48 protein-coding genes are annotated in these 53,271 nt (G+C 65.5%); 9 read left to right on the forward strand and 39 right to left on the reverse strand.

The genetic code is table 11. The features are described 5' to 3' along the window. Positions 1 to 402: 402 nt before the first annotated feature. The 15 genes from D4Q52_RS23000 to hyfB all read right to left on the reverse strand — a co-directional run bounded on the left by D4Q52_RS23000 (position 403) and on the right by hyfB (position 17,994). Positions 403 to 1,782, reverse strand: a complete 1,380-nt coding sequence (locus tag D4Q52_RS23000; protein WP_119858911.1) for a sigma-54 interaction domain-containing protein — start codon at positions 1,780 to 1,782, stop codon at positions 403 to 405. 48 nt (positions 1,783 to 1,830) lie between these two features. After that, on the reverse strand, positions 1,831 to 2,175 hold the full coding sequence (gene fliN, locus D4Q52_RS23005) for a flagellar motor switch protein FliN (RefSeq protein WP_119858912.1): 345 nt from the start codon (positions 2,173 to 2,175) through the stop codon (positions 1,831 to 1,833). Positions 2,176 to 2,195: 20 nt separating this feature from the next. Beyond that, positions 2,196 to 2,810: a FliH/SctL family protein gene (locus tag D4Q52_RS23010; RefSeq protein WP_182915417.1), complete on the reverse strand. Its 615-nt coding sequence runs from the start codon at positions 2,808 to 2,810 to the stop codon at positions 2,196 to 2,198. Then, positions 2,810 to 3,898: a flagellar motor switch protein FliG gene (gene fliG, locus D4Q52_RS23015; protein ID WP_119858952.1), complete on the reverse strand. Its 1,089-nt coding sequence runs from the start codon at positions 3,896 to 3,898 to the stop codon at positions 2,810 to 2,812. The genes D4Q52_RS23010 and fliG overlap by 1 nt, the downstream gene beginning before the upstream one ends. A 5-nt stretch (positions 3,899 to 3,903) precedes the next feature. Beyond that, positions 3,904 to 5,508, reverse strand: coding sequence for a flagellar basal-body MS-ring/collar protein FliF (gene fliF, locus D4Q52_RS23020; RefSeq protein ID WP_119858914.1), 1,605 nt, complete (start codon positions 5,506 to 5,508; stop codon positions 3,904 to 3,906). A 175-nt stretch (positions 5,509 to 5,683) separates the two neighbouring features. Then, the gene (locus D4Q52_RS23025) at positions 5,684 to 5,959 is read right to left on the reverse strand and encodes a DUF1153 domain-containing protein (protein ID WP_002714638.1); all 276 of its coding nucleotides are present in this window, start codon (positions 5,957 to 5,959) and stop codon (positions 5,684 to 5,686) included. 344 nt (positions 5,960 to 6,303) lie between these two features. After that, the gene (locus D4Q52_RS23030) at positions 6,304 to 7,203 is read right to left on the reverse strand and encodes a universal stress protein (protein ID WP_234831300.1); all 900 of its coding nucleotides are present in this window, start codon (positions 7,201 to 7,203) and stop codon (positions 6,304 to 6,306) included. Positions 7,204 to 7,247: 44 nt separating this feature from the next. Then, on the reverse strand, positions 7,248 to 9,986 hold the full coding sequence (locus D4Q52_RS23035) for a cation-transporting P-type ATPase (protein WP_119858915.1): 2,739 nt from the start codon (positions 9,984 to 9,986) through the stop codon (positions 7,248 to 7,250). A gap of 231 nt (positions 9,987 to 10,217) precedes the next feature. Further along, positions 10,218 to 10,601 carry a hypothetical protein gene (locus tag D4Q52_RS23040; RefSeq protein ID WP_234831301.1) on the reverse strand — a complete coding sequence of 128 codons (384 nt, stop codon included), beginning with the start codon at positions 10,599 to 10,601 and terminating at the stop codon, positions 10,218 to 10,220. A 260-nt stretch (positions 10,602 to 10,861) separates the two neighbouring features. Continuing rightward, positions 10,862 to 11,395, reverse strand: a complete 534-nt coding sequence (locus D4Q52_RS23045) for an NADH-quinone oxidoreductase subunit B family protein (RefSeq protein WP_119858917.1) — start codon at positions 11,393 to 11,395, stop codon at positions 10,862 to 10,864. Between the two features lie 2 nt (positions 11,396 to 11,397). Further along, positions 11,398 to 12,906 carry a hydrogenase expression protein HypE gene (locus tag D4Q52_RS23050; RefSeq protein ID WP_119858918.1) on the reverse strand — a complete coding sequence of 503 codons (1,509 nt, stop codon included), beginning with the start codon at positions 12,904 to 12,906 and terminating at the stop codon, positions 11,398 to 11,400. 9 nt (positions 12,907 to 12,915) lie between these two features. Further along, on the reverse strand, positions 12,916 to 14,367 hold the full coding sequence (locus D4Q52_RS23055) for a hydrogenase 4 subunit F (protein WP_119858919.1): 1,452 nt from the start codon (positions 14,365 to 14,367) through the stop codon (positions 12,916 to 12,918). Then, positions 14,364 to 15,026 (reverse strand): hydrogenase-4 component E, encoded by a 663-nt coding sequence (locus D4Q52_RS23060; RefSeq protein ID WP_119858920.1) that lies wholly within the window; start codon positions 15,024 to 15,026, stop codon positions 14,364 to 14,366. Before D4Q52_RS23060 ends, D4Q52_RS23055 begins: the two co-directional genes overlap by 4 nt. Before the next feature lie 2 nt (positions 15,027 to 15,028). Then, a complete protein-coding gene (locus D4Q52_RS23065; RefSeq protein ID WP_119858921.1) occupies positions 15,029 to 15,985 on the reverse strand; it encodes a respiratory chain complex I subunit 1 family protein in 957 nt (318 codons plus the stop codon). Beyond that, on the reverse strand, positions 15,976 to 17,994 hold the full coding sequence (gene hyfB / locus D4Q52_RS23070) for a hydrogenase 4 subunit B (protein WP_119858922.1): 2,019 nt from the start codon (positions 17,992 to 17,994) through the stop codon (positions 15,976 to 15,978). Before hyfB ends, D4Q52_RS23065 begins: the two co-directional genes overlap by 10 nt. 425 nt (positions 17,995 to 18,419) lie before the next feature. On the opposite strand from hyfB, the gene cobS reads away from it, so the two are divergent. Then, on the forward strand, positions 18,420 to 19,214 hold the full coding sequence (cobS, locus tag D4Q52_RS23075) for an adenosylcobinamide-GDP ribazoletransferase (protein WP_119858923.1): 795 nt from the start codon (positions 18,420 to 18,422) through the stop codon (positions 19,212 to 19,214). Positions 19,215 to 19,326: 112 nt separating this feature from the next. On the opposite strand, the gene D4Q52_RS23080 is transcribed toward cobS, so the two are convergent. From D4Q52_RS23080 to urtA, 7 genes are all read right to left on the reverse strand, one after another. Next, entirely contained in the window at positions 19,327 to 19,671 is a 345-nt protein-coding gene (locus D4Q52_RS23080) for an FmdB family zinc ribbon protein (RefSeq protein WP_119858924.1), read from the reverse strand. Positions 19,672 to 19,943: 272 nt separating this feature from the next. Further along, positions 19,944 to 21,173 (reverse strand): formamidase, encoded by a 1,230-nt coding sequence (fmdA, locus tag D4Q52_RS23085; RefSeq protein WP_119858925.1) that lies wholly within the window; start codon positions 21,171 to 21,173, stop codon positions 19,944 to 19,946. Between the two features lie 39 nt (positions 21,174 to 21,212). Further along, a complete protein-coding gene (gene urtE, locus D4Q52_RS23090) occupies positions 21,213 to 21,902 on the reverse strand; it encodes an urea ABC transporter ATP-binding subunit UrtE (protein WP_119858926.1) in 690 nt (229 codons plus the stop codon). A gap of 194 nt (positions 21,903 to 22,096) precedes the next feature. Then, positions 22,097 to 22,852 carry an urea ABC transporter ATP-binding protein UrtD gene (urtD, locus tag D4Q52_RS23095; RefSeq protein ID WP_119858927.1) on the reverse strand — a complete coding sequence of 252 codons (756 nt, stop codon included), beginning with the start codon at positions 22,850 to 22,852 and terminating at the stop codon, positions 22,097 to 22,099. A gap of 9 nt (positions 22,853 to 22,861) precedes the next feature. Continuing rightward, positions 22,862 to 24,016, reverse strand: coding sequence for an urea ABC transporter permease subunit UrtC (gene urtC / locus D4Q52_RS23100; protein WP_119858928.1), 1,155 nt, complete (start codon positions 24,014 to 24,016; stop codon positions 22,862 to 22,864). Positions 24,017 to 24,032: 16 nt separating this feature from the next. Then, positions 24,033 to 24,959 carry an urea ABC transporter permease subunit UrtB gene (gene urtB / locus D4Q52_RS23105; protein WP_119858929.1) on the reverse strand — a complete coding sequence of 309 codons (927 nt, stop codon included), beginning with the start codon at positions 24,957 to 24,959 and terminating at the stop codon, positions 24,033 to 24,035. A gap of 179 nt (positions 24,960 to 25,138) precedes the next feature. Continuing rightward, entirely contained in the window at positions 25,139 to 26,398 is a 1,260-nt protein-coding gene (gene urtA, locus D4Q52_RS23110) for an urea ABC transporter substrate-binding protein (RefSeq protein WP_119858930.1), read from the reverse strand. Positions 26,399 to 26,555: 157 nt separating this feature from the next. On the opposite strand from urtA, the gene D4Q52_RS23115 reads away from it, so the two are divergent. Both D4Q52_RS23115 and D4Q52_RS23120 read left to right on the forward strand, forming a co-directional pair. After that, positions 26,556 to 29,924, forward strand: a complete 3,369-nt coding sequence (locus D4Q52_RS23115; protein ID WP_119858931.1) for a hybrid sensor histidine kinase/response regulator — start codon at positions 26,556 to 26,558, stop codon at positions 29,922 to 29,924. Beyond that, on the forward strand, positions 29,914 to 30,843 hold the full coding sequence (locus tag D4Q52_RS23120) for a response regulator (protein ID WP_119858932.1): 930 nt from the start codon (positions 29,914 to 29,916) through the stop codon (positions 30,841 to 30,843). The genes D4Q52_RS23115 and D4Q52_RS23120 overlap by 11 nt, the downstream gene beginning before the upstream one ends. Positions 30,844 to 31,146: 303 nt before the next feature. Here D4Q52_RS23120 and D4Q52_RS26590 read toward each other — a convergent pair whose 3' ends face one another. The 5 genes from D4Q52_RS26590 to D4Q52_RS23140 are packed head-to-tail and all read right to left on the reverse strand — an operon-like array spanning position 31,147 to position 34,213. Then, entirely contained in the window at positions 31,147 to 31,302 is a 156-nt protein-coding gene (locus tag D4Q52_RS26590; RefSeq protein ID WP_182915418.1) for a hypothetical protein, read from the reverse strand. A gap of 2 nt (positions 31,303 to 31,304) precedes the next feature. Next, entirely contained in the window at positions 31,305 to 32,021 is a 717-nt protein-coding gene (locus tag D4Q52_RS23125; RefSeq protein ID WP_234831302.1) for a hypothetical protein, read from the reverse strand. Further along, positions 32,018 to 32,422 (reverse strand): phage holin family protein, encoded by a 405-nt coding sequence (locus tag D4Q52_RS23130; RefSeq protein WP_119858933.1) that lies wholly within the window; start codon positions 32,420 to 32,422, stop codon positions 32,018 to 32,020. The genes D4Q52_RS23125 and D4Q52_RS23130 overlap by 4 nt, the downstream gene beginning before the upstream one ends. A gap of 2 nt (positions 32,423 to 32,424) precedes the next feature. Continuing rightward, the gene (locus tag D4Q52_RS23135; RefSeq protein WP_119858934.1) at positions 32,425 to 33,033 is read right to left on the reverse strand and encodes a hypothetical protein; all 609 of its coding nucleotides are present in this window, start codon (positions 33,031 to 33,033) and stop codon (positions 32,425 to 32,427) included. 19 nt (positions 33,034 to 33,052) lie between these two features. Next, complete coding sequence (locus D4Q52_RS23140) at positions 33,053 to 34,213, reverse strand: hypothetical protein (protein WP_234831303.1); 1,161 nt, start codon at positions 34,211 to 34,213, stop codon at positions 33,053 to 33,055. Between the two features lie 409 nt (positions 34,214 to 34,622). Here D4Q52_RS23140 and D4Q52_RS23145 point away from each other — a divergent pair, with 409 nt between their 5' ends. Next, on the forward strand, positions 34,623 to 36,131 hold the full coding sequence (locus tag D4Q52_RS23145; protein ID WP_119858936.1) for an AMP-binding protein: 1,509 nt from the start codon (positions 34,623 to 34,625) through the stop codon (positions 36,129 to 36,131). Between the two features lie 226 nt (positions 36,132 to 36,357). Here the strand turns inward: D4Q52_RS23145 and D4Q52_RS23150 are convergent, their stop codons facing one another. The 7 genes from D4Q52_RS23150 to D4Q52_RS23180 all read right to left on the reverse strand — a co-directional run bounded on the left by D4Q52_RS23150 (position 36,358) and on the right by D4Q52_RS23180 (position 44,140). Beyond that, the gene (locus D4Q52_RS23150; RefSeq protein WP_119858937.1) at positions 36,358 to 37,365 is read right to left on the reverse strand and encodes an SDR family oxidoreductase; all 1,008 of its coding nucleotides are present in this window, start codon (positions 37,363 to 37,365) and stop codon (positions 36,358 to 36,360) included. Positions 37,366 to 37,475: 110 nt separating this feature from the next. Then, on the reverse strand, positions 37,476 to 38,171 hold the full coding sequence (locus D4Q52_RS23155; RefSeq protein WP_119858938.1) for a glutathione S-transferase family protein: 696 nt from the start codon (positions 38,169 to 38,171) through the stop codon (positions 37,476 to 37,478). A gap of 223 nt (positions 38,172 to 38,394) precedes the next feature. Then, a complete protein-coding gene (locus tag D4Q52_RS23160; protein WP_119858939.1) occupies positions 38,395 to 39,099 on the reverse strand; it encodes a glutathione binding-like protein in 705 nt (234 codons plus the stop codon). 95 nt (positions 39,100 to 39,194) lie between these two features. Then, positions 39,195 to 39,848, reverse strand: coding sequence for a hypothetical protein (locus D4Q52_RS23165; protein ID WP_119858940.1), 654 nt, complete (start codon positions 39,846 to 39,848; stop codon positions 39,195 to 39,197). Between the two features lie 77 nt (positions 39,849 to 39,925). Further along, a complete protein-coding gene (locus D4Q52_RS23170; RefSeq protein ID WP_147407846.1) occupies positions 39,926 to 40,267 on the reverse strand; it encodes an Os1348 family NHLP clan protein in 342 nt (113 codons plus the stop codon). Between the two features lie 73 nt (positions 40,268 to 40,340). Next, a complete protein-coding gene (locus tag D4Q52_RS23175) occupies positions 40,341 to 41,876 on the reverse strand; it encodes a B12-binding domain-containing radical SAM protein (RefSeq protein WP_119858942.1) in 1,536 nt (511 codons plus the stop codon). A 290-nt stretch (positions 41,877 to 42,166) separates the two neighbouring features. Beyond that, a complete protein-coding gene (locus tag D4Q52_RS23180) occupies positions 42,167 to 44,140 on the reverse strand; it encodes an alkyl/aryl-sulfatase (protein WP_119858943.1) in 1,974 nt (657 codons plus the stop codon). A gap of 193 nt (positions 44,141 to 44,333) precedes the next feature. Here D4Q52_RS23180 and uvrB point away from each other — a divergent pair, with 193 nt between their 5' ends. Continuing rightward, entirely contained in the window at positions 44,334 to 47,327 is a 2,994-nt protein-coding gene (gene uvrB, locus D4Q52_RS23185) for an excinuclease ABC subunit UvrB (RefSeq protein WP_119858944.1), read from the forward strand. A 17-nt stretch (positions 47,328 to 47,344) separates the two neighbouring features. On the opposite strand, the gene D4Q52_RS23190 is transcribed toward uvrB, so the two are convergent. Together D4Q52_RS23190 and D4Q52_RS23195 are read right to left on the reverse strand one after the other, a co-directional pair. Beyond that, positions 47,345 to 47,671: a (2Fe-2S) ferredoxin domain-containing protein gene (locus tag D4Q52_RS23190; RefSeq protein ID WP_119858945.1), complete on the reverse strand. Its 327-nt coding sequence runs from the start codon at positions 47,669 to 47,671 to the stop codon at positions 47,345 to 47,347. Positions 47,672 to 48,059: 388 nt separating this feature from the next. Then, the gene (locus tag D4Q52_RS23195) at positions 48,060 to 49,313 is read right to left on the reverse strand and encodes an acetyl-CoA C-acetyltransferase (RefSeq protein WP_119858946.1); all 1,254 of its coding nucleotides are present in this window, start codon (positions 49,311 to 49,313) and stop codon (positions 48,060 to 48,062) included. A 189-nt stretch (positions 49,314 to 49,502) separates the two neighbouring features. Here D4Q52_RS23195 and D4Q52_RS23200 point away from each other — a divergent pair, with 189 nt between their 5' ends. From D4Q52_RS23200 to D4Q52_RS23210, 3 genes are all read left to right on the forward strand, one after another. Further along, positions 49,503 to 49,916 (forward strand): hypothetical protein, encoded by a 414-nt coding sequence (locus tag D4Q52_RS23200; RefSeq protein WP_119858947.1) that lies wholly within the window; start codon positions 49,503 to 49,505, stop codon positions 49,914 to 49,916. 382 nt (positions 49,917 to 50,298) lie between these two features. Further along, on the forward strand, positions 50,299 to 50,730 hold the full coding sequence (locus D4Q52_RS23205; protein WP_119858955.1) for a nuclear transport factor 2 family protein: 432 nt from the start codon (positions 50,299 to 50,301) through the stop codon (positions 50,728 to 50,730). Positions 50,731 to 50,902: 172 nt separating this feature from the next. Continuing rightward, a complete protein-coding gene (locus D4Q52_RS23210; RefSeq protein WP_119858948.1) occupies positions 50,903 to 51,343 on the forward strand; it encodes a hypothetical protein in 441 nt (146 codons plus the stop codon). 187 nt (positions 51,344 to 51,530) lie between these two features. On the opposite strand, the gene D4Q52_RS26595 is transcribed toward D4Q52_RS23210, so the two are convergent. The 3 genes from D4Q52_RS26595 to D4Q52_RS23220 all read right to left on the reverse strand — a co-directional run bounded on the left by D4Q52_RS26595 (position 51,531) and on the right by D4Q52_RS23220 (position 52,789). Beyond that, positions 51,531 to 51,680, reverse strand: a complete 150-nt coding sequence (locus D4Q52_RS26595; RefSeq protein ID WP_182915419.1) for a hypothetical protein — start codon at positions 51,678 to 51,680, stop codon at positions 51,531 to 51,533. 145 nt (positions 51,681 to 51,825) lie between these two features. Beyond that, entirely contained in the window at positions 51,826 to 52,308 is a 483-nt protein-coding gene (locus tag D4Q52_RS23215) for a MaoC family dehydratase (RefSeq protein WP_119858949.1), read from the reverse strand. Positions 52,309 to 52,327: 19 nt separating this feature from the next. After that, the gene (locus D4Q52_RS23220; RefSeq protein WP_119858950.1) at positions 52,328 to 52,789 is read right to left on the reverse strand and encodes a MaoC family dehydratase; all 462 of its coding nucleotides are present in this window, start codon (positions 52,787 to 52,789) and stop codon (positions 52,328 to 52,330) included. An 81-nt stretch (positions 52,790 to 52,870) separates the two neighbouring features. On the opposite strand from D4Q52_RS23220, the gene D4Q52_RS23225 reads away from it, so the two are divergent. Beyond that, the gene (locus D4Q52_RS23225; RefSeq protein ID WP_119858951.1) at positions 52,871 to 53,164 is read left to right on the forward strand and encodes a DUF4282 domain-containing protein; all 294 of its coding nucleotides are present in this window, start codon (positions 52,871 to 52,873) and stop codon (positions 53,162 to 53,164) included. Positions 53,165 to 53,271 lie beyond the last annotated feature (107 nt).

Here is a 53,271-nt window from a genome sequence, read left to right on the forward strand (position 1 = left end):
GGGCTGAACTAACAGCGTCAATTCTCGCAACGCAGCTCCGCCCCAAGCACAGCACGCCCCCTCTCCCGCTTGTGGGAGAGGGCCGGGGTGAGGGCGACGCGCAAGCAGTGCCTGGGGAGGCCCCCCCCCCCCCCCCCCCCCCCCCGGGGGGGGGGGGGGGGCGCCCCCCCCCCCCCCCCCCGCGCCCCGGAATGACAGCGGTTGGGGTTACGCGAAAGAGCAGACGCGAGTCCGCTCAGCCCCACGCACCGTCATTCCGGGGCGCGCGGCGAAGCTGCGCGAACCCGGAATCTCGATGTTGGGGCGAAGGCCGGTGCTGCAGAACGTTGCGGGATTCCGGTTCGCGCGCGAAGTGCGCGCGCCCCGGAATGACGCGATTGGGGCGGCTCGGCGGAGCGAACTTTACCCCATCGACACAAACGCTCGCGGTTCGCCGGCGCCGGCAGGAGTGATGGGCAGGCCGCCGTCGGCGTATTCGTTGAGCTTGTTGCGCAGGGTGCGGATCGAGATGCCGAGGATGTTGGCGGCGTGGGTGCGGTTGCCGAGGCAGTGTTTCAGCGTTTCGAGAATAAGATCGCGCTCGACGTCGGCGACGGTGCGGCCGACCAGCGCGCGGGTGACCTGCTCGGCCGCCAGCGTGGCGTGCGCCACCGCGGCCGGCGTCCTCGACGCATCGAGCCGGTCGCCTTCGGGCGACAGGATCGCCTCCGGGCCGATCTCGTCGCCGGACGCCATCAGCACTGCGCGATGGATGGTGTTCTCGAGCTCGCGAACGTTGCCCTGCCAACGATTGGTCGTCAGCACGCGGCGCGCTTCGACCGACAGGGGCCGCATCGGGACGCCGTTGGCGTCGGCATATTTCTTGGCGAAGTGCTGCGCCAGTTCGAGAATGTCGGCGGGGCGCTCGCGCAGCGGCGGAATCTTGAGGTTAACGACGTTGAGCCGGAACAGCAGATCCTCGCGGAAGGTGCCGGCTCGTACCGCCTCCTGCAGATTGCGGTTGGAGGTGGCGATGATGCGGATATCGACCGGCACCGGCCGGCTGCCGCCGACGCGGTCGATCACTCGCTCCTGAATGGCGCGCAGCAGCTTGGACTGCAGCCGCACGTCCATCTCGGAAATTTCGTCGAGCAGCAGCGTGCCGCCGGTGGCTTCCTCGAACTTGCCGATGCGCCGCGCCACCGCGCCGGTGAAGGCGCCCTTCTCGTGGCCGAACAATTCGGACTCCAGGAGATGCTCGGGGATCGCCGCGCAGTTGATGCTGATGAACGGCTTCTTGGCACGGTGCGAGCGGCTGTGGACGTAGCGCGCCAGCACCTCCTTGCCGGTGCCGCTCTCGCCGGTGATCATCACCGAAGCTTCGGAGCCAGCGATCTGCTGCGCCAGCTTGATGACGCGGGCCATCGCCTCGTCGCGATACACCAGTTCGCGGCTGTCGTTGGCGACCGCCGCGAGCACCGCGGCGATCAGCTCCGGATCCGGCGGCAGCGGGATGTACTCTTTGGCGCCGGCGTGGATCGCCGCCACCGCGGCGCGCGCGTCGCTGGCAATGCCGCAGGCGACGATCGGCACCGCGATGTGCTCGGCCTCGAGCCGCATCACCAGGTCGCGGATGTCGAGCGCGACGTCGACCAGCAGCAGGTCGGCGCCCTTGCCGCCGCGCAGCACTGCCATGGCCTGCTCGTGGTCCGAGGCGTGGGTGACCGAGGCACCGTTGTCGATCGCGATCTTGGTCGCGGTGGTGAGCTGGCCCTTGAGGGTACCAACGATGAGAAGCCGCATGGTTTGCTCCTGTAAAGCCGTGTCCGCCGTGCCGCCAAACGGCCGCGATTAGTTGTCCGCCTTGATGATTTCCGTCATGGTGACGCCGAGCTTGTCCTCGACCAGCACCACTTCGCCACGCGCCACCAACCGATTGTTGACGTAGATGTCGATCGCCTCGCCGACGCGGCGGTCGAGCTCGAGCACCGCGCCGGGGCCGAGCTTGAGCAATTCGCCGACGTCCATCTTGGAGCGGCCGAGCACGGCCGAGACCTGCACCGGCACGTCGAACACCGCCTCGAGATCGGCGGCGACGCGCGAGGTCTGCTCCTCTTCGTTGTAGCCGACATCCGCCAGCGGCGGCGCGTCTGCGCCGTTGAGGTCGGGAAGCGGCAGGCCGTCATTATCGCCCATGTGAGTCCTCGAATCCGTGATTACTTGCGCGACGCCATGTAGCGCCCGACCAGCTCGTTGATTTTCGCCTCGATCGTGGCGCGCTCCAGCACCACGCCGCCGTCGGCCCATTCGATCTTGCAGTCACCGCCGGCGATCTCCGGATCGGACAGCAGCACCAGGCGGCCGGCGAAGCCGCTCTGCTTGGCCAGCAGTTCGATGCGTTCACGCGCAGCCTCGTACAAGCCATCGCTGATCCGGACCACCAGATGCGGCGTCGAAACCAGATGCCTAAAACATTCGCCGACCAGCGCGGTGATCTCCGCCAGCGGTTCGGCGGCGACCAGCTCGGCGCACAGCTTGCGCGCCACCGCCACCGCGACTTCGACCGCTTCGGTTTCCATCCTGGTTTCGACATTGCCGATGCCGGCCGCAATCACCTGCAGGGCCTGACCGATCTGCTCCAGCGCCATCGCGCTGCGGCGCTCGGCCTCGGCCTGCATCTCGCGCTGCGCCTGGGCAAAGCCGACCTGGTAGCCACGCTGCTCGGCGGCGGCGACTGCCTGGGCCAATTCGGCGGCGGCTGTGGCCTTCTCGCGCGCCCGGTCGGGAGCGCCAAAATCGTTGTCGAACAGGAATTTCTGCGCGGCCGCCATCAGTACACCAGCTCGTCATCGGCGCGATTCTTGGTCAGCACGATCTCGCCCTTGGCGGCGAGGTCCTTGGCGAGGTTGACGAGCAGCGCCTGCGCCTCGTCGACGTCGCGTAGCCGCACCGGACCGAGCGCCGCCATGTCGTCGAGCAGCATCTTGCCGGCGCGCGACGACATGTTGCCGAGGAAGAAGCCGCGCACCTCCTCGTTGGCGCTCTTCAGCGCGATCGCCAGCTTGTCGCGATCGATGTTGCGCATCAGCGTCTGCGCCGACCCGGCGTCGAGCTTGACCAGATCGTCGAAGGTGAACATCAAAGCTTTGATGCGTTCGGCCGCCTCGCGGTTGTCGTCTTCCAGCGAGGTGATGAAGCGGGTCTCGGTCTGCCGGTCGAAATTGTTGAAGATCTCCGCCATCACCTCGTGGGCGTCGCGGCGGCGGGTCTGCGACAGGTTGGACATGAATTCGGTGCGCAGCGTCCGCTCGAGGCTCTCGACCACTTCCTTCTGCACCGATTCCATCCGCAGCATGCGGTTGATGACGTCGAGCGCCATGTCGTCGGGCAGGATCGCCAGCACTTTGGCGGCGTGTTCGGGCTTGAGCTTGGACAGCACGACCGCGGTGGTCTGCGGATATTCGTTCTTCAGATAGTTGGCGAGCACCTCCTCCTGAACGTTGGAGAGTTTCTCCCACATGTTGCGGCCGGCCGGGCCGCGGATCTCTTCCATGATGCCGCTGACGCGGTCGGCCGGCAGATAGCGCTGCAGCAGCCGCTCGGTGGCGTCGTAATTGCCCATCAGCGCGCCGGAGGCGGACATCCGCGACACGAATTCGAGCAGCAGATCCTCGACGACTTCCGGCTCGATGGTGCCGAGCGTCGACATCACGGCGGACAGCTCGCGCACTTCGTCGTCGTCGAGCAGGCTCCAGACCTTGCCGCCATATTGCTCGCCGAGCGCCAGCATCAGAATCGCCGCGCGCTTCGGGCCCGGGAGCGGCGCCGTCGCGGCGCGGCCGCTCTGACGCTGCGCAAGCGTCGCGACCACATTGGCGATGTCGTCCGAGCCGGAGGTGAGAGCGGGAGTTTCGGCCATGGCGATCAGGCGGGCTCGGCCAGCCATTGACGGACAATGGCGGCGGTTTCATTGGGATTGCGTTCGGCCAGCTCACCCACCCGGTGAACCGATTGGGCGTGGACCTGGCCCTGGACCTGGGCGATGTCGATCATGCTGGGCGGCGTCACCGGCTGACCGTCGCTGCCGATCTGCGGCAGGCTATTGTCGGTGAGCGCCGGCACGCCGGCTTCCGGCGCGGCCTCGGCCGCCAGCACGCGCTTGACCAGCGGGCGGATCACCATGAACAGCACCACCAGGCCGAGCACGAACAACACACCGAGCTGGATCATGTTCATGATGTCGTCCTTGGTGAATTGAAACATGCCCATCAGGCCAGCGGGCTCCGGGAGCTTCTCGAGCAGCGGAGCTTCGGCGAATTTCAGATTGACGACTTCGACCTGATCGCCGCGTTTTTGATCGAAGCCGATCGCCGAGCGCACCAGAGCGGCGATGCGGTCGAGTTGCTCCTTCGGGCGCTCGGCATAGACCAGCTCGCCTTTGTCATTCTTGGCGTAGCTGCCGTCGACCAGCACGGCGACCGACAGCCGGTTGACGCGACCGGCCTCCGTGACTTCGGTCTTGGTGACGCGGGAGATCTCGTAATTGTTGGTCTCTTCCGACTTCTTGCTCTGGTCGCGCGGAGCGGCGGCGGCGCCCTGCCCCGGATTGCCGGGCAGCTCATTATTGACCGTGACCTGTCCGTCGTTCGCCTGCGTCTGCGACTGCTCTTCGCGCGTCTGGCTGGAGCGCAACACCCGGCCTTCCGGATCGAACTTGTCCGACGTCTGGGTGATCTTGTTGTAATCGAAATCGGCGGTGACCTGAACACGGGCACGGCCGGAGCCGACGACCGACGACACAATCGCCTCGACTTCATTGCGCATCCGCTTTTCGAACGCAGTGCGCCGCTCATCGCCGGCCGAACTGTCGGCCGCATTGGCGGTCGCCGAGCCGTCGGCGAGCAGCTGCCCGCCCTCGTCGACGATCGACACCCGCTGCGGCTTCAGGCCGTTGACGGCTGAGGCGGCGAGGTGACGAATGGCGCGGACCTGCTGCGGCTCCAGCGCGCCGCGCACCCGCAGCACGATCGAGGCGGACGGCTCCGGCGCCTCGCGTGAGAACAGCGGCCGCTCCGGCAGCACAAGATGCACGCGTGCCGCCTGAACGCGATCGATCGCGCGAATCGTCCGCGACAATTCGCCTTCCAGCGCGCGCAGATGATTGATGTTCTGCACGAAGCTGGTGGTGCCGAGCGCATCGGATTTGTCGAAGATCTCGTACCCCACGCCGCCGCCCTTGGGCAGGCCGCCTTCGGCCAGCTTCATCCGCAGCCGGGTGACCTTGTCCTTCGGCACCATCAGGGTGGAGCCTTCGTTGCGCATCTCGAACGGAATCGCCTGGCGCTCCAGCTCCTTGATGATGCTGGATGCGTCGTCATTGCCGAGGTCGGTGTAGAGGGTGGTCATCTGCGGCTGGGATACCCGCATGATGACGAACGCAAAGAAGCCGAGCAGCGCCACCGTCACGGCGATCATCGCCATCAGCCGGGCGGCGCCCAAGCCTTTCAGGAAACCCAACACGTTCTGCAAGACCAGCCCCTTGGATTCGGCACAACCGAGCCGACTAGGCAAACTTTGCCTATGGGATGGTTTCCAGAAGGTTAATAAATCTTAACGAGACGGAAATTGCTTCAAGAATGCCGAAAGCCGGCTTCCCGAAATGGGGCCGGCTTTCAGGAATTCGTTAACCTCCGGGTAACCGGGGTTACTGCCGATATTGCTGGATTCGCGTGGTCCGCAGCCCCGCCAGACCGTGTTGGTCGATCGAGAATTGCCAGGACAGGAATTCGTCCACGGTGAGGGTATAGCGGCTGCAGGCCTCTTCGAGGGAGAGGAGACCACCCCGAACGGCGGCGACCACTTCGGCCTTGCGGCGGATCACCCAGCGCTTCGTCCCCGGGGCGGGCAAATCCGCAATCGTTAACGGACTTCCATCGGGCCCGATGACGTATTTGACCCGCGGGCGGTGGGGCTCTGTCATGGCTTACTCACAACTCTCAAGCACTCAACATACTGTGCGAGCGAACGTACGTGGCCCGACTTAAAATTTGGCTAAGCCGCATGCAGCAATGTGATCGGCCGTGTTAGTAAAGTCGTAAGATTGGTAACCGGATTGCGGCGGACCTCTGAATCGCCCGCTCCGTGCCGGTCGGACGTCGCTTGATTCACGCAAACCAGGCAATCGCCGCTGTCATCGGGCGTGGTGGTGAACCGATGTGATCGCGCGTGATCGACCAGCGCGACTCTGACCACCGAAACAGCGGCGGCGCCGATACGCTCGGCGCCGCCGCTGCAATGCGAAATATCGACGAGGATGCGACCGCGCTACGCGGCGTCGCGCGCCGGCACGATGAGAATGTCGCGATTGAGCCGACGCAGCACCTCCTCGGTGACGCTGCCGAGTAAAAGCCGGACGGCGCCGCGCCTGCCGTGGGTACCGATCACAACCAGATCCGGCCGCAATTCGGCCGCGACGTCAACGATCGCGGCCTGCGCGACGCCTTCGCGGACCATGGTGGAGTAATCGACGTCGTCGAGATCGAGCGGCCCCAGAAAGCGCGTCAACTCGCGCACTGCCTCGACACGCGCGTCGGTCAGGTAGTCGTCGACATTGCCCTTGCCGACGCCCGCGTAGCTCAGCATGCCGACGGCCGCTGCGTCGTAGACGTGCAGGATCACCATGCGGATATTCGTCAGCACGCCAAGACGCCGGCCGGTCCTCAGCGCCTGCAGCGAGCATTCCGACAGATCGACCGGCGCGAGGCAGTTGGCGTAGCGCAAGGCCGGATCGATGTTCGCCATCAGCACCGGCACCGGACTGTTGCGGATCACCCGCTCGGCCGTGGTGCCGACGAAGATGTCTCTCAGAAACGCACGACGGTGACTGCCGATCACGCAGAGATCGGCGCCCTGCTGCTCGGCGGCCTGCACGATCCCGGCGAACGGCGTGCCGCACACCACCAGCGGGCTGCAAGACAGGCCGGCCAAATACGCGTGCTCGCGGATCGCATCACTCAGCGCCGTCTCGGCGAGGTCGCACTCCGCGGCTACGAGGCGCTCAGGTTGATCGTCGTCGACCACATGGGTCAGCACCAGCCGCGCGCTGGCCTCGCGGGCGATCGCCGCGGCGCGGCGCACCGCGCGATCCGAGCGGGCGGAGAAATCGGTGGCGACCAGCACGATCTTCAGATCGGGCCGCATGATCTCGGATGCCATCTGGTCCATCTGTATCTCCTGTTAATTTCCGGATGTCGGGAAATCGCGACGCGTTACGGCTCGAGCCGGCGCAGCAGGCCGACGCGTCGCATCACGAATTTTTCCAGTTCGAGCACCGCCATCATCACCACGCCGGCCGCGATGATCGCCGCGCCCTCCAACACCGACAGGGGCCTGGTGTCGAACAGCGACTGCATGAACGGCGCGTAGGTGAAGGCGAGCTGCGCCGCGATTACCACGATCAGCGCCGCCAGCACCGCCGGCGTACCGAGCGCACCGCGCAGCGAGAACGACGAGGTGTGCAGATAGCGAACGTTGAACAGATAGAAGATCTCGAACACCACCAGCACATTGACCACCATGGTCCGTGCCGTCTCGATCGGCAGCCCGCTGCCAAGCGCGTAGAAGAAGATCGCCAGCGCGCCGACGGTGAACAGCGCTGATACGAAGACGATCCGCCACACCAGGAAGCGCGACAGCAGCGGCGCGTTCGCCGGCCGCGGCGGCCGTTGCATGACGCCGGGCTCCGGCGGCTCGAACGCAAGCACCAGGCCGAGCGTCACGGTGAGGATCAGATTGATCCACAGGATCTGGACCGGCGTCATCGGCATCGTGAAGCCGATCAGGATCGCCATGATGACGGTGAGCGCCTCGCCGCCATTGGTCGGGATCGTCCAGGCGATCACCTTGCGGATGTTGTCGTAGACGGTGCGGCCTTCCTGCACGGCGGCGACGATCGAAACGAAGTTGTCGTCGAGCAGCACCACCTCGGAGGCTTCCTTGGCGGTCTCGGTGCCCTTGTGGCCCATCGCGATGCCGACGTCGGCCTGCTTCAGCGCCGGCGCGTCGTTGACGCCGTCACCGGTCATCGCCACCACCGCGCCGGTCGATTGCAGCGCACGGACGATGCGCAGCTTGTGCTCGGGATTGGTCCGCGCGAACACGTCGGTGTGGCTGACGATGCCGATGAAGGCCGCTTCGGGGGTGCGGTCGAGATCAGCACCGGTGACGACGTCGGGGCTCTCGGTGAGCGCGAGCTGGCGCGCGATCGCGTCTGCGGTGGCGGCGTGATCGCCGGTGATCATCTTGACCACGATGCCGGCCGAGCGGCATTCGGCGATCGCCTGGATCACCTCGTCGCGCGGCGGATCGATGAAGCCGATCAATCCAATAAACGCCAGGCCCTCGTCGAGATCGGCGAAGCCGAGCTGATCCGAGGTGCGCGCCGGCGAGCGCACCGCGAAGCCGAGCACGCGCTCGCCTTCGGCGGCGGCGCGGGCGATCCGCTCGGTCCAGAACGCGGAGTCGAGCGGCACCAGACCGTCGCGGCCGACCTGCGACGCGCACATCGTCAGCAGCCGCTCCGGCGCGCCCTTGACGAAGATCACCTGCCCGGACGCAGCGGCATGCCGCGTCGCCATGAAGCGATGCTGCGCGTCGAACGGGATCTCGTCCGACCGCTTCCAAGCCGCGCGCTCCAGCGCTGGATCGAGCCCGGCCTTGAGCGCCAACGCCACCAGCGCGCCTTCCATCGGATCGCCGTCGACGATCGTGTGCCCGTTCGCCTCGCGCAGTTGCGCGTCGTTGCAGAGCAGGCCGCAGCGGATCAGCTGCATCGCCGACGCCACCGCCTCCGGCACAGCGTCGCCGTCGACCGTGAGTTCGCCGTTCGCGGCGTAGCCGGAGCCGGTGACCATAATCGTATGCTCGGCGGTGACGATGCGCCGCGCCGTCATCTCGTTGCGGGTCAGCGTTCCGGTCTTGTCCGAGCAGATCACCGAGGTGGCGCCGAGCGTCTCGACCGCCGGCAGGCTGCGGATGATGGCGTTGCGCCGCGCCATCCGCTGCACGCCGATCGCCAGCGTGATGGTGATGACCGCCGGCAAGCCTTCCGGCACGACGCCGACCGCGAGCGCCACCACCGCAATCAGCGCCTCGGTCCATTCATAGCCGCGCACCAGCACGGCGAAGGCAAAGATCAGCGCCGCGGCGGAGATCGCCACCCAGGTGAAGCGCTGGCCGAACCGGTTGATCTGGCCGAGCAGCGGCGTGGTGAGATGCTCGACGCCCTGGATCAGCGTCGAGATGCGGCCGATTTCGGTTCTCTGTCCGGTTGCGACCACGACGCCAAAGCCTTGCCCGGCCGAAACCAGCGTGCCGGAGAACGCCATGCACCGTCGGTCGCCGAGTGGCGCCTGCGGCGCGGCGGGCTGATCGTGCTTTTCGGACGCCACCGACTCGCCGGTGAGCATCGCCTCATCGATCAACAGGCCGCGGGCGCGGGTCAGCCGCAGGTCGGCCGGGACACGGTCGCCGGCCTCGATCATCACTACGTCGCCAGGCACGAGTTCGGCGGCTGGGATCGCCGCGCGGTGGCCATCGCGCCAAGCGTGGGCGCGCGGCGAGATCATCTTCTTGATCGCCGCCAAAGCCTTCTCGGCCTTGTCCTCCTGGACGTAGCCGACGATGGCGTTGATGGTCACCACCGCGACGATCACCGCGGCGTCGATGCGATGACCGAGGAACGCGGCCGCAACCGCGGCGGCGAGCAGGAAGTAGATCAGCGTATTGTTGAACTGGGCCAGGAAGCGCAGCAGCGCCGAGCGGCGCGGCGGATCCGGCAGAGCATTCGAGCCGACGCTGGCGAGACGTTTCGCGGCTTCCTCACTGCTCAGGCCGCCGCGGCTGGTCTCGAGCCCCGCCAGCACCCGGTCGGCATCGATCGCGTGCCACATCTCCTCCGAGGCCTGATCGTTCGGGCCCTTGATCGTGGCTTCCATCGGCATGGTCATGCGTGTGTCCGGGATGTCGGAGGTGAAGATGGCCCTGCGCGACGTGATGGCGGCAGGTTCGGTATGCGTCCGCGGGACCCGCAACGGCGGGCTTGCGACGCACAGGAGGATCGGGAGAAGCCGGTGATCGCAGCAGCGGGAGACGGCGCATCCACGAGGCGCAAGGCCTCGCACCGTCACGAGACGGCGAGCAGAGCGTCGGTCAGGAACGCGGACGCAATCCGGCGGGTGCTACACGCAGATTGGCGGGCGAAGCTGGGGAGGCTCGCTGCGATCGAGCGTCCGCTCGTCGAGCGGCAGCCGCACGCGGGTCGACTGATCGCAGGCCATGCTGCGGCTCGAGCTTGGCGTGAGCGCCTGGCCGCTGTCGGTGGTGGTGACTTCAGGTTCGTCGCTGAGGCTCGGCGCCGGGACCGACGGCGGTGTCTTGACGAATTCGAGCTGCTGATGCCGGGCATCGGACGCAGCAGATGCCGACGACGCAGCGCCGACAGCAATCATCATCAGCGCACACACCACCAGAGCCGATTTGAGCCAAAGACGCAAAGCGGTCAGGACGATCGTGTAGTCGCTGTTTAGATCGAGCCGCATCGTCTCCAGACACTGTGTCACCATCAACACGTCAGGCTAGGCCGCATCCTACCACCCCAGCATTGAGCGGGATCAAGCCACGCGTGCGGCGGCTGGTCGCAAGCCCTGCGCTTCGGCGCGGCGCGGTGAGGAGTAGCAGAAGCTACGTTGAGCAAGCGGCACTTGGCACAAGCCCCAAGTTCGTCATTCCGGGGCGCGCGCAGCGCGAGCCCGGAATGACGAACGAGAGGTTTGACTCGCCGGCGACGCTGGCTCGCTACCGAAAGACTGTCGCTAAGCAACTCTCAACGTGTCGTCTTTCGCTCCGCGACACTATCAATAAGAGCCAGCAGCCCGCGCAAGATCTGCAGCGGCTTCGGTGGGCAGCCGGGGATGTGCAGGTCGACCGGCAGTACCGACGACACGCCGCCCGCGACCGCATAACTCCCCGCGAAGCAGCCGCCGTCGCGCGCGCAGTCACCGCAGGCGACCACCCATTTCGGGCCGGGTGTCGCGTCATAAGTCAGCTTCAGCGCGTCGCGCATGTTGTGGGTCACCGGCCCGGTGACCAGCAGCACGTCGGCGTGGCGCGGCGAGGCGACGAAGCGCAGGCCGAAGCGCTCGATGTCGTAATACGCGTTGTTCAGCGCGTGAATCTCCAACTCACAGCCGTTGCACGAGCCGGCATCGACCTCGCGGATCGACAGGCTGCGGCCGAGCCTCCGCTGTGCACGATTGCCGAGCAGTGCGGCGAGTTCAGCTGCGGCGACATCGTCACGCGCCGGCGCGGCTTCGGTCAGCGGCAGAGCGAACAGGCTTTCGAGCAGCAGCTTGCGCATCGCTACAGATCCACGCCCGAGTAGGAGCAGTTGAACGATTTATTACAGAGTGGGAAGTCGGCGATGATATTGCCCTCGATCGCAGCTTCGAGCAGCGGCCACTGAAACCACGATGGATCGCGGAAGTGACAGCGCTCGATGCGGCCGTTCGCGATGCGCAGCCACGCCAGAATGTCGCCGCGAAACCCTTCGACCAGCGCCATGCCTTCGCGAGCCTGGTGCGGCAGTGTCAGCGGCCGATGGATCGCGCCGCCAGGGATGCGAACCAGGATCTGGTCGATCAGCGACAGGCTTTGCTCGACTTCGGCGATGCGGATGCGGACGCGGGCGTCGACATCGCCTTCGCTGAGCACCGGAACGTCGAACGACAACTCATCATACGGCGCGTAGCTCAGCGTGCGCCGTGCGTCGAAGACACGGCCGGACGCGCGGCCGACGAAGCCGCCGGCAGCGTACTGATCGACGAGGGCGGGCTTGACGATGCCGGTCGCCACAGTGCGGTCCTGCAGCGAGGCGGTGTCTTCATAGAGCGCGATCAGCTTTGGCCACTGCTTTCGGACGCCAGCAAGCGCTGCGTGGATCGCCGCGATGCCGGCGTCGTCGAGATCGCGCGCGACGCCGCCGGGCATCACGACGTCCCGCATCAGGCGATGGCCGAATGCGGTGTCGGCAGCGCGCAGCACGTTTTCGCGCAGCACGCCGAACTGCGCCAGCATGATTGCAAACGCCGCGTCATTGCAGATCGCGCCGATGTCGCCGAGATGATTGGCGAGGCGCTCGAGTTCGGCACACAGCGCACGAAGCCAAACCGCGCGGGCCGGCACCTCGGCATCGATGGCGATTTCGACCGCGCGCGCGAAGGCCAGCGCATAGGCCACCGTCGAGTCGCCGGAGACGCGGCCGGCGAGGTGCGCGGCGCGCGGCAGGTCGGCGCCGCTCATCAAGCCGTCGATGCCCTTGTGGACGTAGCCGAAGCGCTGCTCCAGCCGCACCACGGTTTCGCCCGAGACGGTGAAGCGGAAATGGCCGGGCTCGATGATCCCGGCGTGCACAGGGCCGACAGCGACCTGATGGGTGCCGGCGCCTTCGACGGGGAGAAATGGATAGGGCGGCTGCGGCGATGCGGCGGCCGCTTCGCCGAGCGGCGCATGCAGCTCCCAGCGGCCGTGATCGAGCCACGGTCGGTCGTCGATCGCGCCTTCGGGCTGCAGACCGTATAGATCGGTGATGGTGCGCTCCAGCCGTAGCGCCGGCAGATGCCTGGCGGCGACCGACGGAAAGCTGCGCTGCGGGCAATCGAGGCTGATCACGCCGATCTCGGCGGTGCGCGGGTCGAACAGCGCCATATGCACGGCCGAAGGCTCACCCCACAGCGACAGCAAATTCCAATGTCCGTCGCCGAGCATCCGCGCGGCAAAACTCCAGGTCACGCGGTCGATGACCGTGCGCGACCACGGCCGATGCCGCGCCACCGGCTGGCCTTCGAGGTTGAGATCGATCAGCGACGGCATGCGATCCCCCTACCCCAGCAATTTGGCAACGTGCTGAAACCACGCCACCACCGGCGCCGGCAGATACACGCCTGCGATCAGCACCAGCGCCAGATGCGCGAACATCGGCAGATAGCTCGCCTGCGCCGGCGCGCGGCTGCCGCGCGGCGCGCCGAAGGCGATGCCGGTAAGCCGCAGCGTCAGTGCGCCGAACGCGACCAGCAGGCCGAACACCAGCAGCAAAGCGAGCCACGGCGAGCGCGCGAAGGTCGAGGTCACCAGCAGAAACTCGCTCATGAAGATGCCGAGCGGCGGCAGCCCGGCGATCGCCACGACGCCGGCGACGAGGCCCCAGCCGAGCACCGGATGCGTCTCGGTGACGCCGCGGATCTTCGCCAGCGACTGCGTGCCCTTCACTTGCGTGATCTGTCCGACCGCATAAAAGATCGCCGACTTGGTCAGGCTGTGCATCACCATGTGCAGCAGCCCGGCGAAATTCGCCAGCGGGCCGCCCATGCCGAACGCGAACACGATGATGCCCATGTGTTCGATCGACGAATACGCGAACAGCCGTTTGATGTCGCGGCGGCGATACAGCATGAAGGCGGCGAACAGCAGCGACGCCAATCCCATCACGATCATCAGCACGCCGGGCGGCATCGCATCACCGTTGGCGGCGAGCAGCATTTTGAATCGCAGCAGCGCGTACAGCGCGACGTTGAGCAAAAGGCCGGACAGCACCGCCGAGATCGGCGTCGGGCCTTCGGCATGCGCGTCCGGCAGCCAGGCGTGCAGCGGCGCGAGGCCGACCTTGGTGCCGTAGCCGAGGAACAGGAACACGAAGGCGACGTTCAAGAGCGCGGCATCGAAGCCGGAGGCGCGCGACACCAGCACGGTCCAGATCATCCCCTCCTGGCCCTCGCCGATCACCGGCCGCGCCGCCATGTAGATCAGGATGGTGCCGAACAGCGCCAGCGCGATGCCGACGCTGCCGAGGATAAAATATTTCCACGCCGCTTCGAGCGCCGCCGGCGTGCGATAGATGCCGACCATCAGCACCGTGGTCAGCGTCGCCAGTTCGACCGCCACCCACATCAGCCCGATGTTATTCGACACGAACGCCAGGTTCATGCCGAACATCATGGTCTGATACATCGCGTGATAGAACCTCAGATAGGCCGGCGTCAGCTTGCCGGTCTCGAGCTCGTGGGCGATGTAGCTGGCGCTGAACAGACTGGTGGTGAAGCCCACGAAGGTGTTCAGCACGATGAACACGATGTTGAGATCGTCCACCAGGATGTAGGCGCCGGGTGCGGGGCGCGGCAGCACCAGAAGCGAGGCCGCACAAAGAAAGCTGCCGAGGCTCGCCAGCACATTGAGACGCGCGGTGAGCTTGTAGCCCGGCAGCAAAGCGAGCAGCCCCGCCGCGATCACCGGGATCAGCAGCACGCCGGCCACCGGGTCGAGCCCCGCAAGCGTCATGTCCGCTCTCCACGCGAGACGTCGAGCTGGGACACGTCCACCGAGTCGAAGCGCTCGCGGATCCGGAACAGCACGATGCCGATGACGATGAAGGCGATCAGCACCGAGAACGCGACGCTGATCTCCACCACCAGCGGCATGCCCTTGGCGCCGGCGGCGGCGAGGATCAGGCCGTTCTCCAGCGACATGAAGCCGACCACCTGACTGACGGCGTTGCGCCGCGTCACCATGAACAACAGCCCGAGCAGCACGACCGACAGCGCGAAGGCGAGGTCCTCGCGCGCCAGCGCGTCGGCGTCGGCGGTGACGCGCAGCATCAAGGCCAGCGACAGTGCGACGAGCCCCATGCCGGCCAGCATGGTCGGACCGATCCCGACCACAGTCTCGATGTCGCGGTGAATGCCGAGCTTGTAGACGATGCGGCGCAGCGCCACCGGAATGATGATCGCCTTGAACAACAGCGCGATCGCCGCGGTGACGTAGAGATGCGGCGCGTTCTGGATCAGCGCCTGCCACGCCACCGCCGCCGACAGCATCAGCGCATGCAGAGCGAACACGTTGAGCAGTGAGGTCAGCCGGTCCTGATACAGCATCATGAACGACACCAGCACCAGGCCGCCGGCCAGCGAATGCGAGATATCGAAAGCCAGTCCGTGCATCGTCACAGCCCCTTCGACACGAACAGCAGAAGCGTGCCGAGCAGGCCGAGCATCAGCGCGGCGCCGAGGAATTGCGGCACGCGGAACACTCGCATCTTGGCGGTGGCGGTCTCGAACAATGCGAGCAGGAAGCCTGCGGTGGTGATCTTGACCAGATACAGCGCCGCGCCGGCCACATAGGCGGCCGGGCCGCCGCCGAACACGCCGATGCCCCAGGGATAGAACAGGCAGACGATCAGCGAGATGTAGAGTAGCAGCTTGAGCTGTGCGCCGAACTCGATCAGCGCCAGATGGCGGCCGGAATATTCCAGGATCATCGCCTCGTGCACCATGGTGAGCTCGAGATGGGTCGAGGGATTGTCGATCGGGATGCGGGCGTTCTCGGCCAGCGCCACCATCACCAGCGCGATCATGGCGAGGCCGAGCGAGACGCGCAGGCCGACCGCGGTCGAGGCGATGTAGTCGGCGACGGTCGATAGATGCGTCGAGCCGGCGACCAGCGCGACGCAGAACACGATCATCAGCATCGCCGGCTCGGCCAGCGCCGCGATCATCACCTCGCGCGAAGAGCCGATGCCGCCGAACGAAGTGCCGACATCCATGCCGGCGAGCGCCAGGAAGAACCGCGCGGTGCCGAGCAGCGCGACGATGACGATCAGGTCGGCGGCCCAGTTGAACAGCAGTCCGGTGGCAAAGGTCGGCACCAGCGCGGCCGCGACCCAGATCGCCGCGAAGGTGACATAGGGCACGGCGCGAAACAGCCACGAGGCATTGTCGGCCAGCACGACATCCTTGCGCAGCAGCCGCGCGAGGTCGCGGTAGGGCTGCAGCAGCGACGGGCCGCGGCGGCGCTGCAGCCGCGCCTTGATCCTGCGGATGAAGCCGGTGAGCAGCGGCGCCAGCCAAAACACCAGCAGCATCTGCACGCCCTGCACGGCGATGGCGGTGATCACGTCCATATCGCCAGCACCAGCAGCAGCGTGACGAGAGTGGCGAACACCAGGCTGAGATAACCCCGGATGGTGAGAAGCTGCAGACGGTTGAGCCGCACGGCGGCGCCGACAATGCCATTCGCCAGCGGCGCGTAGATCCGTTCCCACACCTGATCGTGCAGTTCGATCCTGAGCCGCGCCGGCGCGACGTCGCCGGGTGGCGGCATCGTCACACGGTCGCGGGCGCGAAACAGCAAGGTGCCGAACACGCGGCGGATCGGCTGCGCGAAGCCGGCGGCGGAGTATTGCGCCAGCGGCGCCGGATCGGTGAAGCCGCAGCCCCAGGCCGGGCCACGCCGCACCGCGCCGGTGGCGAACAGCCGGATCGCGACGAACGCCAGCGACGCCGAGACGATGATGAACACCGCCACCAACCCACCATTGTAAGAGCCGCGGCTTTCGCTGATCGGCACGATCGACAACCACGCCAGCGGCGTCTGCGGCGGAAGACGACCGCCGAGAATGTCGGCGGCGATCGGCGCCAGCGCATCCATCACGAAACCCGGCAACACGCCGGCGCCGAGGCACAGCGCGGCGAGGATGCTCATCGCAGCCAGCGAAAAGCGGTCCACCTCCTTGGCGCGCATCGGCGCGTCGCCACGCGGGCGACCGAGGAAGCTGACGCCGTAGGCCTTGACGAAACACGCCGCCGCCAGCGCCGCAGCGAGCGCCATCAGCGCGCCGACCGCGGGCACCAGAATTTTCAGCCCCCATTGCGGCAGCTGCGGGCTTTGCAGCACCGCCTGGAAGATCAGCCATTCGGAGACGAAGCCGTTGAACGGCGGCAGCGCCGAGATCGCGATCGAGCCGATCAGGAAAACGACGCTGGTCACCGGCATGCGATGGATCAGGCCGCCGAGCCGGTCCATGTCGCGCTCGCCGGTGGCGCTCAGCACCGCGCCAGCGCCGAAGAACAGCAGGCTCTTGAACAGCGAGTGATTGAAGACGTGAAACAGCGCCGCCGTGAAGGCCAGCGCCGCCGGCAGCTTCTCGTCATTGGCCTGGAACGCCAGCGCCAGGCCGAGCGCGACGAACACCACGCCGATATTCTCGATGGTCGAGTAAGCCAGCAGCCGCTTCAGGTCGCTTTCCATCAGCGCATACAAAATGCCGACCGCCGCGGTGACACCGCCGAATGCCAGCACCACGCCGGAAGTCGACCAGTCCGGCTGGCCGAGCAGATCGAACACCACACGGATGAAGCCGTAGATCGCCACCTTGGTCATCACGCCGCTCATCAGCGCCGAGACGTGGCTCGGCGCCGCCGGATGCGCTAGCGGCAGCCAGACGTGCAGCGGCACCAGGCCGGCCTTGGAGCCGGCGCCCAGCAGCATCAAGAGCAGCACCAGCGTGGCGAGCCACGGCGCATGCGGCGCGATGCGGATCGCCGCGAAGTCATAAGTGCCCGTCGTGCCGGCGAGCAGGCCGAAGGCGAGCAGCAGCATCAGCGTGCCGAAGCTGGCCATCAACAGATACACGTAGCCGGCGCGGCGGTTGGCGGCGACGCGGTGATGCGCCATCACCAGCGCCCACGACGCCAGCGACATGAACTCCCACGACAGCAGATAGGAGAATGCGTCGGCGGCCAGCACCACGGCGTTCATGCCGGCGATGAAGGCGGGGTAGAACGGCAGCACGCGCTGCGGCGCATGTTCGTGCCGGCCATAGCCGAGCGCGTAAAGGCTCGCCAGCGCGCCGCCGAGATTGACCACGATCAGGAAAAACGCCGCCAGCGCATCGAGCCGCCAATGCGAGCCGAGCCACGGCAATCCGATCGGCAGCACCCGCTCGGCGGCCGCGTCGCCGTGCAGCAACAGCCAACGAGCGGCGCTCGCCGTGGCGATCGCGCAGACGAGGAGCGTGGCGGCGTAGACGATCGCCGTCGCAAGCCGCGGCGCGCGGCTCAGCACAACCGCCGCGGCCGTAATGCCCAGCAGCGCGGCGATGCAGCCGAGCTGCAGCGTCACCGCGGTCACGATCCGCCTCCGCGCTGCCGGCGTGCGGCCCGCCTTTGCCGATGATGCAGCTGCTGCGTCATCATGAGCGATCGCGCCCTATCCGCATCGGGTTCGACCTCGAACGTCCATCACGGCTCCGCCGCCCGCCGAACGCCCAGCAAGCAAAAGCGCGCCACCCCGCGGCAGTTGCGTCTGCCGACGGCAAGCCCTGGAATACCCCAAACCACGCTTTTGTATCAATGATCAATTTTGGAATCTGATATGTGATATTTCATACATCACTAAGGGAGGCGCCGTTCTCGGCGAAGAAGTGTCACATCGCCCGCGGGCCGGCCGCTTGTCCTAGCGCAAAGCCACCATCTCGTACGAGGCTCGCGGCCAAGGTCGTGGTTGACGCTGCCGGCGAGCGCGCGCAGTTAGATCACCCCCCGTAAAGGACCATCATGTCCGCCGATCCCCTGCCTCGCCGCTCGCCGACCGTCGCGCAGTTGCTCGACGCCATCCGCTTCCTCACCATCCTGCCGGTGCCGAATTCCGAGCGCGCTCCAGAGTCGGACTGGTTGACCCGCGCTATGACGTTCTTCCCGATCGTGGGTGTCGGCATCGGCTTGATCTCGGCGACGGTGCTGGTGCTTGGCGATTCGCTGTTCGGCCCGGGTCTCGCCGCGCTCCTGGCGATCACGGCCTCGGTGATGCTGACAGGCGCGCTGCACGAAGACGGCCTCGCCGACACCTTCGACAGCTTCGGCGGCGGCTGGTCGGTCGAGCGGCGGCTGGAGATCATGAAGGACTCGCGGCTCGGCACCTATGGCGGCCTGGCGCTCGGGCTCGACGTTGCGCTGCGCGCGACTGCGCTGGCGCAGCTGCCGCTATGGGCCGGGCTGGCCGCTCTTGTCGCCTGCCATGCCGCCGCGCGGGCGACGCCCGGCTTTGTCCAGCGCAGGCTGAGCTACGCCGGCGCGATCAGCGGCATGAAAGTCGCGTATGCCGACGAGCCGATGCGCAAGGACGAATTGGTGCTGGTGCTGATCACCGTCGCGCTGGCGTCGCTGCCGCTGCTGCTGGTGTCGCCGCTGGCGCTGATCGCGGGCCTCGGCTGCGGCGCAGCGCTGACCGCACTGATGACCGGCTGGGCCAAACGCCTGCTCGGTGGCTACACCGGCGACGTGCTCGGCGCGATCGAGCAGATGTTCGAGATCGGGTTTCTGCTCGGCGTCGCGGCGGTGCTGGCGGCGTAGTTGATCCGCCAACCTCTCCCCGTCATTGCGAGGAGCGCAGCGACGAAGCAATCCAGCGCTGAGCACGGGGCCTGGATTGCTTCGCTTCGCTCGCAATGACGATGGGGAACCGTCAGTGGCTGATCATCCACGGCCGCGCGGTCGGAAAGCCCTTGGCGCCGCTCTTGGTGCGGGTCTGCAGCCGCGCCGGCTTCTTCAGGCCGGAGCAGCAGCCGCAGCCGGGGGCGTGCTTGGCTTTGTATTCTCCGACGCTCATCGGCGCGTTGCGGCTCTTCTCGTTGGTGGCGTGCGCGCTGCGCTGCGCCGCCGGCATGCAGGAGAAGTTCGGCGCGGTGAGGATGACGCGCGGCGACGACGTCTCACACACCGGGCACGGCTGCGGCTCTTCGTATTCCGACATCGGCCGCAGATCGGTGAACGGCCCGCAGGCGTCGCACATATATTCATAGACTGGCATCGTCGTTTTCCCTTGCGCTGACGATCTGTCGTTCCGCGCGATGGGAGCGGGGCAGCAGATACGCGCCGTCCCGCTCCCCGTCGCGCAGGGAAGGATGAGAGCCCAAGCGAACCACCTATCAACGTCATTGCGAGCGAAGCGAAGCAATCCAGCGCGGTGCACTGAGCCTCTGGATTGCTTCGTCGCGGAGCCTGTACTCGGACGACGCGAAGCGTCGATCCGGGTGCTCCTCGCAATGACGGGGAGAGGTGGTTACTCGGACTCGAACGCTGTTACTTATCCTGCGAGATCGGCATCTGGATGTCGCCCTTGATGTGTTTCACCGGGCCGGCCGAGCTCGGCATCATGTCGAAGTCGAAGATCTCGGTCGGCAGCCACAGCGTGGCGCAGGCGTTGGGGACGTCGACGACGCCGGAGATGTGGCCCTGCACCGGCGCGGTGCCGAGGATCGAATAGGCCTGGGCGCCGGAGTAGCCGAACTTCTTCAGATACTCGATCGCATTCAGGCACGCCTGGCGATACGCCACGGTGACGTCGAGATAGTGCTGCTGGCCCTGCTCGTCGACCGAGATGCCCTCGAAGATCAGGTAGTCCTTGTAGTTCGGCGTCACCGGCGACGGCTTGAAGATCGGGTTCTTGATGCCGTATTTCGACACGCCGTCCTTGATGATGTCGACCTTGATGTGCAGCCAGCCGGCCATCTCGATGGCGCCGCAGAAGGTGATCTCGCCGTCGCCCTGGCTGAAGTGCAGGTCGCCCATCGAAAGACCGCCGCCCGGCACATAGACCGGGAAGTAGATCTTCGAGCCGCGGGACAGATCCTTGATGTCGCAATTGCCGCCGTGCTCGCGCGGCGGCACGGTGCGGGCGCCTTCGGCCGCAGCCTTGGCCTTGTCGTCGCCGGTCAGCTTGCCCATGTGGGCGGTCGGGCCGAACGGCGGGTTGGCAAGGCCGGGCACGCGGGTCGGATTGGTCGCGATCAGCGCGGTCTCACGCTCGTTCCAGGTCGACAGCAGCTTGGGATCGGGCAGACAGCCGATCAGGCCGGGATGGATCAGGCCGGCGAAGTTGACGCCCGGGATGTGGCGCGACGAGGTGTACATGCCCTTGAAGTCCCAGATCGACTTCTGCGCCAGCGGGAAGTGATCGGTGAGGAAGCCGCCGCCGTTCTGCTTGGAGAAGAAGCCGTTGAAGCCCCACAGGCTCTCCTTCATCGGGCCGACGTCGAGCAGGTCGACGACGAGGAGATCGCCCGGCTCCGCGCCCTTGACGCCGATCGGGCCGGACAGGAAGTGCACGATCGACAGGTCGATGTCGCGGACGTCGTCGGCACTGTCGTTGTTCTTGATGAAGCCGCCGGTCCAGTCATAGGTCTCGACGATGAAGTCATCGCCCGGGTTGACCCACGCGGCCATCGGAATGTCCGGATGCCAGCGGTTGTGGACCATCTCGTTGTCGTAAGCGGACTGCGTGAGGTCGACCTTGATCAGTGTCTCTGGCATCGATAACTCCCCTTGTGGACCAGTGGACTTGGTTGGACTTCAGACGGACAGATATTTGGCGACCTGCGCCTCATCGACGCTGGCGCGCGGATCGTCGCGGACGATTTCGCCGTTCTCGATCACCAGCACGCGGTCGGCGACGTCGAGCGCGAAGCTCAGGACCTGCTCGGAGACGATGATCGACAGCCCCTTGGTGTCGCGGATCTGCTTCAGCGTCCGAGCCATGTCCTTGATGATTGACGGCTGAATGCCTTCGGTCGGCTCATCGAGCAGCAGCACCTTCGGCTTGGTGGCGAGCGCGCGCGCAATCGCCAGCTGCTGCTGCTGACCGCCGGACAGGTTGCCGCCGCGGCGGTTCTTCATTTCCAGCAGCACCGGAAACAGCTCGTACAGATCGCCCGGCACATCCTTTTCGCCGGAGACGACGAGGCCGGTCTCGATGTTTTCCTTCACCGTCATGGTCGAGAAGATCATGCGGCCCTGTGGCACGTAAGCCAGTCCCTTGGCGACGCGCTCGTAGCTCTTCAGCCCGCCGAGCTCGGTGCCCTGCATGCTGATCGACCCCGCGCGCTGTGGGATGATGCCCATCAGTGATTTCATCAGCGTGGTCTTGCCCATGCCGTTGCGACCCATGATCGCAACGATCTCGTTCGGCGCGACATTGATGTTGAGCCCGTGCAACACCTCGCTCTGGCCGTAGGCAACGTGCAGATCATTGATCGCGAGCATCGGGATCTCCTCTAGCCGTGACGGTGAGCTCCCTCTCCCCGCTTGCGGGGAGAGGGAGGGTGAGGGGGCGCCTCCGCGAGTCGGAGAGGCTCGGCCGTGGTGAGGCGCCCCCTCACCCGCCGCGCTAGCGCGCGTCGACCTCTCCCCGCGCGCGGGGAGAGGTGAAGCTGCGATCGGGGCGGAAGCCATCATGCTCAATGCCCCAGATACACTTCGATGACCTTGGGATCGTTCTTCACAGCATCCATGGTGCCTTCGGACAGGATCTGGCCCTGGTGCAGCACGGTGACTTTGTGGGCGATGTCTTCGACGAATTTCATGTCGTGCTCGATCACCAGCACCGAGCGGTCCTTGATGATGGTATGCAGCAGCTCGGCGGTCTTGACGCGCTCCGACACGCTCATGCCGGCGACCGGCTCGTCGAGCATCAAGAGCTCCGGATCCTGGATCAGCAGCATGCCGATCTCCAGCCACTGCTTCTGGCCGTGGCTGAGCAGCTCGGCGCTCATGTTGAGCTTGTCCTTCAGGAAGATCATCTCGGCGACTTCGTGGACGCGGTCGCGCACCACGGCGTCGCGGGTGAAGGTTAGCGCGCCGAACACGGTGCGGCCGCGCGGATAGGAGATCTCCAGATTCTCGAACACCGTCAGATCGTCGTAGATCGACGGGTTCTGAAACTTGCGGCCGACGCCGGCCTGGACGATCTGGTTCTCCTTCATCTTGGTGAGATCCTTGTCGCGGAAATGAATCGCACCCGACGTCGCTTTGGTCTTGCCGCAGATCAGATCCAGCACCGTGGTCTTGCCGGCGCCGTTGGGGCCGATGATGACGCGGATCTCGTTTTCCTCGACGTAGAACGACAGATCGTTGACCGCCTTGAAGCCGTCGAACGACACCGTCAGCCCCTCCACCGAGAGCAGGAAGTCCTTGGGTTGATGACCGATCAGCATGGGTCTCTCCTATTCGGCCGGGGCGCCGTCGGCGACGGGGCCGAACGACTTGCCATTGGTGGAGTCAGTGCCGGATTTGCGCGAGGCGAACAGCCGGTCGATGCGCGGCTGCACGTAGTCGGCCCAGATCCCCGCGAGGCCGTTGGGGAATGCCAGCACCACCGCGATGAACAGACCGCCGAGACCGAACAGCCATAATTCGGGGAAGGATTCCGACAGGCTGGTCTTGGCGAAGTTGACCAAGAGCGTGCCGTACACGGCGCCGAGAATCGACAGCCGGCCGCCGACCGCGGTGTAGATCACCATTTCGATCGACGGCACGATGCCGACGAAGGACGGCGACATGAAGCCGACGTTGAGGGCGAACATCGCGCCGCCGATCGCGGCGAACACCGCGGCGACGCAGAACGCGAAGATCTTGAAGTTGGCGACGCTGTAGCCCGAGAACCGGACGCGGTCCTCCTTCTCGCGCATCGCCACCAGGATGCGGCCGAGCTTGGAGCGGCGGATGAACTGGGCGATGAAGATGCAGCCGAACAGCAGCGCCACTTCGAAGAAGTACAACACGATCTTGGCGTGGTCGGGCCGGATGTCCCAGCCCTTGAGCGTGCGCAGGTCGGTCATGCCGTTGATGCCGCCGGTGTAGCCCTGCTGGCCGACGATCAGGATGGTCAGGATCGCGGCGACCGCCTGGGTGATGATGGCGAAGTAGGTGCCGCCGACGCGGCGCTTGAACATCGCGGCGCCGATGATGAAGGCGAACAGCGCCGGCACCGCGACGATCGCGAAGATCGTGAAGGTGAGGCTGTGGAACGGCTGCCAGAAGAACGGCAGCGCGGTGATCTGATTCCAGTCCATGAAGTCCGGAATGCCCGGGGTGGACTGGATCTTGGTGTTCTCCACGCTCGAGGCTTCGAGCTTGAGGAACATCGCCATGCAATAGCCGCCGAGGCCGAAGAACACGCCCTGGCCGAGGCTGAGAATGCCGCCATAGCCCCAGCAGATCACCAGGCCGAGCGCCACGAAGGCGTAGGTGAGATATTTGGCGACCAGATTGAGCCGGAACACGTCGAGGCAGAGCGGCAGGATCACCACCAGCAGCGCCGCCAGAACCAGAATGCCCATCAGCTCTTTGCGGTTAACGAAGCGCGCGTTGTCGTTCATGAGCGTGAGCCTCTGCTTACTTGCGGACTTTGAGGGCGAACAGACCCTGCGGGCGCAACATCAGGATCGCGACGACTGCGAGCAGCGTCAGCACCTTCGCCATCGATCCCGACATGAAGAATTCGAGCGTCGACTGGGTCTGCGAAATGCTGAAGGCCGAGGCGATGGTGCCGATCAGGCTGGCGGCGCCGCCGAACACCACGACCAGGAAGGTGTCGACGATGTAGAGCTGCCCGGAGGTCGGCCCGGTCGAGCCGATCATCGTGAAGGCCGAGCCGGCGATGCCGGCGATGCCGCAGCCGAGGCCGAAGGTGTAGCGGTCGACCTTCTCGGTATTGATGCCGACGGCGCCGGCCATGATGCGGTTCTGCACCACGGCGCGGACCTGGCGGCCCCAGCGCGACTTGTACATCACATAGGCGACGCTGATCGTAATCAGCACGGTGAGGCCCATCACGAACACGCCGTTGATCGGCACTTCGATGCTGTCGGTGACCTTGAGCGAACCGAGCATCCATTGCGGCAGCTCGACGCCGACCTCGCGCGGGCCGAAGATCGACCGATAAGCCTGCTGCAGGATCAGGCTGAGCCCCCAGGTCGCGAGCAGCGTGTCGAGCGGTCGTTTATAGAGGTGCCGTATCAGCGCCCATTCGACCAGCATTCCCAGCGCACCGGACGCGAAGAACGCCAGGATCATGGCGACGAAGAAGTAGCCGCTGAACAGCGACGGCAGAAAACTCTGGAAGAAGTTCGACGTCATCCAGGTGACGTAGGCGCCCAGGATCATGAACTCGCCGTGGGCCATGTTGATGACGCCCATCTGGCCGAAGATGATCGCGAGGCCGAGCGCCATCAGCACGTAGACCGAGAACAGGATCAGGCCCGCGAATCCCTGCATGACGAAGATCGAGCCGAGATCACCAATCGAATAGTCGCCGAACATGGAGGCTGCCCCTGCTGAGTTGAAATGACCCGGACGCGGTGAGACTACTGGCGCGCGCCACACTCGCCGCCGTCATGCGCGGGCTTGACCCGCGCATCCATCTCCTTGCGAAGAGGATGGATCGCCGGGTCAAGCCCGGCGATGACGATCGGAGTGCGTGGCCAGCGCCGGCGCGCCGCTTACTGGTAGCCCTTCGGGAACGGATCGGGCTCGACCAGGTCGGCGGTTTCGTAGATCACCTCGAACTGGCCATCGAGCTTGGCGCGTCCGACGCGGGTTTTCGACCACAGATGGTGGTTCGGGTGGATCCGGACGTAACCTTCCGGCGCGCCCTTGAACTCGACGTCCGGCGAGGCCGCGGCGATCTTGTCGACGTCGAACGAGCCGGCCTTCTCGACCGTCAATTTCCACAGCCACGGGCCGAGATAGGCAGCCTGGGTGACGTCTCCGATCACCGTCTTCTCACCCCACATCTTCTTGAACGCGGCGACGAACTTCTCGTTGTTCTCGTTCTTGAGCGACTGGAAGTACTTCATGCACGCGTAGGCGCCCGCGATGTTCTCGCCGCCGATGCCGTCGATTTCGTCCTCGGTGACCGAGATCGTCAACAGCGCCTGCTTCGACAGGTCGATGCCGGCCGCCTTGAGCTGCTTGTAGAACGCCACGTTGGAGCCGCCGACGACGTCGGTGAAGATCACGTCCGGCTTGGTCAGCTTGATCTTGTTGATGACCGAGTTGAACTGGGTGTTGCCGAGCGGATAGTATTCTTCGCCGACCACCTTGCCCTTGAGGACGTTCTCGACGTGCTTGCGGGCGATCTTGTTCGAGGTGCGCGGCCAGATGTAGTCGGAGCCGATGAAGAAGAAGCTCTTGGCGTTCTTTTCCTTGGCGATCCAGTTGAGGCCAGCCAGGATCTGCTGGGTCGCTTCTTGGCCGGTGTAGATCACGTTCTTGGACTGCTCGAGGCCTTCATAGAAGGTCGGGTAGTACAGCATGCCGTTGTACTGCTCGACCACCGGCAGCACCGCCTTGCGCGACGCGGAGGTCCAGCAGCCCATGATGGCCGCGACCTTGTCGTTGACCAGCAGCTTCTTGGCCTTCTCGGCGAAGGTCGGCCAGTCCGAGGCGCCGTCTTCCTGAATGAACTTGATCTTGCGGCCGAGTACGCCGCCGGCGGCGTTGATCTGTTCGATCGCCAGCTTTTCGGCCTGGATCGAGCCCGTCTCGGAGATCGCCATCGTGCCGGTCGCCGAATGCAGAATGCCGACGGTGACTTCGGTGTCGGTCACGGCAAGGCCGGTAGTGTTGACCGCCAAGGTCGCCGGCGCCTGGGCGAAAGACGCGCGCGGCAACATCGTGATCGCCGGAATCGCGGCCATTCCCATCAGAAGCTTGCGCCGGAACGGCGAGTGAAGGCCCTGCTGTTTGTCGTCTGCCATGAACTACCCCTTCGTGTTGTTTGGACGCGTGTGCAGCCGGGGCAAACGATCGGCGAATTTTTACGCTGTACCGATACGCAAGATCACGTATGTTGCATCGCAAGATCGCGACGTAAGTTTTTTCACACGCAGGAAGCGTGGCAGAGGGAGAACAAACTTGGCGGGGCGGCAGCGCATCGACCGCGTTCGGCGCCAGTACAATCAGTGGGTCGCTAATCAGACCCTCGAGGACTACGCGCTCCGCTTCACCGCCAAGAGCGCGCGGCGCTGGTCCGCGCTTCGCGTCGCCAACACCGCGCTTGGCGCGATTTCGTTTCTGGCGCTGGAGGCGATCGGCGGCACCATCACGCTGAACTACGGCGTCACCAACGCCGTCGCGGCCATCATGGTGGTCAGCGTGATCATCTTCTGCTGCGGCCTGCCGATTGCCTATCATGCAGCCAGATGTGGCGTCGATATAGACTTGCTGACGCGCGGCGCCGGATTCGGCTATATCGGCTCGACCATCACATCGCTGATCTATGCCTCTTTTACGTTCATCTTCTTCGCCATCGAGGCTGTTATCCTGGCCAAGGCGCTGGAGATGTGCTTCGGCCTGCCGCTGGCGCTCGGCTATCTGTTCAGCGCGGTGGTGATCATTCCGCTGGTGACGCACGGCATCACGCTGATCAGCCGGTTTCAGCTGTGGAGCCAGCCGTTCTGGATCCTGCTGCACATCCTTCCGTTCGCGGCGATTGCGATCAAGAGCCCGGAATCCTTCGTCGGCTGGACCAGCTTCGCTGGCGCCCACGGCAATCCAAACGGCCACCTCGATCTCCTCCTGTTCGGCACCGCCGCCTCGGTGGTGTTCGCGCTGGTGGCGCAGATCGGCGAGCAGGTCGACTTCCTGCGCTTTCTGCCGCGCGACCGCCGCACCTCGAAAACCGCGTGGTGGGCCGCGATGATCAGCGCCGGTCCAGGCTGGATCATCCCGGGTGCGCTGAAGCTGATTGCCGGATCCTTCCTGGCGTATTTCGCGCTGAGCCACGGCGTCAATGTCGAGGACGCCGCCGAGCCGTCCCATATGTATCGCGAGGCGTTTCGCTACGTGCTGGCGCAACCGGAGCTGGCGCTGGCGCTGACCGGCGCGTTCGTGATGCTGTCGCAGATCAAGATCAACGTCACCAACGCCTATGCGGGCTCGATCGCCTGGTCGAACTTCTTCTCGCGGCTCACCCACAGCCACCCCGGCCGCGTCGTCTGGCTGGTGTTCAACGTGCTGGTGGCGCTGCTGCTGATGGAGATCGGCGTCTACAAGGCGCTGGAGCACACGCTGGCGCTGTACTCCAACGTCGCGATCGCCTGGGTCGGCGCGCTGGTCGCCGACCTCGTCATCAACCGCCCGCTCGGGTTGCGGCCGCGGCAGATGGAATTCAAGCGCGCGCATCTTTACGACATCAACCCGGTCGGCGTCGGCTCGATGGCGATCGCCACGGTGATGTCGATCACCGCGTTCTACGGCGTGTTCGGCCCGACCGCCAAGGCGCTGTCGCCGTTCGTGGCGCTGCTGGCGGCTTTCATCGCTGCGCCGGCGATCGCGCTGCTCACCCGCGGCCGCTACTACATCGCGCGCAAGCCGAAGCGGAGCTGGCAGAACCTGCCGGCGATCAAGTGCTGCATCTGCGAGCACGCCTTCGAGCCAGAGGACATGGCGCATTGTCCGGCCTATGCGGGGCCGATCTGCTCGCTGTGCTGCTCGCTCGACGCCCGCTGCCACGATCTGTGCAAACCGCACGCGCGGTTCGACGCGCAATTCACCGACGCGCTCGGCAAGGTGCTGCCGCAGCGCGTCCAGGCGCTGGTGAATTCGCAGGCCGGGCACTATCTGCTGGTCTTCACCGTGTCGGTCGGGCTGGTCGGCATCGCCTTGCTGATGATCTATCTGCAGGCCGCGCCGGCGACCCAGGCGCAGCATATTCTGCTGTCCGAAATTTTGTGGAAGCTGTTCTCGGCGCTCGTCATCATCGTCGGCGTGGTGACCTGGCTGTTCGTGCTGGCGCGGCAAAGCCGGCAGGCCGCCGAGGCCGAGACGCGGCGGCAGACCGCGCTGCTGATGCAGGAGATCGACGCGCATCGCCAGACCGACGCCGAGTTGCAGCGCGCCAAGGAAGTCGCCGAATCCGCCAACCTGGCCAAGAGCCGCTACGTCGTCGGCCTCAGCCACGAGCTGCGCTCGCCGCTCAACGCCATCAGCGGCTATGCCCAGCTGCTCGAACAGGACAGCACGCTGCCGCCGCGGCCGCGCGACCAGATCCGGCTGATGCGGCGCAGCGCCGATCATTTGTCGGGGCTGATCGACGGCCTGCTGGATATTTCCAAGATCGAGGCCGGCCGGCTGTATCTGTCGCGCGACGAGGTGCGGTTCGGCGAATTCCTCGATCAGCTGGTCGGCATGTTCCGGCTGCAGGCCGCCGCCAAGGACGTCGAGTTCGTCTTCAAGCGCCCGCAATATCTGCCGCCGGTCGTCTACGCGGACGAGAAGCGGCTGCGCCAGGTGCTGATCAACCTGCTGTCCAACGCCATCAAGTTCACGCAAACTGGCAGCGTACAGTTCATCGTGCACTATCGGAACCCGGTGGCAGAGCTCGAAGTACGCGACACCGGCCCCGGGATTCATGCTGACGATCTCGAGCGGATCTTCGCGCCGTTCGAACGCGGCGCCCTCGGCGTGTCGCAGCCGCACACCGGGACGGGCCTCGGCCTGACCATCAGCAAGCTGCTCGCCGGCGTGATGGGCGGCGATCTCAGCGTCACCAGCACGCTCGGCCAGGGCTCGACCTTCCGGGTCAAGCTGCTGCTGTCGGAAGTCACCAACCCCACCCGCACCCGCGCGATCCGGGCACCGATCCTCGGTTATCACGGCCCACGCAAGACCATCCTGATCACCGACGACGACCCGGCGCAGCGCAATCTGCTGCAGGAGCTGCTCGCGCCCCTCGGCTTCATCGTACTCAGCGCGCCGGACGGCTTCACTTGCGTCAGCCTCGCCGAGCATTGCCAGCCCGATCTGTTTCTGCTCGATATTTCGATGGCCGGAATGGACGGCTGGACCGTGGCCGAGACGCTGCGAACCAATGGACACCACCACGCCCGCATCCTGATGGTGTCGGCGAGCGCCATCGAAGCCCACGGCGCGCCGCTGGCGCAGCCGTTTCACGACGGGTATCTGATGAAGCCGGTCGACATTCCGCGGCTGCTCGAGCAGATCGGTCAGTTGCTCAAGCTCGACTGGATCTACAAGGGCGACGTGCCTGAGACGCGGGAAGCGCAAGGCGAGGTTCTGACGCCTCCGATGCAACACGTCGAGGAATTGATCGAGCTCGGCAAGATCGGATACATCCGCGGCATCGAGTCAAAGCTCGATCAGATCGACACCGACTATCCGGAGTCGGCGTTGTTTGTTTCGCAGATCCGCATGCTGGTCGAGCAGTTCGACCTCGACCAGTACATGAAGACCTTGAACACGCTGTATCGTCATGGCCAATGATCTGAAGAAGCGCGATATCGTTCTGGTCGTCGACGACTCGCCGGAGACGTTGCGGATGCTGACCGACGCGCTCGACGGCGCCGGCATGACCGTGATGGTGGCGCTCGACGGCGCCGCGGCGATGCGCATCGTCGAGCAGATCACGCCGGACATCATCCTGCTGGACGCGGTGATGCCGGGGCTCGACGGCTTCGAAACCTGCCGCCGGCTGAAACGCAATCCGGTGCTGTCCGACGTGCCGGTGATCTTCATGACCGGGCTGACCGAGAGCGAGCACATCGTGCGCGGCCTCGAAGCCGGCGGCGTCGACTACGTCACCAAGCCGATCGTGATCGCCGAGATGCTGGCGCGAATCCGTGTGCATCTCGGCAATGCCCGCGTCAGCCAGAGCGCCCGCGCCGCGCTGGACGTCTCAGGGCGGTTTCTGCTCGCGGTCGACCGCGTCGGCAAGGTGCTGTGGGCGACGCCGCAGGCGCAGAAGCTGCTCGCCGCCGGCGACGCATCGGAAGACGGCGTCAGGTTGGATCTGCCGAAACCGTGGCTGGATTGGCTCGAGCAGGTGCACAGCGGGCTCGCACAAGCCAAAGCTCCTATCAAGGCATCGCTCCTCCGCAACGACGAACTGCGGCTGCAATACATGGGCAAGCTCGGCCCAGACGAATTCCTGTTGCGGCTGGCGCGCGAGAGTTCGGTCGAGTCGCCCAAGGAGTTCGCCGCCGAGTTCGGCCTGACCAGCCGCGAGAGCGAAGTGCTGGCGTGGCTCAGCAAAGGCAAAACCAACCGCGACATCGCGCAGATCCTCGGCCTCAGCCCGCGCACCGTCGACAAGCATCTCGAACAGATCTACGCCAAGCTCGGCGTCGAAAACCGCACCGCCGCCGCCGCCATCGCGACGGGGGCGAGTCGAAGAGATAGTTGAGATACGGCACTGTGCGTTTGAGATTCGGACACAGCCGCAAACCTCGGCGTCATCCTGAGAGCCTGGCTCGAAAATGCGGCCTATAGAATTAGGCACTTTGCTATCCGCGCGTCATGCCCGGCCTTGTGCCGGGCATCCACGCCTTGCTGAAAGAAATGCAGCAAAGGCGTGGATGGCCGGGACAAGCCCGGCCATGACGGCGGAGAGGCTGGAAGATCTTGCCAAATCCGATCAGCGCATATCAGCCGGTAGCAACGAAAATGGCCGGGACGAGCCCCGGCCATCAGAACTAATTCGATCTGCCTAATGCGTATTGCTGTCCTGCCAGCGCTCCAAATCAGGCTTGGAGGGAGCATCCTCGGTCGTCTGCGAGCTCTGGTCGGGCTTCTTCCAGGGCTCGCGCGTGCCGCTTTTCATCGCGTCGCCGGGACGATCGTCGGGCTTCTTGTCGTCGTCCATGCTTACTCCAATCTGAGGTTTTCCTCGGCGGCGGACGCTACGCGCTTGGCTTTGTCGCCAACCTCGCCGACCGCCTTCATCACGCCTTCCGGCGTCAAGCCTTGACGGCGCGCTTCTTCGGTCGCGGCGCTGACGGCATCGCGCGCCGCGGCGCTGACACGTTCATTGGCGTGGCTGACGAACTCACGCGCCTGGCTCTTGAAATCATCGCTGGTTTCGCCGAACAAATCGGCCTCCACCGTGGTCGCAGGCAGTGAGGCGGCAATGCCGGCGCCGATGGCGAGGCCGAGTGCGCCGAGCAGCAGCGGCTGCTCTTCGAACAGCTCGCTGACTTGGGCCCGCGCAACGCCGAACAGCTCGGTGCTGCGCTCCGGGATTTCGCGGCCAACACCGCTGACGCGGTCCAGGGCGGCGGTGCCGGTTTCACGCACCGCGCTGACCATGCCGGAAGCTCTCGCGCTGACGTCACCCAGGCTATCGCTGAGCCGGTCCTGCACGTCGTGCATTCGCGCACGACCAGTATCGACCAGATTCGACGCGACGTCCGGGACGCGGTCGAGTCCGGCGCTCTGCGCCAGCCGCGAGATGCGCTCGCCGGGCCTGCCGCCGGTGAACAGCCACAACACGCCCATGCCGATCAACGCGGTCGACACCGGGTTGCGACGCATCGCGTCGCCAAGTTCGTGAATGAAAGGCATCGCCTTGCTCTCGTTACTCACTTCACCATCTCCTTGGCGGCGATCTTGTCGCGCTGCAGCTGATCAATCGTCATGTTCGGCTTGAGAGTCTCGGGCGACAGTCGGCTGACGCCGATCCACATCAGCACGCCCGCAACGATCACGGTGCCGCCGCCGGTGATCAGATAGGCCAGCGACGACGCCATGCCGTTTTCGACCAGCAGAGCCGCAAGCGCGAGCAGCAGAACCACTAAGCCGGGGATCAGGATCACTGCCCCCGCGCCCATCATGGCAGCGGCGCGTCCGATCTGACTGACTTTGTCGGACATTTCGGCCCGCGCCAGATCGAACTCGTTGCTGATCAGCTTCGAGAACTGGTTGAACGCATCGCCGACCAATTCAGGGATCGACCGATGGCCGGGTCCCGGAGACGTCGCCGTCATCCTCAGCTCCGTTCGTCGTTATTGAACCGCGGCGCCGCTGCGGTTTGCTGACGCGCGCCGCCCGAGCTCTTCAGAAAGCGGACCGCGCCGAATCCGGCCAGCACGGCGATGCCGAGAAACGCGGTCGGTTGCCGCCGAGCGAAATCCTGCACGCCGCGCACCAGCGTCGAGATATCGCCCTGCTGGACGGTGTCGGAGATCTCCTCGACCTTGGATGCCGCCTTGCGCAGATACACGCCGGCGATCGGCAGGTCGTTGTCGAACTCGCGCGACGCCCGGCGGATCGCCTCGGCGACCCCGCCGATGTAATCGGCGCCGGCCGCACGCTGCTCGTCGGCGCGGCTCTTCAGCGCTTCAGTCGCTTCGGAGGCGAACTCACGCGCCGCGCCGGCCAGACCCTCGGCTTGGGCTCGCGCTGCGCCGACCGACTCCTCGGCCAGCCCGACAACACGCTCCTTCAGATCACGCCCCTTTTCGGAAGCCTGATCCACCGCCTCGTTGACGGTGGCCTCGGCGTCCTTCTTGACTGCCTTCAGCGGTTGCGTGGCCCGCACACCGGCGCCGTTGCCGGGCTTGTCGTTCTGTCCCATCTTCTCGAATTGCTCAGCCATCCCTGATCTCCGTCCTATCTCAATGTTTGTTCTGCGAAGGCGACTCGAAGGTCGAAACCGCGGCGTCGGCGACCTTGCGGGCGCGTTCGCCGATATCCCGGACCTGATCACCTAACTTGTCCGGAGTAAGCCCCTCCTGTTCGGCGGCACCGACCGCGCTTTGATAGACGTCGCGGCCCTTCTGCTTCACCGTCTCGAGGCCCTGATTGATCGTGTCCTCGGCCTGCTCGCGCAACTTGCGACCGGCTGCGCCGAACACCTGCTTCTCGGCGCGCAGCCGCGGGATCGCGCTGGCGATCAGGCCGCCGACCACGAGGCCGATCCCGGCCACCAGCAACGGGTTGTTGCTGACCGTCTGGGTAACGTTGCGGCTGGCACGCTGGCCGAAATCGGTCGCCTGATCGCGTACCCGCGCTGCCGCCTGCAGGCTGGCATCGGCGGTGTCGCTGACTTTGTGACGCAGCCGCGCCGCAGCTTCAGCGGCGGTTTCGCCGACGGACGCCGCCTTGTCGCGGACCGAAGCCGCCGTCTCCCGGATCGCGCCCGTCACCGCATCGGCGAGGCCGGCACCCTGGTTGGCGGCGTGATCGACTTCGCCCGCAAACGCCTCACCCGCCGCGGCAGCAGTGCGGCCGAGCTGGTCGGTTTGCGACGAGACCGAGCGGCTGAGGTCTTCACCCTTGTGGCGCAACTCCGCGGCGGTGGAAGCGGCGGCGCGGCGGAATTCGTCGGCCTTGGTGCTGGCTGCATCGCCGGCCGCCTGAATGGCGCCGGACGCGTAGTCTCGCGCCGCGACGGCGGAGTCGGCCATATCGGCACTGAAGGTGCGGGCACGGCGCTCGACCTCGCCGGCCAGATCGGCGGCTGCCGCCGAGGCACGCTGGGTCAGCTGCTGACCGGATTTCGAGCCGGCCAGATACAGACCGGCGCCGACCATCAACACCGGGGTAGGAATAGCGCGGACGATCTTCCACAGCGGGTAAGCCAGCGTGGCGCCCACCGCGACCGCCTGCACCGGATTGTGCCGAATAGTGTCGTTGACCTTATCGGCCAGCTCCTCGCCGCGGGTCTTGATGTAGCTGGTGACGTCGTCCTTGATCGCCTGCGGCGAGTAGCGCTCGCGCAGGTCGCTGGCGGTGTCTGCCACGGTCGCCTTCAGCTCGCCGACGGTCTGCGTCAAACCGGCTCGGGCGCTTTCCGTTTCGCGTCGGATCTCGTCCAAAGTTCGAGCATCGTGCGCCATTGGTTCCTCCAGAAGTTGTGAGCGTCCAACTCGGTCAAGCTGACGATGTTCCTCATCCGAAGGACATTCAACAGCAGCCGTCCGACACATGGGCGTCGGCGCGGGCGATCGGAAGACGCGCGGCTGAGCCCGCGACGAAAATTGCGCCGCTGGCCGGCTGCCACGGCGGACGGGGCCGTCTATGCGGTAATCTGATCAGGATTGGAGTGAGCGCGTCGGACCAACCAACTTTCAGGTGTCCCCTAACAGCCAAATTTCGCTACAAGGCGACGAGCGCCGCCAACGCATGGCGCGCATAGAAGGAAGCCGGCCAGCCACTGGACCGACGCTCCAAAGGGGGAAAAGCATGGCGCTCCACGACTTCACCCTGGGCGATGTCTATCGCCGCAACGCAGCGCTATATCCGAACCGCACGGCCTTCGTATTCGACGGTGGCGTCCGCCTCACCCACCGCGGCTATCTGCAGCGGATCGAGCGGCTGGCGGCGGGGCTTCGGCGCGATGGCGTCGAGCGGGGCGACCGCGTTGCAATCCTGTCGCAGAATTGTCCGGAGATGGTGGAGCTGATCGGCGCCGCCGGGCTGATCGGCGCCATTCTGCTGCCGGTGAACTATCGGCTCGGCTCCGAGGAGATCGCCTTCGTGCTGAGCGACGGCGCGCCGGCGATGCTGATCGCCGGCAGCGACTATCGCGATCTCGTGGCCGGGCTGCAGCCGTCGCTGCCAAGCGTTCGGCGCGTCTACGCGATCGGCGCCGATCCGGCTCCGTTTGCAGCATTCGCGGAGTTGTCAGCCGACGAGGCTTTCATGCCGTCCGAGGTCGCGGCCGCCGACGGCTTCGTCATCATCCACACCGCTGCGGTCGGCGGACGGCCGCGTGGCGCCTTGATCTCACAGGGCAATCTGCTGATCGCGCAAAGTTCGCTGGTCGAGGCGTGGCGCCTGACGGAGCGCGACGTCAACCTCGGCATGCTGCCGCTGTTTCACGTCACCGGCCTTGGCCTGATGCTGACGCTGCAGCAGGCCGGCGGCGCCAGCGTGATTTCCGCCAAGTTCGATCCGGCGCAGGCGGCGCGCGACATCGCCGCCGAACGGGTGACAGTGCTGGCGGAGTTCGCCCCGATGCTCGGCAACATCCTCGATCAGGCGACGCCGGAGCAGCTGACCAGTCTGCGCGCCGTCACCGGGCTGGACACGCCGGCGACGATCGAGCGGTTCGAGCAGCTTTGCCCGCAGGCGACATTCTGGGCGACGTTCGGCCAGTCCGAAACGTCGGGGCTGTCGACCTTCGCGCCGTATCGCGACCGGCCCGGCTCGGCGGGAAGACCGTTATTTTGGCGGACCGTGGCGCTGGTTGACGCCGACGACAAGCCGCTGCCTCCCGGCCAAGTCGGCGAAATCGTGCTGCGCGGGCCGACCGTGTTCAAGGGTTATTGGAATAACGAGGCCGCCACCGCCCACGCCTCTCGGGGCGGCTGGCACCACACCGGCGACATGGGCCGGTTCGACGAAGATGGCTACCTGTTCTATGCCGGCCGCGCGCCGGAAAAAGAGCTGATCAAGACCGGCGGCGAGAACGTCTATCCGGCCGAGGTCGAAGGCGCACTGAAGCAGCATCCGGCGATCGCCGAGGCGGTGGTGATCGGCGTACCCGATCCGCAATGGAGCGAGGCGATCAAGGCGGTGTGCGTGCTGAAGGCCGGACAGAGCGTCGAGGCCGAGGCGCTCGCCGACTTCGTCGCCGGCCTGATCGCGCGCTACAAGAAGCCGAAGCATTTGGTGTTCGTGGAAAAGCTGCCGACCACCGCGACGGGGACGATCGACCGCGCCGCGGTGAAGGTGACGCACGGCGGCTGACGAAACGCGACGGGCGGAAGGATATTCGAAAGGCGACTTGATAAGCGGAGCTTTATGAGCAGCAACGTAATTTAAGCGCAGCGATTTGACCGCCCCCTCCGCGAGTCATTCCGGGGCGCCCGCTCTTGCGGGCGAACCCGGAATCTCGGCGGCTGCTTCTTTTCCATCACATCGGGATTCCGGGTTCGCGCAGCTTCGCCGCGCGCCCCGGAATGACGGCTCGGCGCTACGGCAGCCCGCCGCCGCCCATTGCGCCATAGACCTGACCGGTCGAGAAGCTGGCGTCGTTGGCGGCGAGCTGGACGTAGATCGAGCCGAGCTCGGCCGGCTGGCCGGGCCGCCCCAGCGGCGTGGCGCCGCCGAATTTCTCCAGCTTCTCCATCGTCGCGCCGCCAGACACCTGCAGCGGCGTCCAGATCGGACCAGGCGCGACCGCGTTGACCCGGATGCCCTTCGGGCCGAGCTGCTTGGCGAGCGAGCGCACGTAGTTGGTGGTTGCCGCTTTGGTCTGGGCGTAGTCGTACAGCTCCGGCGACGGATCGGTCGCCTGCTCCGACGACGTGCCGATGATGGAGGATCCTGGCTTGAGATGCGGCAGCGCCGCCTTGATGATCCAGAACGGCGCGTAGACGTTGGTCTTCATCGTGGCGTCGAAGTCTTCGGTCGTGACGTCCATGATCGAAGCGCGGGTCTGCTGCCGGGCCGCATTGTTGACGACGATGTCGAGTCCGCCGAGGCCATCGACCGCCTGCTGCACCAACTGCTTGCAGAAATTCTCGTCCTTGAGGTCGCCGGGGATGGCAAGGCCCTTGCGGCCTTCCGCCTTGATCAGGTCGATGACCTGCCTGGCGTCCTCCTCTTCGGCCGGCAGATAGTTGATGGCGACGTCGGCACCCTCGCGCGCGAACGCGATCGCGGCGGCGCGGCCCATGCCGCTGTCCCCGCCGGTGATCAGGGCCTTGCGGCCGGCTAGACGACCCGAACCTTTGTAGCTCTTCTCGCCGTGATCCGGCGGCGGGTTCATCTTCGAGGCCAGACCCGGCCACGGCTGAGTCTGCCGCTCGAACGGCGGCTTCGGATACTTGCTGGTGGGATCCTCGAACGGTGCGGCGGTGGACGCGGCGCCAGTCGTCGGAGCGTCTTTGGCGAAAGCGGGAGCGGCGGTGGCGGCAACGCCGAGCACGCCGGCGCCTGCGCCGCCGACCACGTCCCTGCGGGAGAGTTTATCGATCATGTCTGATGTCCTGCTGATGTCAGCGGCAACCTCAGCCATGATCGATCGTTCCACGCCGGGATTCGGCGCTCACCTCACATTGGCGCGCGCATCGAAGATCGATCGCCGGCTCAAACCGGATAGCCGCCCGAGTTGCGCGCCAGGCCGCCGAACGCATCCAGCAACTTGTCGCGCCAGGCGTAGATCGGGTCCGAGGTCTCAAGTAGCGCGAAGGAACTCACGGCCCGCGCCCACTGAAATCCGCCAAACACAATATAATCGGCGTAGTTCGCCCGATCGCCGCCGAGGAACGGCTGCGTCTTCAGCGTCAGGCGCATCGGGTCGAGGGCTTTGCGGAAGCCGATCACCGCCTTGTCGCGACCGGCCGTGACCTCTTCCAGCAATTTGTCGAATCGCGCCCCGCGGGTCTTGCGGAAATACGCGGCGTCGTCCGGGCCGAGATGAGGCGGAATGTCGGCGACGATCATCGGGAAGATGCCGCCGATCACCACGACATCGCCCCAGGCGTTCAGCATCCGCGCCATCGCCCGGCCACCTGCGCCGTCGAACAGCGACGGCCGGTCCGGATAGGTGTCTTCGAGATACAGCGCGATGGTCCAGGAGTCGGCAACGGTTTTATCGCCGTCGAGCAGCACCGGCACCTTCTCGGAGCCGTACGGCATCAACGCGCCTTTGTCGGTGAACCGCCACGGGATCAACTCCACCTCGAGCCCTTTATGGGCCAGCGCCATTCGGGTTCGCCAGCAGAACGGCGAGAATGGCCGCGCCGGATCGGTGCCGACGAGATCAAACAGCTTCAAAGTCATGGCGTTTCCCTGCGTTGAATCGTCTTTATGATTGTGCACGGTGCGACGTCTCAGAAGACGACAGCATCGGTCAAGCCCTCACCCCTCCACACCCCCGTCATTCCGGCGCGTTTGCTCTTGCGAGCGAATCCGGAATCTCGAAGTTGTGGCAAAGGCTGGTCGCAGAACGCATCGAGATTCCGGGTTCGCGCTGCGCGCGCGCCGGGATGACGGCTGCGTGGGCTTACTTCACCACCGAGGCGGTTTGGCCGAACAGCAGCTTCTTCTCTTCCTCGGTGCGGATTGTCGGCTGGCCGAAATTCGGATTGACCTCCTTGGCGCGGGCATAGGCGCGCTCGGTTGCCGGTCGCGCCGCGATCGTCTCCATCCAGCGTTTGACGTGCGGGAAGTCGTCGATGTTCTGGCTCTGGTTCTTGTACGGCACGATCCACGGATAGCTCGCCATGTCGGCGATCGAATATTCACCGGCAATAAATTCGCGGTCGGCGAGGCGCTTGTTCAGCACGCCGTAGAGCCGGTTGGTCTCATTGACATAGCGGCTGATCGCGTAGGGAATTTTCTCGGGCGCGTAGTTGTTGAAGTGATGGTTCTGCCCGGCCATCGGGCCGAGCCCGCCCATTTGCCAGAACAGCCATTGCAGCGCGTCGTTGCGGCCATACAGGTCCTTCGGCAGAAAGCGGCCGGTCTTGTCGGCCAGATACAGCAGGATCGCGCCGGACTCGAACACCGACAGCGGCTTGTCCCCGGCCGGGTCGTGGTCGACGATCGCCGGCATCCGGTTGTTCGGCGCGATCGCCAGGAAGTCCGGCTTGAACTGATCGCCGGCGCCGATGTTCACCGGAATGATCTTGTAGGGAAGCCCGGCCTCTTCGAGAAACATCGTGATCTTGTGGCCGTTCGGCGTGGTCCAGTAATACAGGTCGATCATGCAAGGTCTCCGGCTCGATCGCACCGGAGGAAGGACCGGCACGCGCATCGGGGAAAGATGCGTTTGCATGAAATTCGCAGAGCGCGTCGCGCCCGTCAATTGCTGGCTGCGATCATGAACAGGAGAAGCTCAGCCGCGGCCAGCGCCGCGAAAGCGCCCTGGGCGCGGCGGCAGACGGTCGGCTCGTGCCACGGCCAGTTGCGCCGTGCGCCGTACACGGCGATGCCGTCGATCACTCCGAACAGCGCCACCGCCGGCAACGCCCACAGCGCCAAATGGCTGCCGTCGATCGCCAGATAGACGAGGCCGCGTGCACCGACATGGCCGACAACCGCCGACAGCCGCTCGATCGGCACCGCATAGCGCACGCAAAAGGAGCGCCTCGCCCCGCGCAGCCATGCCGCGACGACGTCGTCGGGGGGCGTCGGCCCTGACAGCGAAAGCGCCAGGATATAGACGACTTCGCCGCTGCCGGCACCGACACCGAAGCCGACAGCGTCGACCAGCGGCAGTGGTGCCAGCAGGGCCAGCGCGATCGCCGCAGCGCCGAGTTCGCACGCTGCAGAGACAGCGCCGTCGATGACCGCTGCGGCGAGCGGCTCGAGCGCGGCGAGCGGCGGCCCCGACGCCCGCGCCAGCGCGAATTTCACCGCCACCGAGACGGCCCACACGGCCGCGCCGGCGCCAAGCGACAGCCACGACGCACCGAACCAGACTGCGGCAGCGGGCGGCCCGATGGCCAGCGCCACCAGCGCCGCCAGGCTGACGACGGACCATAGCGGCGGCGGCGCCTCCGGCGACGTCGCCGCTTCGGGGTCGGGTGTGGTCAGCGGTCGTCCGCCTGAGGCGCGGTCGCCACCACCGCGCTGCTGACGACGACGTTGACCGCCGGCTTGGTGCCCTTGGTCAGGACGCTGACCACCGGCTTCACGATCGCCGACACTGCGCGCTGCGGATCGCTGGCGAGATCGGCAGCCAGGGCCACCGGATTGACCGCGGCGGCCGGCCGTTTCAGCGCGGCGCTCTGGTGAGCGTCGAGCCTGATGCCGGCATCGGTGAGCGCCTGCTGCGGGTCGCTTTCGAGCTGCGCGGCGAACTTCTCGTCGGTGAAGATGCGCCCGATCAGGCTGGCGAATTGCTGGTCTTTCTCTGTGCTTACTGAGGTCATGTCGTCCTCCTGAGGCGCCGCCTCCGCTTCGCGGACGCCATCGCTGGAAAAGTCGGGACGGGCCCGACGCTCTTCACGCATCGATGTGGCGAAGCGGTCGCTCCATCGAAACCTCAAGCCGGTTAGGACGGGGGAATTTGGTGGCAGTGTCGATGCCCTCCGGCATCGACACCTCACGCAGACTGGCAAGTCCATCGGGCCGACGGCCACGCACCTCGTCCGGATAGTACAAGGCGATCGGCTCGGGATGGCCGTATTCCACCATCGGACGGTCGGGCGAGCGAACTCGCGCCACGTTCTGCAGCGCCGCCACCATGGTCGACACGCCCAGGATCTCGTCAGGCGTCAGCTGCACACCGGAGCGGAACAAGTACAAGTCTCGGAAGAAGCCGAAGTCATTGTACATCGCCTCGCTGACCTTGCCGGCCCGGCGATCCGCCTCCCATAGCCGCGATCCCGGGATCTGGCAGTACCACTGCAGCAACACGCGGACACCATATTTGACGAACAGATGGCCGGCGAATGCGCAGGTCCTGCGCACCTCAGCGACGCCTTCCCACGGCAGGCCGACCACGAAGGAGAAGTCGGCCTTGCTGGCGAGGCCGTGGGCCTGCAACATCGCCGCGGCGTCTTCAAGGATTTTGGTGGTCGTGCCCTTGCCGATCTTCTCGAGGCCTTCATCGTAACCGCATTCCGCACCGACCAGGAATTGACCGGTGAACTCGGCGATCGACGGCACAAGCCCATCGTAAAGCAGATCCGGCGCGCGGGAATCGAAGATCAAAGACGGGTTCAGGCCGCGGCGGCGGATCAGCTTGCTGATTTCGATGGTGCGCTTGGGATTGAGCGAGAACTCGTCGTCGATGATGTGGATCATGCCCAGCGAGGTGCGCGCCGCCTGCGGCATCATCGCAGCGAGCCGCTCGACGAATACCTCGGCCGGCATACCGCGCCACGACTTGCGATACGACGTCGAGCAGAACGAGCAGTCGAACGCGCAACCGCGCGAGGATTCGATCGACAGGCCTTTATAGACCTGGTCCGGCAGTTGGCTGAAATCCGGCAGCGGGAAGCGTCCGAGCTGATTTTTGCCGAGCTTGGCTGGAATCGGGTTACGGACCACCTCGCCGCTTTGGTCGCGCCACGACAGGTTGGGCACACCGTCGAGCCCGCTGCCGCGCTCCAGCGCCGCGCACAATTCGCACAGCGCCACCTCGCCCTCACCACGGATGATGTAGTCCACATGGAAGGTATTGAGAATGTAGTAGTCGAACATGGTCGGATGAATGCCGCCGAGCACGACGCGGGCATCGGGGCGGGCGCGGCGGACCTGGCGCAGCACGCGGACCGCGGTCGGCCACGACATCGAACTGGCACCGATCCCGACCAATCCGCAATCGGCAAGATCGGCCGCATAGGCATCGATGCAATCCGTCCCGTCGGCGATCAGGTCGGCGACGCGTGCGTCGTGGCCGGCCTCCCGCAAGACCGCCTGCAGCAAATAGATGCCGTAAGGCGGACACTCGCGAACCGCGTCCATCGCGATCGGCGCCGGCTTGTCGGCGAAGATGTCGTCCATGATCGGCGGCGCGAACAGCAGCACCTTCATAGTCGCCCCCTGCGTGAGCCAAAAGAAATTACGCGAATATCTCCATTTATGCAACCTTAGATTGCATAGCACGCCAAGGCTTTCTTTGGCGGCTTCGGGCTAGAGTTTGGGTAGCCTCCGCGCGTCGAGGTCGGCCTGCCCTCCCTGCCTCAATCAGGTCATTCCGGGGCGCGCAGCGCAGCTGCGCGAACCCGGAATCCAGAGCTGTTCTGCGACGTCGGCATTTCCACAACTGCGAGATTTCGGGTTCGCGCTGCGCGCGCCCCAAAATGACGGGGTGGGCCAGTGCCCTACTCCACCTTGGCCTTCACCGGCTCGATGACTTCGAAGTTCGGCGAGAACTCGTCGAACATGCCGAACAGCTCGCGCAGCTTCAGCGGATTGCCGGTGACCCACAGGTCGCCGGTCGCGATGGCGCCGAGGAAGCTGCGCTGCTTCAGCGAGATGGCGTCGAACGTCGGCCGGCTCAGCGTGACGCTGACGTCGGCGTCGCTGGCTAGCTTGCCGGCGATGTGCGACAGCGCCGAGTTCTCCAAAGTCATCGTGTATGTCTCTTTGGTGTCGCTGAAAGTCCAGTTCACGACGATGCGCTTGCCCTCGGCCTTGGCCGGATTGAGCCGGACCGCCAGGAAGTCGAACGCGAGATCGACCGACACCGCCTTCAGCAAGTCCGGGTTGGCCGTCGTCAGAGCCGTCGCGGTCAGGCCGCTGCGTAGCTCCTGCGCGCCGAGCAGATAGGCGTTGCGCCAGGTCGAGGCTTCGGCCTGGTAGCCGAGTTGCTCCAGCGCGTCGGCGCCGAGCGCGCGGGCGGCCTTGTTGGCCGGATCGGCGAACACCAGCTTGCTTGCGACGCTGGCGACCCAGCGATACTGCCCGGCCTTGTAATCCTCGCGGGCGCGCGCCAACACGGCGTCGGCGCCGCCCATGTAGTCGATCTCCTTCCTGGCCTGCTCGACGCGCGGCAGCGGGTTGAGATCGGCCGGGTTGGCGTCGTACCAGCCGAGATAGAATTGATACACCGCCTTGGCGTTGTGGCTCACGGAGCCATAGTACCCACGTGCGGCGAACTCGTTCGCCAGCGACGCCGGCAGCGTCAATCTTTCGGCAATTTCGGTGGGCGTCAGACCGTAGTTCATCAGCCGCACGCTCTGGTCGTGGATGAACTTGTAGACGTCGCGTTGCTTCCTGAGATAGCCGGCGACCCGGTCGCGGCCCCACACCGGCCAGTTATGCTGGGCGATCACCACATCGGTGCGGTCGCCGTAGCGATCGAGCGCCTCGCCGATGTATTTCGACCACAGCCGCCCGTCGCGCACCGCAGCGCCGCGCAGCGTGTAGAGGTTGTGCAGCGTGTGGGTGGTGTCCTCCGCCATGTTCAGGACTTTGAACTGCGGATAATACGAGATCATCTCGGATGGTGCCTCGGAGCCCGGCACCAGATGGAATTCGATCTCGACGCCGTCGATGCTGCGGGTCTCGTAGCTCTGCTGGATGGTGTCGTTCGGCGGGATCAGCGACACTGCGCCGAGCGCGAGCGCCTTGCCGAGCCCGGCATCGACCTGGCCGCGCGCGCCGACCGGCAGCGGCGCGCCGAACTGGAACTGCGCGCGCCGGCTCATCGCGTTGCCGGCGATCACGTTCTCGGCGACTGCATGCTCCATGAAGCCGGACGGCGCGATCACCTTGACCTTGCCGCTGGCCGCATCCGCATCGCTGATCAGCCCGCGCGCGCCGCCGAAATGATCGATATGGCTGTGGGTGTAGATCAGCGCCACCACCGGCTTCTTCGGCCGGTGCAGGTAGTACAGCTCCAGCGCCGCCTGCGCGGTCGGCACGCTCAGCGTGGTGTCGGTCAGGATCAGGCCGGTGTCGCCTTCGACGATGGTGATGTTGGCGATGTCCAGCCCGCGGACCTGATAGACGCGGTCTGCGACCTTGAACAATCCATTGGCGAGATTGAGCTGCGCCTGCCGCCACAGGCTGGGATTGACCGTCGGCGGCGCCGCATCGCCCTTGAGGAAGTCGTAGAGCTTCAGGTTCCACGCCGGCGGCGCGCCGGCCGCGCCGGCAATCACACCGCCCGGCAGCGGCGCGATCAACCCGCGCTGCGCGTCCTCGAAATCGGCGCGGTCCGCCAGCGGCAGCGAACGGGCGACCGTCTCGTTGGCCGCCCGCGTCGCTGGCTCGGCGTCGTTGGGTTGAGCGGTGGCGGCATAGGGCGCGAGCAGCGCAAGGACAGCCAAGCAGGCGGATCGGCAATTCATGTAAGCCTCGTGGCGTAGCAGACAGGAGTCCGCAGCTTAGAGTTCCGTTCGGTGGAGGGAAGTGCGGCGGCCAAATTCGAAAGGATGTTCGCCGCACCGGCCGCCGCGCAGCAGGAATTTCCACTGCTGAGATTTCATCTTCAGCCCGACCCGCTCTTTCATCGCTGATCGACTCTGCCCATATTCCTGGGCGATGGCGAAAACACCCGACACCCCGAAAAAGCCGGCCGCGAAGACCCCGCGCGCGCCGAAATCCAAAGCGCATCGGCCGGACGTCAAGCCGATCGGCCCGGCGCTGGCCGAATTGCTCAATCCGGCGCTGAACCGCGGCGAGGCCGGGCTCGGCTCCGGGACCGGCCTGCGGCCGCCGCCCGACAATTCGCGCGACCGTCGCACCGGTGGCGAAGCCGCGGTGCATCGCGGCCGGGCGTCGACGCCGAAATCCTTCCCAAACGATGGCGGCATGCCGCGGCCGACTCCGCTGCAGCCCTTTCCTCAGCCCGCCGGCGCCAGCCGGGGCGAGCTCGAGGAAGCGCCGCAAGCCGCGTTCGAGCCCGGCCAGGCCAAGCCGAACTACGGCACCGCGGCTACCATTCCGACGCTCGACCCCGAACTGGCGCGACAGCTCGGCTTGCCGACCGAAGAGGACGACGCCGAGGCGCTGGCGCGGCCGCCGCGCAGCAAAATGGAAGCGCTCGGCGTCAAGGCCACCGCAGATGCGCTGGAGAATCTGATCCGCGAGGGCCGCCCGGAATTCAAGGGCGACGACGGCAACGTCAAGCTGTGGGTGCCGCACCGCCCGCCGCGGCCCGAGAAGTCCGAAGGCGGCGTCCGCTTCGTCATCAAGTCGGACTATGAGCCGAAGGGCGACCAGCCGACCGCGATCAAGGAACTGGTCGAAGGCGTCGCGCGCAACGATCGCACCCAGGTGCTGCTCGGCGTCACCGGCTCGGGCAAGACCTACACCATGGCCAAGGTGATCGAGGCGACTCAGCGCCCGGCGATCATCCTGGCGCCCAACAAGACGCTGGCGGCGCAGCTCTACGGCGAGTTCAAGAACTTCTTTCCCGACAACGCCGTCGAATACTTCGTGTCGTACTACGACTACTACCAGCCGGAAGCCTACGTTCCGCGCACCGACACCTATATCGAGAAGGATTCGTCGATCAACGAGCAGATCGACCGGATGCGCCACGCCGCGACCCGCGCACTGCTCGAGCGCGACGACGTCATCATCGTGGCGTCGGTGTCGTGCATCTACGGTATCGGCTCGGTCGAGACCTATACGGCGATGACCTTCGCGGTGAAGCGCGGCGAGCGCATCGACCAGCGCCAGCTGATCGCCGACCTGGTCGCGCTGCAATACAAGCGGACCCAGGCGGATTTCTCGCGCGGCACCTTCCGGGTGCGCGGCGACGTCATCGACATCTTCCCGGCGCACTACGAGGATCGCGCCTGGCGGATCAAGACGTTCGGCGACGAGATCGAGGCGATCGAGGAATTCGACCCGCTGACCGGCCACAAGCAGGACGAGCTGGAATTCGTCAAGATCTACGCCAATTCGCACTACGTGACGCCGCGGCCGACGCTGATCCAGGCGATCTCCTCGATCAAGACCGAGTTGAAGTGGCGGCTCGATCAGTTGCACGCGCAGGGCCGCCTGCTCGAAGCGCAGCGGCTCGAGCAGCGCACCACCTTCGACATCGAGATGATGGAAGCGACCGGCAGCTGCGCCGGCATCGAGAACTACTCACGCTACTTGACCGGCCGCCGCCCTGGCGAGCCGCCGCCGACGCTGTTCGAATACGTGCCCGACAACGCGCTGGTGTTCGCCGATGAGAGCCACGTCTCGATCCCGCAGATCGGCGCGATGTTCAAAGGCGACTTCCGCCGCAAGGCGACGCTGGCCGAATACGGCTTCCGCCTGCCGTCCTGCATGGACAACCGGCCGCTGCGCTTCGAAGAGTGGGACATGATGCGCCCGCCGACGGTCGCAGTGTCGGCGACGCCGGCGGCGTGGGAGCTGAACGAATCCGGCGGCGTGTTCGTCGAGCAGGTCATTCGCCCGACCGGACTGATCGATCCTCCGGTCGACATCCGTCCCGCCCGTACTCAGGTGGACGATCTCGTCGGCGAGGTCCGCGCCACGGCGGCGCGCGGCTATCGCACGCTGATCACCGTGCTGACCAAGCGCATGGCCGAGGACCTCACCGAGTTCCTGCACGAGCAGGGCATCCGCGTGCGCTACATGCATTCGGACATCGACACCATCGAGCGCATCGAGATCATCCGCGACCTGCGGCTCGGCGCCTTCGACGCGCTGGTCGGCATCAACCTGCTGCGCGAAGGCCTCGACATTCCCGAGTGTGCGCTGGTCGCGATCCTCGACGCCGACAAGGAAGGTTTTTTGCGCAGCGAGACCTCGCTGATCCAGACCATCGGCCGCGCCGCACGTAACGTCGACGGCAAGGTCATCCTCTACGCCGATCACGTCACCGGCTCGATGCAGCGCGCGATGGACGAGACCTCGCGTCGTCGCGAGAAGCAGGTCGAGTACAACGAGGCCCACGGCATCACGCCGGAGAGCGTCAAGAAGTCGATCGGCGACATCCTCAACAGCGTCTACGAGCGCGACCACGTGCTGGTCGAGATCGGCGACGGCAAGGGCTCCGGCTTCACCGACGACGCCGCCGCGATCGGCCACAATTTCGAGGCGGTGCTGGCCGATCTCGAAACCCGGATGCGCGAGGCCGCCGCCGACCTGAACTTCGAGGAAGCTGCGCGGCTGCGCGACGAAGTCAAACGCCTGCGCGCCACCGAGCTCGCGGTGATCGACGATCCGACCGTGAAGCAGCGCGGCGTCGCGGCGAAGGCGGGTAGCTACAAGGGCGACAAGAAATACGGCGCGTCCGCCAACATGCCGAAACTCTCGACCGAACGCGGCGGCAACAACACCCCGCGCAGCAAGGTGCACAAGCCCGATCTCGATGAAATGGGTATCGCCGGCTACCACGAATTCAAGAAGGTGCAGCGCGCCAGACCGCGCAAACCGACGCTGGACGAGATGGGCCCGGGGACGGAGAGCAAGATTTTTCAGCCGACGTCATCACGTGAGTCCGGGCCGGAATTTGGGCCAAGGTCGACGGGTGGTGCGCCGGGGAGAAGGGGTGGGTGGAAGAAGAGGTAGGATCGCGCGGAAGCATCCTACTCTTCGTTCGTGCGCGTCAATACAGCCACCGCCTCGTCTGCATCGTCCCGAGTCTCTACAAGCACATACTCCCCTCGCCTCAGCGTCGCCGCGCTGGCGGTGACAACCGCGCGCTTGGGGCATATGCCCAAGCAGCCGGTGGTGACCAACTTGGCTCGCTTGCCACTACGGGCGGCGGCGACCTGCTTCAGCTCAGCTTTCAGCGCCTGCTTCAGCTTCTTGCCGCTGTCGATCTTCGACAGACATTTGCCGCAGATCAACACCGGCGGCGGGCGTTTGGGACGGGCGATGATGAGGGAGGATTTGCTGGGCATGATCGTCATATAGGGACGATCGGAATTTGTAGGATGGGTTGAGCGCAGCGAAACCCATCAGGCCTCGGGCGCGGGAGTGATGGGTTTCGCTTGCGCTCAACCCATCCTACACCGCCTGCACGGCTGCTCCGTCATTGCGAGGAGCGAAGCGACGAAGCAATCCAGTTCCGTACGCTGGGCTGGATTGCTTCGCTCGCAATGACGGAAGGATGGGTCACTACGAAGTCAAGGAAGACGTGGATGGCCGGGACAAGCCCGGCCATGACGGTGGAGAGGTCGTGGACGGCAAAAAGGGCGGCGCTTGTGGCGCCGCCCTTCGATCACTTCAGCTCTGGTCGCGGGGCGATGGGTTTCGCTGCGCTCAACCCATCCTACGAGATCCCGAGCGGCCCTCGGCTCACACCCGCTCGATGATGATCGCCGGGGCCATGCCGCCGGCGGCGCACATCGTGACGAGGCCGCGCTTGAGGCCGCGGCGCTCCAGCTCATCGAGCACGGTGCCGACCAGGATGGCGCCGGTGGCGCCGATGGGATGGCCGAGCGCGATCGAGCCGCCGTTGACGTTGACCTTTTCACGGTCGAGGTCGAGGTCCCGGATGAACTTCTCGGCGACCACCGCGAAGGCCTCGTTGATCTCCCAGAGGTCGATGTCCTCTTTCTTCAGACCGGCCTTCTCCAGCACCTTCTTGGCGGCCGGCACCGGGGCGTTGAGCATCAGCGTCGGATCGTCGCCGATATTGGCCATTGCGACGATCTTCGCCCGCGGCTTCAGGCCGTGCTTGTCGGCATATTGCTTCGACGTCAGCAGCAGCGCCGCGGCGCCGTCGACGACGCCGGACGAATTGCCGGCGTGGTGGACGTGCTTGATATCGAGGTCCGGATATTTCTGGTTGATCAGCTTGCGATAGGTGGTGCCCTTGTCGTCGAGCGGATAGTCGGCCATCGCGGTGAAGGCCGGCTTCAGCGCGGCGAGGCCTTCGGCCGTGGTCTCGGGCCGCGGATATTCGTCCTTGGCCAGCACGACGTTGCCGTCGTCGTCCTTGACCGGGACGATGCTCTTGTCGAAGCGGCCTTCCTTGATGGCGATCGCGGCACGGCGCTGGCTTTCGAGCCCGAGCGCGTCGAGATCCTCGCGGCTGATGCCTTCCATCGTGGCGATGGCGTCGCCGCAGATGCCCTGATGCGACTGCGGATGCACCTTGGCGAGGCGGGCGTTGCCCGAGCCCATGCCGAGCGGCGGCTTGCCGGCGGCCATGTCTTCAGCCGCCATTGCGCCGGTCAACGACATCATCTCGGTGCCGCCGGCGATCACCACGTCTTCCATGCCGCTCATGATCTGCGCCGCGGCGAAGTTCACCGCGGTGATGCCGCCGCCGCAGAAACGGTCGAGCGTGGTGCCGGAGGCCTTGATGTCGTAGCCGGCGTCGAGCGCCGCCATGCGGCCGAGGTCGCCGCCCTGCTTGCCGCGCTGGGTCGAGGTCGACCAAATGATATCATCGACTTCCGCGGTGTTGAGCTTGTTGCGCTCGGCGATCGCCTTGAGCACGGTGGCGGCGAGATGTTGCGGATGCATCTCCGCCAGCTTGCCCTTGCCGACCTTGCCGATGCCGCGGGGGGTGCGGACGGCGTCGATGATATAGGCGTCGGCCATTTCTTGTTCTCCCTGTTGTTGTCTGATTTATCGGGGTTGTTTATTCGGGCTTGACGGCGAGATTGTCCGAGCCGGCTGTGAAGTCAAGCCTTGGACACGGTGTGGCGAATTGCCATTCCGCGCCGCCGCACGCATATTCCGCCGCGACGAATGTCAGGCGAGTTCGGGACGACTTGGGGGATAATAGGAATGGCCGACGCCGATCTGGATGGCATCATCCGGCAGCTCGCGAAGCAGCAGAACAAGGCACTCACCGGCGCGGTGAAGGCGCGGCGCGATCACTATCTCGGCCTCGCCGCCAAGGCGAAGGACCCGAGCGGCAAGGCCCGCGCCAAGGCGCTCGCCCAGGCCGCGATGGAGCAAGGCTCGGTTGCGGCAAAGCGGCTCCTGGTCGCTGCCGAGAACGCGGCTGACGCTTACGCCCGCGCGATGCGCAAGGCGGCCGGACTCGCCGCTGCCGAACAGGCGAAAGCCGCCAAAGCAGCCGAAAACACCTCGGCCGCTGCGCCGGCCGCGAAGCCCGCCCGCAGCAAGGCCAAAAAGTCCCCAGCCGCCCGCAAGCCGAATGCCGGCAAGGCGACGGCGCGCAAAGCGAAAGCCTGATCGAACGTTTGCGGCTCAAGCCAACTGCGGCTGCAGATGGCTCGTGCTGACGTATCAAGCCGCTGGTCGCTCAGACAGCTTTCCTGCCGAACGTGTATGCGTCGAAGCCCGCCGAACAGCAGGCAGCTGGCATCAGGTGCGGGCACCCAGTCAGCTCTGAGGCGCCGCAAATCTGCGCTCTGCCTCGGTAAAACGGCGTTCAGGCCGCAATGCCCGACCGGGAGGCATGTGCGAATTCTTGTGCATCGCACAAAAGTATTTGCGTTTTGATTGCAATACATCTATTCGCCCCGGTATCAGCGCAGCAAATGTCCAAGGGCGCGGCGACAAAGATGTTGCCTTGGCGCCGCTGCCGCCCCCCTTTCACAACCCGGAATTTGCCATGACAGAGCACAATCTCTGGCGTTTCTCGCGTGCGTTGCATCGCGCTTTGAACGAAGGCCACCATCAAGAACTGAGCGACATGATCGACGAGGAGATCGATTGGGCAATGTACGGCCCGATCGAGATGTTTCCGTTCTTCGGCTCACGTCAGGGCAAAGCCGCAGTCCTCGAGGTCTGCCGGCAGATCGCCGACAACGTCCGTATCCACCGCTTCGATCGCGAGGCGATCATGCTCGGCGTCGACACCTCGGCATCGATGATCCGCTACTCGCTCACTGCGCTCGATACGAACAAGCCAATCAGCCTGCGGATGGCGCAGTTCACCCAGTTCAGGCACGGCAAGCTCGTCAACATGCGGATCCTGATCGACACGTTCGATCTCGTCGAACAGGCCATGGGTCATCCGATCAGCCTGCCGCGGATCGCATGACGGCGAACGCGCGGCTGGCATGTTTATCAAATCGTTAGTATTTTCGTCGAAACATCGGACCAACGCCGCAGATTGGCCGCGATAACGTCAAATTGCGCTGTAGTGATGGTTTCTCACCTTGGCGTGCGGGGGACACACCGCGCTGCTCGACGCTCATGCAAAGGAACAGCCGATGAATGCCATTCCATCCGAGAAGACCGAGACACCCGAGATCGACGAAAACCTCGCCGCGGTCTCCGAGGTCGAAGCGGGTATCCGCGACTTCGTCCGTAACGATATCGCCTATCTGCGCCGTCCGTCGGCAGGCGCGTCGGCGACCGAGACGCCCGCCACTGCCCCCGCCGCGCCTGCACTCGATGCCAGCGCCGAAGCCACGGTGTCGAACGTCAACTCGCTGATCCAGCGCGTCGCCGGCACCTCGCTGGCCGAGATCGAAAATCTGATCGGCGAACTCGAAGCCCTGCGCGACCTGCTGCATGCCGAAGGTCAGCGCGTGCAGCGTGAGATCTCGGGCTACGCTCAGCTCAGCCAGCAGGCGATGAAGTCGACCCGCATGATCTCGGACAACGTCGCGCAGTGGAAGCGCAGCGCCGAGAACCTGCGCAACGGCTGATCGCCGCTGTTAGACTCGCACGCCGACATCAAAGCAGCCATCGCGAGATGGCTGCTTTTTTCGTTGTCCGCCTTCGAACGTGACGGATCGGCCGCAGCCACCTGCGGTGGCCGCGCATCGCGCGCTGATCCGAAGTAGTTAAGAAAGAATGAAAGCCGCGTCGCTTAGCGCGCGGAGCCTCGACAGCTCAGTCGCTGGAGGCGGTCGCGGCCGGCACGTCGAGGGAGTAAGCGCCGTCGGCGTAGCCCTTCACCACCATGCCGGTGGTGATCATGACGGCCAAAGTGATGGTGGCGAAGATGAAGCCCACCCATTTAAGTCCAACCTGGTCCGCCATCGTCTTCTAGTCCCCTCGTCCTGCAACTATGTCGAGCAATGCCCGTGCAGGGTTCACAACGCCTTAATAGAACGGCCGTTCCGCGGCTGTCGCGCAGAAAACGGACACAATTGGTTAAAATCAGAACGGCTGTTGCCCCGTGGCCTCAGTTTGCGACTGTGCGCCTCGGCACGAACGCGGTGGCGAGAAACGAGAACACCAGCTCGCCACGCTGATTAGTGCCGATGTTGCGGGCTTGAACGATCCCCCATTCGGGCCGCGAATCAGATGCACGCAACGAGACGATCTCGTTAGCATAAGAGATCGTGTCTCCGGCCAGCACCGGCTTGTGCCAGCGCAGATCACGAAAGCCCGGCGAAGGGCCCCAGACCGCGATTGTCTCGCCACGCGCAGCCTCGGCCGCGGCCTCCTTCTGCCGCTCGAGCACCAGCAACCGCATGCAAGCCGAGGCAATGTGCCAGCCGGATGCTGCGAGCCCGCCGAACAGCGACTGGCGGCCGGCTTCCTCGTCGAGGTGGAACGGCTGCGGATCGAACTGCTTGGCAAAAGCCACGATGTTGTCGGCGGTGAAGTCATAGGAGCCGAGCTCGCGGCGCAGCCCGACATGCAGGTCTTCGAAGAAACGCATCGGTTGACTCGCTGTGCTGCTAATTCGCCGCGACCGCGTCGCGGCGCCTGATGATGATTGGCGAGACCATCTCGCACAGCATCTGACCCTTGGCGTTGCGGACGTGGCACTTGAAGGTAACAATGCCGGTCTCGGGGCGGCTGTTCGACACCCGCGCCTCGACGACGTCGACCTCGATGGTGAGATCGTCGCCGGGCCGCAGCGGGGCCAGCCAGCGCATCTCGTTGACCCCCGGCGAGCCCATCGAGGCAGTGTCCTTGATGAAGCCGTCGTACATCATCCGGAACATCACCGACGACAGATGCCAGCCTGAGGCGGACAGGCCCTGCAGCATCGACTCGGCGGCCGCGCGCTCGTCCAGATGCATCGGCTGCGGATCGAATTCGGCGGCAAAAGCGACGATCTCCTCGCGCGTGACGCGGCGTGGACCGAAGTTGCCGAAGTGACCGGGGGGAAAGTCTTCGAAGCTCAGGAGGGTCATGACATTTGCTGGTAAGAGGCCCGATTGTGGCCGCACTTGGCGGCAATCACAAGCCGCGATCCGATTGCTGGGGAGATCACTATGTTCAATTTTCGCGACCTGTTTCAATGGGACCGCTTCATCACGCCGACGATTATCAAGCCATTCTACTGGCTGGTGATCGCCGTCACGGTGCTGTTCGGCATTTCGGGGGTGTTCTCCGGCCTTGCGGCCATGGCGATAAGCCCGTTCGGCGGTTTCATCGTTGTGCTGTCCAGCCTCGCCTCGATCCTGGTCGGGATCGTTTTCACCCGGATCGTGTCGGAGTTCATCCTGATCGTCTTCCGCATCAACGAACACCTCGGTGCGATTCGGGATCAGCAGGGATTCAGGTAGATCGGCGCGGGGGGGCCGGGGGGCGCGGCGATTTTTTTTTAAGGGGGCGCGGCGCGCGCCCCCCCCCGCCCCCAAAATTTTGGGAGGGGGGAAAACGGTTGTGGGGG

This window comes from Rhodopseudomonas palustris, from assembly GCF_003591005.1.
GTDB lineage: Bacteria > Pseudomonadota > Alphaproteobacteria > Rhizobiales > Xanthobacteraceae > Rhodopseudomonas > Rhodopseudomonas palustris_K.

Coding starts and splice junctions, on each gene's coding strand:
- D4Q52_RS23180 (WP_119858943.1), bottom strand. CDS start 44,140: ATGAATTGCCGATCCGCCTGCTTGGCTGTCCTTGCGCTGCTCGCGCCC.
- D4Q52_RS23135 (WP_119858934.1), bottom strand. CDS start 33,033: ATGGCTGAGCAATTCGAGAAGATGGGACAGAACGACAAGCCCGGCAAC.
- uvrB (WP_119858944.1), top strand. CDS start 44,334: ATGGCGAAAACACCCGACACCCCGAAAAAGCCGGCCGCGAAGACCCCG.
- D4Q52_RS23215 (WP_119858949.1), bottom strand. CDS start 52,308: ATGCGTTTCTTCGAAGACCTGCATGTCGGGCTGCGCCGCGAGCTCGGC.
- D4Q52_RS23175 (WP_119858942.1), bottom strand. CDS start 41,876: ATGAAGGTGCTGCTGTTCGCGCCGCCGATCATGGACGACATCTTCGCC.
- D4Q52_RS23045 (WP_119858917.1), bottom strand. CDS start 11,395: ATGCGCAAGCTGCTGCTCGAAAGCCTGTTCGCTCTGCCGCTGACCGAA.
- D4Q52_RS26595 (WP_182915419.1), bottom strand. CDS start 51,680: ATGGCGGACCAGGTTGGACTTAAATGGGTGGGCTTCATCTTCGCCACC.
- urtE (WP_119858926.1), bottom strand. CDS start 21,902: ATGCTCGCGATCAATGATCTGCACGTTGCCTACGGCCAGAGCGAGGTG.
- fliG (WP_119858952.1), bottom strand. CDS start 3,898: ATGGCCGAAACTCCCGCTCTCACCTCCGGCTCGGACGACATCGCCAAT.
- D4Q52_RS23010 (WP_182915417.1), bottom strand. CDS start 2,810: ATGGCGGCCGCGCAGAAATTCCTGTTCGACAACGATTTTGGCGCTCCC.
- cobS (WP_119858923.1), top strand. CDS start 18,420: ATGTCCGCCGATCCCCTGCCTCGCCGCTCGCCGACCGTCGCGCAGTTG.
- D4Q52_RS23205 (WP_119858955.1), top strand. CDS start 50,299: ATGACAGAGCACAATCTCTGGCGTTTCTCGCGTGCGTTGCATCGCGCT.
- D4Q52_RS23150 (WP_119858937.1), bottom strand. CDS start 37,365: ATGATCGATAAACTCTCCCGCAGGGACGTGGTCGGCGGCGCAGGCGCC.
- D4Q52_RS23030 (WP_234831300.1), bottom strand. CDS start 7,203: ATGGACCAGATGGCATCCGAGATCATGCGGCCCGATCTGAAGATCGTG.
- D4Q52_RS23170 (WP_147407846.1), bottom strand. CDS start 40,267: ATGACCTCAGTAAGCACAGAGAAAGACCAGCAATTCGCCAGCCTGATC.
- D4Q52_RS23120 (WP_119858932.1), top strand. CDS start 29,914: ATGGCCAATGATCTGAAGAAGCGCGATATCGTTCTGGTCGTCGACGAC.
- D4Q52_RS26590 (WP_182915418.1), bottom strand. CDS start 31,302: ATGGACGACGACAAGAAGCCCGACGATCGTCCCGGCGACGCGATGAAA.
- urtC (WP_119858928.1), bottom strand. CDS start 24,016: ATGAACGACAACGCGCGCTTCGTTAACCGCAAAGAGCTGATGGGCATT.
- D4Q52_RS23000 (WP_119858911.1), bottom strand. CDS start 1,782: ATGCGGCTTCTCATCGTTGGTACCCTCAAGGGCCAGCTCACCACCGCG.
- fmdA (WP_119858925.1), bottom strand. CDS start 21,173: ATGCCAGAGACACTGATCAAGGTCGACCTCACGCAGTCCGCTTACGAC.
- D4Q52_RS23055 (WP_119858919.1), bottom strand. CDS start 14,367: ATGACGCTTGCGGGGCTCGACCCGGTGGCCGGCGTGCTGCTGATCCCG.
- D4Q52_RS23225 (WP_119858951.1), top strand. CDS start 52,871: ATGTTCAATTTTCGCGACCTGTTTCAATGGGACCGCTTCATCACGCCG.
- D4Q52_RS23050 (WP_119858918.1), bottom strand. CDS start 12,906: ATGCCGTCGCTGATCGATCTCAACCTCGAAGGCCAGCCGGTGGCGCGG.
- D4Q52_RS23145 (WP_119858936.1), top strand. CDS start 34,623: ATGGCGCTCCACGACTTCACCCTGGGCGATGTCTATCGCCGCAACGCA.
- D4Q52_RS23080 (WP_119858924.1), bottom strand. CDS start 19,671: ATGCCAGTCTATGAATATATGTGCGACGCCTGCGGGCCGTTCACCGAT.
- D4Q52_RS23025 (WP_002714638.1), bottom strand. CDS start 5,959: ATGACAGAGCCCCACCGCCCGCGGGTCAAATACGTCATCGGGCCCGAT.
- urtA (WP_119858930.1), bottom strand. CDS start 26,398: ATGGCAGACGACAAACAGCAGGGCCTTCACTCGCCGTTCCGGCGCAAG.
- D4Q52_RS23035 (WP_119858915.1), bottom strand. CDS start 9,986: ATGACCATGCCGATGGAAGCCACGATCAAGGGCCCGAACGATCAGGCC.
- D4Q52_RS23065 (WP_119858921.1), bottom strand. CDS start 15,985: ATGGACGTGATCACCGCCATCGCCGTGCAGGGCGTGCAGATGCTGCTG.
- urtB (WP_119858929.1), bottom strand. CDS start 24,959: ATGTTCGGCGACTATTCGATTGGTGATCTCGGCTCGATCTTCGTCATG.
- urtD (WP_119858927.1), bottom strand. CDS start 22,852: ATGCTGATCGGTCATCAACCCAAGGACTTCCTGCTCTCGGTGGAGGGG.
- D4Q52_RS23130 (WP_119858933.1), bottom strand. CDS start 32,422: ATGACGGCGACGTCTCCGGGACCCGGCCATCGGTCGATCCCTGAATTG.
- D4Q52_RS23190 (WP_119858945.1), bottom strand. CDS start 47,671: ATGACGATCATGCCCAGCAAATCCTCCCTCATCATCGCCCGTCCCAAA.
- D4Q52_RS23160 (WP_119858939.1), bottom strand. CDS start 39,099: ATGATCGACCTGTATTACTGGACCACGCCGAACGGCCACAAGATCACG.
- fliN (WP_119858912.1), bottom strand. CDS start 2,175: ATGGGCGATAATGACGGCCTGCCGCTTCCCGACCTCAACGGCGCAGAC.
- D4Q52_RS23210 (WP_119858948.1), top strand. CDS start 50,903: ATGAATGCCATTCCATCCGAGAAGACCGAGACACCCGAGATCGACGAA.
- D4Q52_RS23060 (WP_119858920.1), bottom strand. CDS start 15,026: ATGCACGGACTGGCTTTCGATATCTCGCATTCGCTGGCCGGCGGCCTG.
- D4Q52_RS23040 (WP_234831301.1), bottom strand. CDS start 10,601: ATGGTGACACAGTGTCTGGAGACGATGCGGCTCGATCTAAACAGCGAC.
- D4Q52_RS23200 (WP_119858947.1), top strand. CDS start 49,503: ATGGCCGACGCCGATCTGGATGGCATCATCCGGCAGCTCGCGAAGCAG.
- D4Q52_RS23220 (WP_119858950.1), bottom strand. CDS start 52,789: ATGACCCTCCTGAGCTTCGAAGACTTTCCCCCCGGTCACTTCGGCAAC.
- D4Q52_RS23195 (WP_119858946.1), bottom strand. CDS start 49,313: ATGGCCGACGCCTATATCATCGACGCCGTCCGCACCCCCCGCGGCATC.
- D4Q52_RS23155 (WP_119858938.1), bottom strand. CDS start 38,171: ATGACTTTGAAGCTGTTTGATCTCGTCGGCACCGATCCGGCGCGGCCA.